Raw genomic sequence first — 57,671 nt, forward strand, 5'->3', positions numbered from 1 at the left:
CTAGAGAGTTAGGAAACATCAGGAACAGACATACTCAAAAGAAACAAACATAAACACGTCAGTAGATTGTAGAGCAGGTGCCAACCTGCTCTTTTTTCATAAGTATCCTTTAGAGCCTTACACAAGGTGAAAAAAACTATGATAAAGGAGTATGTCTCTATAATGTTAAATCAAAACCAAGCTCCTATTTATGAGGGACTGGTCAAGTTACGAAAAAAAAGAATTGTACCTTTCGATGTACCAGGTCATAAGCGTGGCCGTGGGAATCCAGAGTTAGTTGAACTTTTAGGGGAAAAATGCGTTGGTATTGATGTCAATTCTATGAAGCCCTTGGACAATCTTGGGCATCCTATTTCGATTATCAGAGATGCAGAAGAGCTAGCAGCAGAGGCTTTTGGAGCTGCCCATGCCTTTTTAATGATTGGCGGGACAACCTCATCCGTGCAAACCATGATTCTTTCCACCTGTAAAGCAGGTGATAAAATCATCCTACCACGAAATGTCCATAAATCAGCCATCAATGCACTCGTTTTATGTGGAGCTATTCCCATCTATATCGAGATGAGTGTGGATCCCAAAATCGGTATTGCTTTGGGGCTTGAAAATGATCGTGTGGCACAAGCTATTAAGAACCATCCGGATGCCAAGGCTATCTTAATCAACAATCCTACCTACTATGGGATTTGTTCAGACTTAAAGGGGCTAACAGAGATGGCCCACGCTGCAGGAATGAAAGTCTTAGTAGACGAGGCACACGGTGCTCATCTCCACTTTACAGATAAACTTCCTCTATCTGCTATGGATGCAGGAGCAGATATGTCAGCCGTATCTATGCATAAGTCTGGTGGCAGCTTGACTCAAAGTTCGCTTCTTTTAGTTGGCGATCAGATGAATCCTGAGTACGTGCGTCAAATCATTAACCTGACCCAATCAACATCAGCATCCTATTTGTTAATGTCTAGTTTGGATATTTCACGCCGCAATTTGGCCCTTCGTGGTAAAGAGTCATTTGAGAAGGTCATTGAGCTATCTGAGTACGCTCGTCGTGAAATCAATGCCATCGGTGGCTACTATGCCTACTCAAAAGAGCTAGTAGATGGTGTATCGGTTTGTGATTTTGATGTAACCAAGCTGTCAGTTTACACTCAGGGTATTGGTCTAACAGGGATTGAAGTTTATGATCTCTTACGGGATGAATATGACATTCAAATTGAGTTTGGTGATATCGGCAATATCTTGGCCTACATTTCAATTGGTGACCGCATTCAAGACATTGAACGCTTGGTAGGTGCTTTGGCTGATATCAAGAGACTCTACTCGCGAGATGGAAAGGACTTGATTGCTGGCGAATATATCCAGCCTGAGTTGGTGCTATCTCCTCAGGAAGCCTTCTATGCAGATAGAAGAAGCTTAACATTAGACGAGTCCATTGGCCAGGTATGTGGGGAATTTGTCATGTGTTATCCTCCAGGAATTCCAATCCTAGCGCCAGGTGAACGGATTACACGAGAAATTGTCGATTATATCAAATTTGCAAAGGAACGTGGTTGTTCCCTCCAAGGAACGGAAGATCCAGAGGTCAACCACATCAATGTTATTGAAAGAAAGGAGAACTAGATGGATTTATGGTTTTCTGAAGTTCATACTCCAGATGTGAAATTGTCGCTTAGAACTGCTAAACAACTCTATGCTGGAAAAAGTGAGTGGCAGGATATTGAAGTATTAGATACTCCAGCTTTTGGGAAGATTTTGATTTTAAATGGGCATGTCTTGTTTTCAGATGCAGATGACTTTGTCTACAACGAAATGACAGTTCACGTTCCTATGGCTGTCCATCCCAATCCAAAGAAAGTCTTGGTTATTGGGGGTGGTGACGGTGGTGTTGCCCAAGTATTAACACTCTATCCAGAATTGGAACAAATCGATATTGTAGAACCAGATGAGATGCTGGTTGAGGTTTGTCGAGAATATTTTCCAGACTTTGCTGCAGGACTTGATGATCCTCGCGTCACCATTTACTACCAAAATGGGCTTAGATTTTTGAGAAATTGTGAAGATGATTACGACATTATCATTAACGATGCGACAGATCCATTTGGCCATACGGAAGGGCTCTTTACCAAGGAATTTTACGGCAATAGTTACCGTGCTCTCAAAGAGGACGGAATCATGATTTACCAGCATGGTAGTCCCTTCTTTGACGAAGATGAGTCAGCTTGCCGAAGCATGCACCGCAAGGTCAATCAAGCCTTTCCAATCAGTCGGGTCTATCAGGCCCATATTCCAACTAGCCCAGCTGGCTATTGGTTGTTTGGATTTGCATCGAAAAAATATCACCCTGTCAAAGATTTTGATAAGGGAGGCTGGAAAAAACGCCAGTTATTTACAGAATATTACACTGCAAACTTGCATATTGGTGCCTTTATGTTGCCTAAGTATGTAGAAGACATTTTAGAAGAAGAGGAAGGAAAAAAATGAGTCGTTTATTAGTTATTGGATGTGGGGGAGTTGCCCAAGTTGCTATTTCAAAGATTTGCCAAGATAGCGAAACGTTTAAAGAAATTATGATTGCTAGCCGTACCAAGTCAAAATGTGATGACTTGAAGGCTAAATTAGAAGGCAAAACAAATACTAAGATTGAGACAGCTGCTCTTGATGCTGACAAGGTAGAAGAAGTGATTGCCTTGATCGAAAGCTACAAACCAGAAGCTGTTTTGAACGTAGCTTTGCCTTATCAAGACTTGACTATTATGGATGCTTGTTTGGCAACAGGTGTGCACTATATCGACACTGCTAACTATGAGGCTGAGGACACAGAAGATCCTGAATGGCGTGCTATTTATGAGAAACGTTGTAAGGAACTTGGTTTTACAGCCTACTTTGACTACTCATGGCAATGGGCTTATCAAGAAAAATTCAAGGAAGCAGGATTGACAGCTCTTCTTGGTTCTGGTTTTGACCCAGGTGTAACCAGCGTTTTTTCAGCTTATGCACTCAAACATTACTTTGACGAAATCCACTATATCGATATTTTAGACTGTAATGGTGGTGACCACGGTTATCCTTTTGCGACAAACTTCAACCCAGAAATCAATCTACGTGAAGTTTCTGCACCAGGTTCTTACTGGGAAGATGGAAAATGGGTAGAAGTCGAAGCTATGTCTATCAAGCGTGAGTATGATTTTCCTCAAGTTGGCAAAAAAGACATGTATCTCCTCCACCATGAAGAAATTGAATCATTGGCCAAAAACATTCCAGGAGTCAAACGCATTCGTTTCTTCATGACTTTTGGTCAATCTTATCTAACTCACATGAAATGCTTGGAAAACGTTGGCCTCCTTCGTACAGATCCTATTAACTTCAATGGCCAAGAAATCGTTCCAATCCAATTCTTGAAAGCCTTGCTTCCAGATCCTGCAAGCCTTGGCCCACGCACCGTTGGTAAAACCAATATCGGCTGTATCTTTACAGGTGTCAAAGATGGCGTTGAAAAGACTATTTACATCTACAATGTCTGCGACCATCAGGAATGCTACGCTGAGGTTGGTTCACAAGCAATTTCTTACACAACAGGTGTTCCAGCTATGATTGGGACAAAATTAGTCATGGATGGCACTTGGAAACAACCAGGAGTTTATAACCTTGAAGAGTTGGATCCAGATCCATTCATGGAAGCTTTGAATCAATACGGTTTGCCATGGGTTGTGGTTGAAAATCCACAAATGGTGGACTAATGAAGTTAGAACAAGTACCAACGCCTTCTTATATCATTGATTTAGCAAAACTAGAAGAAAATTGTAGCATTCTACAAGAGGTTGAGGAAAGAGCTGGTTGTAAGGTTTTGCTAGCTCAAAAGGCTTATTCTCTCTATAAAACCTATCCTTTGATTAGTCAGTATCTGTCAGGTACGACAGCTAGTGGACTCTATGAAGCTAAGCTAGCTAGAGAAGAGTTCCCAGGAGAAGTTCATGTATTTGCGCCTGCTTTCAAGGAATCAGATATGGAAGAGCTACTGCAAATATCTGATCATATTGTTTTTAACTCAGAGAGACAACTACGAAAATATGGTCAACTTTGTCGTGAGGCTGGTATCAGTGTCGGTTTGCGCATTAATCCACAATGTTCAACACAAGGTGACCACGCGCTTTATGACCCTTGCGCTCCTGGCTCTCGTTTTGGAGTGATATCAGACAAGATCCCAAGTGATTTATTGGAATTGGTTGACGGACTTCATTTTCATACCCTCTGTGAGCAAGGGGCAGATGATTTGCAAACAACTTTGAAAGCAGTAGAAGACCAGTTTGGTGCCTATTTGCATCAAGTTAAATGGCTTAACATGGGTGGTGGTCATCATATTACAAGAGTTGACTATGATGTGGACTTACTGATTTCTGAGATTAAACGCATTCGAGAAACTTATAACGTGGACGTCTACATTGAACCTGGAGAAGCTATTGCCCTTAATGCGGGCTATCTAGCGACAGAAGTCTTGGATATTGTTGAAAACGGGATTGAGACCTTGGTGTTAGATGCTTCAGCAAGTTGTCATATGCCAGATGTACTTGAGATGCCTTATCGCCCACCATTGAGAGATGGATTTGAAGCGCAAGAAAAACCTTATACTTATAGACTCTCTTCCAATACCTGCCTAACAGGGGATATTATTGGTGACTATAGCTTTGAGAATCCAGTTGAGATTGGAGATAGACTATATTTTGAAGACATGGCAATCTACTCTTTTGTTAAGAATAATACCTTTAACGGTATCGGGCTTCCAAGTTTGTATCTCATGGATAAAAAGGGCGAGTGCAGTCTAGTCAAAGCATTTGGCTACCAAGACTTTAAGGAGAGATTATCATGATGGACAGCCCAAAGAAATTAGGTTATCGTATGCCTGCAGAGTATGAACCCCATCATGGGACTCTCATGATATGGCCTACTCGACCAGGCTCTTGGACTTTTCAAGGAAAAGCTGCAAAAAAAGCTTTTACCCAGATTATCAAAACGATTGCTCAGGGGGAAACAGTCTACCTTTTAGTAGACCAGGACTATCTATCTGAAGCACAATCCTATCTTGGAGACAATGTTGTTTATCTAGATATTCAGACAAATGATGCCTGGGCACGTGATACTGGTCCAACTATTCTCCTCAATGATCAAAGGGAAAAGTTGGCGGTAGATTGGTCTTTCAATGCCTGGGGTGGTGCTGTTGATGGTCTCTACCAAGACTATGAAGCAGATGACCAAGTAGCCAGTCGTTTTGCAGAAGTCTTAGATATACCTGTTTATGATGCCAAACCATTTGTACTGGAAGGCGGAGCTATTCATAGTGACGGTCAAGGAACCATTCTTGTCACAGAAAGCTGTTTGCTCAGTCCTGGTCGTAATCCTCACCTGACTAAAGAGGAGATTGAAGAGACCTTACTAGAGAGTCTTGGTGCTGAAAAAGTTATCTGGTTGCCTTACGGTATTTATCAAGACGAGACAAATGAACACGTCGACAATGTTGCTGCCTTTGTTGGTCCTGCAGAGCTTGTTTTAGCTTGGACGGACGACCAAGATGATCCTCAGTATGCCATGTCTGCAGCAGATCTAGCTCTTTTAGAGAAGGAAACCGATGCAAAAGGCCGGAGTTTCACCATCCATAAACTTCCAATCCCAGCTATTCATCAAGTAGTTACAGAGGAGGATTTGCCGGGCTATACTTATGAAGAAGGCGAAGAGGAGCGTTATGCAGGTGAAAGACTAGCAGCTTCCTATGTGAATTTTTATGTCGCCAATAAATCTGTCTTAGTACCGCAATTTCAGGATGCTAACGACCAAGTAGCCTTGGATATTCTGACTCAGTGTTTCCCAGACCGTGAAGTTGTCGGAATTCCTGCAAGAGATATTCTATTAGGTGGTGGAAATATCCACTGTATTACCCAACAAATTCCAGAATAGGAGAAAAAGATGAGAAATGTAACGGTTGCAGCTATTCAGATGCAATGCGCTAAGGATGTGGAAACCAATATCCAAACAGCTGAACGTTTAGTCCGTCAAGCTGCTGAGCAAGGAGCCCAGATCATTCTTTTACCAGAATTATTTGAACGTCCCTATTTCTGTCAGGAGCGTCAGTATGACTATTACCAGTATGCCCAGTCGGTATCAGAAAATACGGCTATTCAGCATTTCAAAGTGATTGCCAAGGAGCTAAAGGTCGTTTTACCGATCAGTTTCTATGAAAAAGATGGTAATGTCTTGTACAATTCTATTGCTGTCATTGATGCAGATGGAGAAGTACTAGGAGTTTATCGTAAAACTCATATACCAGATGACCATTATTATCAGGAGAAATTCTTCTTTACTCCTGGAAATACTGGTTTCAAGGTCTGGGACACTCGCTATGCTAAGATTGGTATTGGCATCTGTTGGGACCAATGGTTCCCAGAAACAGCCCGTTGCCTTGCACTAAATGGTGCAGAATTACTCTTTTATCCAACAGCCATTGGTTCGGAGCCGATTTTGGATACAGATAGTTGTGGTCATTGGCAACGTACCATGCAGGGACATGCAGCAGCAAATATTGTGCCAGTTATTGCTGCTAATCGTTATGGTTTGGAAGAAGTCACTCCTTGCGAGGAAAATGGAGGACAAAGTTCCAGTCTTAATTTCTACGGTTCATCCTTTATGACCGATGAAACAGGAGCTATTTTAAGTCAAGCTGAACGACAAGATGAAGCAATCCTCTTAACCACTTATGACCTTGACAAAGGAGCAAGCGAGCGCCTAAATTGGGGCTTGTTTAGAGACAGAAGACCAGATATGTATAAAGATATTGTCAGATGAGAAAAAGCCTCCAAGAGGCTTTTTCTTTATATACTATATTAATTTTTGATAAAGTATTAGAAATCTGATAAAATGAACATAGCATTACTGAGGAGAAGAAAGACTGGGAAGCTCTCAATGAATTTTTCCTTTAATAATTAAGTCGTTATGACGGTAGATATGGTCAAGCAATGAACGACCACAAAGCGCCTGATCTAAATACATATTCGGTTTATTTGGATGAGTTCTTAGCAGAAATTTCTCAAGCTGAATTATTTTAAATGATATTCTATCATTGTAATTACGGTAATTATTTGTTATAATACTTCAAAGGAGGAAATCAGATGGTAGTAAAAACAAGAAAACAAGGAAATTCAATCACCATTACCATTCCAAGTGAATTCAATATTCCAAGTGGTGTTAAATACGAAGCAAAATTGTTACCAAGTGGTGAAATTATCTTTACTCCCGAAGAGTCTGGACATCAGATTTCTTATGTATCTGATGAAGCCTTTGACTTAAATTTGGACAAAATTTTTGATGAATATGATGATGTTTTCAAAGCTTTGGTGGAAAAATGACAGTCTATCTGACAGAAAGGCAAATCGAGAAAATCAATTCTTTAGCAATTCAACGGTATTCACCTAATGAAAAAATTCAAACAGTTAGTCCTTCTGCCTTAAATATGATTGTCAATTTACCAGAACAATTCGTCTTTGGCATACCTCTTTATCCAACAATTTTTGATAAGGCAACGATACTATTTGTCCAATTGATCAAGAAGCATGTTTTTGCAAACGCTAATAAACGAACTGCTTTCTTCGTATTGGTGAAATTTCTACAGTTGAATGGCTATCTTTTTTCTGTAACAGTTGAGGAAGCGGTCGATATGTGTGTAACTATTGCAGTAGAATCCTTAACAGATGAAAGATTATCTAGCTACACCAAATGGATTTCTGAACATTCATTTAGAGTTAATGGCAACAATTAAGCTTGGATGTTTAAATCCTATAAGAAAAAAATAGATAAATAGATAGTATTAGAATTCTGTAATGCAGAAATCTAATATTTTGAATATGTCAAACATTCAACCTTACTAAACAAGAAAAAGTAGCCCCCTCAGGCTACTTTTTAAAATTCTTTGTAAACATAAGGATTCTCTGGTTTGTCTACTTTGATGAAGGACTGGACTTCAAGGGTTGGGAGGACTTGGTTGAGTTCTTTGTGGTAGTGATTGCTAATCTTACCTTTGACTTTCACCCAGGTGTTATTTTCATATTGATTGGTGTTTCCTGTAGTCAAAAGGCCAAAAACTCCTGAATCAGCGATACAGTGCATAATACCAAAGCGAAAAACAAATTGACTATTGGTATGATTTGGATCGTTGTAGACAAAGCCAGTAAACTCTATTTCCTTACCTTCAAATTCGTTTGGAAAATCGTAGATAGCTTCCATGACCTCCAGGTAATTTTCATCATTGATAACTATCCTAGATTGAGCTAAGTATTTATCAGCACTCTTCCGAATGATATTTTCATGAGCTGTTTGTGAATAAAAGCGACTGGTATCCGGCTTAAGATACTGACTGCTCGTTCCTTCACTTGCTTGGATTGCCTTGTCAGTTCCCTCCGACAAAGGGAAATAATATCCTTTTGCCGATACTGTTTGTGAATCCAGAGTAACAGTTGGAAATGTAAATCCAATTAATAAGGGCAAACTTAAGAGGACTAAACTAGCAAGCTTGGCTGAAAAACTATGTAAGTGACTATGTTCTTTCAAACGCTTGAAGCAAATATAGGATTGGACAATGGCTAGTAGCAAAGATAAAAACATAGTGATATAAGCCAGATAAGAGTAGTGGAGGTTTATATACTGATTGAGCTTACCTGATAGGTGCAGATAAAGGGTTAAGATAAAATAGCCAAATAAGATAAAAAATCGAATCATAGCATCACCCCAACTAGATAAGAATAGACAAGAACAACAAGAGTTACAATTGTCATGAATTGCCAAATAAAGCGAGTTTTGAGATAATTCTTCATCATGAGTAAGTTCTTGACATCAAGCATGGGACCTATAACCAGAAAGGCAAGAACTGGAGCAAAGCCAAAACTTGATAGAAGAGAAGATCCGATAAAGGCATCCGCTTCACTACAGAGTGATAGAAGGAAGGACAAAACCATTAGAAGAACAATCGCAAGTAGTGGTGTTGCGCTGATAGATGTCAGGATACGAGTTGGAACATAAACTTGGACTATACTGGCAAACAGACAGCCAAAGATCAAATAACGTCCCATATCAAAGAATTCATCAATAGCTTGAATGAATACCTGAAGGATTTTTTGACTTTTACTCAAGTGAGAAAAATCATGCTCATGACAAGCCAATCTATTTTCTTTTTGGATAGGTCCCTCCCAGACAAAACCAAGAAAGATACCCAATATAGTAGCAACTAGAATAGCGCCCAAAGCTCTTAGAAAAACCATTTGAATTGAATGACCAAAGGCTGAATAAGTCGCAAAAAGTACGATAGGATTAATGATAGGAGCGGTTACTAGAAAGGGAACAGCTGTATAGCTAGGAACCTTCTTTTCTAAAAAGCGGTTGATGATTGGAACGATTCCACACTCGCAAGAAGGGAAGAGGAAACCGATGAAGCTACCAAAAAAGATTCTCCCCAAGCGATTTTTAGGGAGAAATTTATAAACCTTCTCAGGTGTGACATAGACTTCAATGGCACCAGAGATGATGCTACCGATTAAGACAAAGGGTAAAGCTTCAATGATAATTGAAAGAAAAATGGCGCCAGCTTGTAACACACTAGAAGGTAAACTTTGAATGAGTGTCATCTATTTTTTCTTTTCTGCCTTATCTTTCTTTTCTTTGTCGTCTGGAAATGTTACTTGCTTCAAATCAGGTAGTTTAGCGAATTCTTCGAACATCTTATCTAAGTCATCAGTTTTTGTAAATTTAACAGCCATAAGGCATACCTCGATTCTTTTAGTTAACACTATTATACTATTATTTCTAAGAAATAGTTGGATTTTAAAATAAACATGGCTTTTATCTTTATAAAGTTGAAATAAAGCAACAAATTAATGAAAACAAGCTTTCTTCCTTATGGTATAATAGTTTTATGGATAAAAAATATGAAAAAATTTCCCAAGATTTGGGTGTAACTTTAAAGCAGATTGATACTGTCTTGTCTTTGACAGCAGAAGGAGCAACTATCCCCTTTATCGCCCGTTATCGGAAAGATATGACCGGAAGTCTAGATGAGGTTGCCATTAAGGCTATCATCGACCTCGATAAGAGTTTAACTGCTCTAAATGATCGAAAGGAAGCGGTCTTAGCAAAAACCAAAGAGCAAGGCAAGCTAACTAAGGAGTTAGAAGAAGCAATTCTATCAGCTGAAAAACTCGCAGATGTAGAAGAACTCTATCTTCCCTATAAGGAGAAACGTCGAACCAAGGCAACGATTGCGCGTGAGGCTGGACTTTTTCCACTTGCTCGCTTGATTTTACAAAATGTTTCTGACCTAGAAAAAGAAGCAGAAGCATTTGTCTGTGAAGGTTTCGAGACTCCTCAAGAAGCTTTGGCTGGGGCTGTAGACATCTTGGTTGAAGCACTATCTGAGGATGTTCATTTACGTTCAATGACCTATCAAGAGGTACTTAGACGCTCTAAGATTACTTCTCAAGTCAAAGATGAGAGTCTTGATGAAAAACAAGTCTTTCAGATTTATTACGATTTCTCAGAAACAGTTGCAAACATGCAAGGTTACCGTACGCTTGCCCTTAATCGTGGTGAGAAGCTAGGCATTTTGAAAATTGGCTTTGAGCATGCGACTGATCGGATTCTATCTTTCTTTAGTGGTCGTTTTAAAGTTAAGAATGCTTATATTGACGAAGTTATTCAGCAATCTGTCAAGAAAAAAGTATTACCAGCTATTGAGCGCCGTATTCGTACAGAATTAACAGAAAAGGCAGAAGAAGGAGCTATCCAACTCTTCTCAGAAAACCTTCGAAATCTTCTCCTTGTTGCACCTCTTAAGGGGCGCGTGGTCCTTGGATTTGACCCTGCCTTTCGTACAGGTGCCAAGCTTGCAGTTGTAGATGCGACTGGGAAGATGCTGACAACGCAAGTCATTTATCCCGTTAAACCAGCTTCAGCTCGTCAGATTGAAGAAGCAAAGAGAGATCTGGTAGATTTAATTGGCCAATATGGTGTGGAAATCATTGCTATCGGTAATGGTACTGCTAGTCGTGAGAGCGAAGCCTTTGTAGCTGAAGTACTTAAAGATTTTCCTGAGGTCAGCTATGTCATTGTAAATGAGAGCGGTGCATCTGTCTACTCAGCTAGTGAACTTGCTCGTCAAGAGTTTCCTGATTTAACCGTTGAGAAACGCTCTGCTATTTCGATTGCTCGTCGCTTGCAAGACCCACTTGCTGAGTTGGTTAAAATCGATCCCAAATCCATCGGTGTCGGTCAATATCAGCACGATGTTAGTCAAAAGAAACTGTCTGAAAGTCTAGACTTTGTTGTTGATACAGTAGTTAACCAAGTTGGTGTCAATGTCAATACAGCAAGTACAGCCTTACTTTCGCACGTAGCTGGGCTTAACAAAACAATCTCTGAAAATATCGTCAAGTATCGTGAAGAAGAAGGTAAAATCACTTCACGCGCCCAAATCAAGAAAGTCCCTCGATTAGGTGCTAAAGCGTTTGAACAGGCTGCAGGTTTCCTCCGTATCCCTGAAAGTAGCAATATCCTTGATAACACAGGTGTTCACCCAGAAAACTATGCTGCTGTTAAGGAACTCTTCAAACGTTTGGACATTAAAGACTTAAATGAAGAAGCACAAGCCAAACTAAAATCTATTTCTATCAAGGAAATGGCCAAAGAATTAGACCTCGGTCAAGAAACTCTCAAAGATATTATTGCAGACCTTCTAAAACCCGGTCGTGATTTCCGTGATTCTTTTGATGCTCCAGTCCTTCGTCAGGATGTCTTGGATATCAAAGACTTGAAAGTTGGCCAGAAGCTTGAGGGCGTTGTCCGTAACGTCGTTGACTTCGGTGCCTTTGTTGACATTGGTATTCACGAGGATGGCCTGATTCATATCTCTCACATGAGCAAGAAATTCATCAAACATCCGAGTCAAGTCCTTTCAGTTGGTGATTTGGTAACCATTTGGGTGAAGAAGATTGATGTCCAACGAGAAAAAGTAAATCTGTCGCTCCTTGCACCAGATGAATCTAACTAACTACGTTCGACAAGTTTCTTTAGAAGACTTTGGGAAACCTTTCAAACACCAAGCTCAATGGAATACTCGCCTACGGTCGACAGGTGGGCGATTCTTTCCAAAGGATGGGCATTTGGATTTTAATCCAAAAGTCTATCAAGAACTTGGTTTAGAGGTTTTTCGGAAAATTGTCCGTCACGAACTCTGTCATTATCATCTATACTATGAGGGCAAGGGGTATAAACATAAAGATGTAGCCTTTAAGAAACTGTTAAAAGAAGTAGACGGGCTCCGCTTTGTTCCTCCCTTATCAAGTGTCATTCAAACTCCAGTTCTAGTCTATACTTGTCAGACTTGTCACCAAACCTATCAACGAAAGCGACGAATTGATACTAAACGTTATCTTTGTGGTCTCTGTCGTGGCAAACTCATTTTGCAAAATCCGCCTAAGGACTGATGCAGGGTGTTTTAGTTCATGTTATACTTATTTCAAGAATACCGAAAGAGGTAAAAATCATGAATAGAAAATTTTATAAAATGAGACGAAATCGTATGATATCAGGAGTACTTGCTGGAATCTCTGATAAATGGGACCTTGATGTTACTCTTGTGCGCTTTATTTTTGCTATCTTTACAATCGCAAACTTCGGACTTGGAATCATCATCTACATCATCCTAGCCTCTATCTTGCCAACAAAGGAAGATATCGAAGCAGAAATGTATGGAACTGGCCCACGTAAGATTAAAGAGGCTGAACCAATTAATGATAATGAAGGTTGGTTTTGGTAACCATATTACCATTCATTTGAAGTATTAAACCCTTGTAGTATCAAGGGTTTTTCTTTTGCTTAAAAATTTGTGGTAAACTAATAGTAGTTCATATCAAAAAAATAATCCAATCTTACAAAAATGTAAGATTACAGACCTCTTTTGTAAGGTTATGTTATGGAACCAACTCTTTTTTTAGAGTACACTTATATCAGAAAGATAAAGTAGCAATACTATGAAAAATATTTTACAAAAGAAACAAACAAGTAAACCAAGTCCAAAAGAGATCGAGCGAGTTCAGCTCGGTTGCTCTATTATGCAGGCTCAGTTTCAATTAATGGAATATTAAAAAGGAGATTATCATGACATTATTAGATGTAAGACACGTTCAAAAGATTTATAAAACACGATTCCAAGGCAACCAAGTAGAAGCCCTGAAAGATATTCACTTTACCGTTGAAAAAGGCGACTACGTCGCTATCATGGGTGAGTCTGGATCTGGTAAATCTACTCTACTCAATATTCTTGCTATGCTTGACAAGCCAACGCGTGGGCAGGTCTTCCTAAACGGAACTGACACAGCTACCATTAAAAATTCTGAAGCATCAAGCTTCCGTCGTGAAAAGTTAGGCTTTGTCTTCCAAGACTTCAATTTGTTAGATACGCTTTCTGTTAAAGACAATATCTTACTCCCTTTGGTATTGTCTAGAAAGCCTATTACAGAAATGATGAAAAAATTGGTCGTAACGGCTGAAAATCTTGGCATCAATCAATTGCAAGAGAAGTACCCTTATGAAATCTCTGGAGGGCAAAAACAAAGGGTAGCAGTTGCACGGGCTATCATCACAGAACCAGAAATTCTTCTTGCGGACGAGCCAACAGGTGCCCTAGACTCTAAATCATCTGCAGCCCTCCTTGATATCTTTGATCAGATCAACGAGCAAGGGCAAACCATTCTCATGGTGACCCACTCAACAGCAGCAGCTAGCCGTGCAAAACGTGTTCTTTTCATCAAGGACGGTATTCTCTATAATCAAATCTACCGTGGTGAAAAGACGGATCGTCAGATGTTCCAAGAAATCTCTGACACCTTGACTGTTATGGCAAGTGAGGTGAACTAGTATGTTTCGATTAACCAATAAGTTGGCCATATCCAACTTAATCAAAAACCGCAAACTCTATTATCCGTTTGCTTTGTCTGTCATTTTGGCAGTCACTATCAGCTATCTCTTTTACTCTCTAGCCTTTAATCCTAAAATTGTGGATTTACGTGGTGCATCAGCTATTCAATTTACCCTACAACTAGGTCTTGTCGTTGTGACATTTGCATCTGCCATTATCGTGCTTTATGCCAATAGTTTTGTCATGAAAAATCGCTCAAAAGAACTGGGTGTATATGGCATGTTGGGCTTAGAAAAGCGCCATTTGATTGGTATGACCTTTAAGGAACTCTTGATATTTGGGCTAGTAACAGTCACTGCCGGGATTGGAATTGGTGCCCTCTTTGATAATCTGATTTTCGCTTTACTACTTAAACTTGCAAAGATGAAGGTAGAGTTAGTTGCAACCTTCCAATGGTCTGTAGTGCTTTCAATCCTTCTGGTATTCGGTTTTATCTTTTTAGTCATCGTTTTCCTGAACGCTGTACGCATTATCCGTATGGATGCTCTACAGCTTTCTAGAGAAAAAGCAAAGGGTGAGAAGAAGGGGCGTTTCCTAGTTCTTCAGACACTTGTAGGGCTAATTACTCTAGGTGGTGGCTACTACCTAGCACAAAGCGTAAAAGATCCAGTTTCAGCGGTCTTAACTTTCTTCATAGCCGTTATGTTGGTCATTTTTGCAACCTACCTCCTATTCAATGCAGGTATTACAGTTTTCTTACAGTTGCTCAAGAAAAACAAGAGGTACTACTACAAACCAAACAACCTCATTTCTGTTTCGAATCTTATCTTTCGTATGAAGAAAAATGCTGTCGGATTAGCAACCATTGCCATCCTTTCAACCATGGTTTTGGTTACTATGTCAGCAGCTACTAGTATCTACAACGGATCTGAGAATATGAAAAAACTCATGTATCCTCATGATTTTGATGTTAAGGGACAACATGTAGAAGTTGAGGATTTAGACAAGCTTTTGACTCAATACGCTAGCGAAAAGAACCTAACGATCAGCAATAAGGACGTCCTCAATTATGCAAGTTTCGGTCTTTCGAGTCAAGAGGGGACCAAATTAACCACCTTTGAAAAAGGGCAAAACAATGTCATGCCTAAGACAGTCTTTCTGGTTTTTGATCAAAAAGATTATGAAAAAATGACTGGACAAAAGCTAAACCTTACTGGTAATGAAGTAGGACTTTGGGCTCGAAATGATCAACTTAAAGGTCAGAAAGCATTTAGTCTGAACAACCAGAACTATACGATCAAGGAAGCAATCCAGCAAGATTTTGTCATCAATCATGTTTCAAACCAGTATGTTCTTTTGATTTCAGATTATAACTACCTTGTTGTACCAGATCTTCAAAGCTTTTTAGATAAATACCAAGATTCTGCTGTCTACACTCAGTTCTACGGTGGTATGGATGTAACTGCTAGTCAAGAGGAACAGTTAAAGCTAACTGATGATTTTGATGCGTATGTGAACAATTTTAGTCATAATCTCAAGAGTGAAGATGCTATGGTTTACGGGGGTAATGGTTCAAGTGATGCAATTGCCCAAATGAATGTTCTCTATGGAGGTGTCCTCTTTATTGGTATTTTCCTCTCTATCATCTTTATGATAGGTACTGTACTGGTTATCTACTATAAACAAATCTCAGAAGGTTATGAAGACCGTGAACGCTTTGTCATCCTGCAAAAGGTTGGTTTGGATCAAAAACAAATCAAGCAAACCATTAACAAGCAGGTTTTGACTGTCTTCTTCCTCCCTGTAATCTTTGCCTTCCTACACCTTGCTTTTGCCTATCACATGTTGAGTTTGATTCTCAAGGCTATTGGTGGTGTGGATACAGCTATGATGTTAAGTGTAACACTTTCCATTTGTAGTATCTTTGCCCTCATCTACGTACTTATCTTTATGATTACTTCAAGAAGTTATCGCAAGATTGTTCAAATATAATAAGAAGTGTTTGTCAAGGAATCATAGTATTAACCCCAACGAATATTTTGGGAACGTTAAAGTTCACGATAAAAAAGATTATAGATAGACATTTCAAGAAAAAATCTTGAAACGATGTTCGCTTAAATGCATATTGGGATTATTATGGATTCTAAAAATAATTTATGAAAACAAGAGTCCCAATGAAAAGATATGGTAAGTGCTTATGAAATTAAAATTATGTATCATTGGATTCTTCTTTTGTTTGATTGCTGCAATTGGTCTGGTCACTATTAGCGATACCGAAACGCCCATACCTTTACCAATTGATGGTGCTTTTTCTATTCAAGGGAAAAGCAATCTTTCTAATAACGAAATTTACGAAATGATTCGTGACCTATCAAAAACGGAAAATGTTACCATTTACAAGCCGATTGTTCAGAGTTCGGGTCAGTTGAAGTATGTAAATTTCGATGATGCAAACAATGAACAGTTAAAGTCAGTACCGATAATAGGGATGTATTACACCCTTGGGGAAATGGATGTAGACAGTTTGAAACCACTTACGATGACAGGACTACAAACAGTCTATATGGCTTATCCTTGGTATATAGGAGGAATCTTACAATTTACTGGAACTTTAAGAATACTGTTAATGGGTTCCATTTACTTAACTTTATTAGTTGTTTTATTTGTTGTTAGGACGAGGCAGATCAAAGAAGGAGTGATACGACGTTCTTTGGGCTTGCCTGTATACGACCTTAGAAGAGAGTATGGCATTTCTCTTATTTTTGAACTGATTATGATGGCTTTATTGATGATTTCTTACAGTTCTTTTTTGGGAAATGGTTTCTTAACCTATAGTTCTAAGTTATTTTTCTCTCTGCTTATAACGAATTTTATACTATTTCAAATCATTGATCTCATCACCTTTGTTTTATTTTGGTTGACGATTCAGATTGAAAAGCCCATTGAAATTATCAAAAACAAGGCGAAAAACAAGCTTATTTTTGTCGTATGGCTTGCCATTATTTCGATTATTATCGTTGTATCAGGAATTTTTTTACAAGAAACAAAGAGTAGCCAATCCAGTATTAACATACAGATACAGAATTTAGTACCATGGGACACAGTAAAAGACTGGAGAAGGATTGAGTTCCTTGGAATTGAAAATAACTCTGCTAAAAATGGAGAAGTAAGTGATTCGGATGGTCAGTATCTACAGATAGCTGCTTCCTTAAAAAACTTAGATTATTTATATATAGAACGATCCTCGGCCTATGTTCCAGATACATCTCATGCTTTAGAAGACTTTTCTAAACAATTAGAAAATGATGGAATAACGAACCCAGAAATAAATAAAGATCTGATTTATATCAATCAAACAGGTGCTAACCTACAAAATAAAGTGAATGGAACAAACTATCATCTTTTAGATAATAAGATAGCAACCATCTATATTCCTGAAAAATGGAAAGAAAACCAGAAATCTATTGAGAATACAGTTGTAGCAGAACAATTTATTGGAACAAACTATACAAAAGAAGAACTTGCAGTACAAATAATTCCTGATGGTGAAAAAATTTTTTATTTCAATGAGGATGCTGATATCGATCATAAAAATAAAGATATTTTTCCAATGGCAAGTGTAGCAGATAGCAAAGATAACATTGTTGTTGTGTTAGATACAGACAAAATGATCGAAAACAACAAGTTTTCTTTGGCTAGTAATATACTATATAAATCTCTTTTTAGTCCTGAAGCGGTAAAAAAAATAAATGAGATGACTACCCAGTTGAATGTTTCAATGAATCCAGTAGATGTTTACCAAATTGTGAAGTTGAAGATCCAATCCTTAGAGCACCAAATTCTACTGTCACAAATCTTGCAGAAGATAATTTACAGTATTGTCTTTATACTCATTTATCAATATGTCCAACTTTATATTGCCCTAAAACAGAATGAATATGTGAAAAAAATCATTTTGGGTCTGTCAAAAACATATATAGCAATTTCAAGTCTCAAGTACTTTATGATGACTATTACAATGGTTATTCTATTTACATTTCTTATGACAGGGCAAATAGAGCTGCTATATATTGGTCTTGCTTCTCTGCTGGTTTTGATGTTGTCAATAATCATGAGTTTTAGAAAATTATCTGAAAGCTATACTAAAATTTTAAAAGGAGATGAAACATGACAATTGATCTTTTGAACGTTTCAAAAAGTTTCGGCTCAAAAAAGATCTTTACAGACTTAAATTTAAGATTTGAATCTGGAAAAAGCTATGCATTGATTGGAGGTTCTGGCTCTGGTAAGAGTACTCTTCTTAATATTATAGGAAGATTAGAAAAAATTGATAGTGGGAATGTTTTAGTTGATGAACAGGATATTTGGAAGATAAAAGAAAGAACCTTCTTTAAAAATACTGTTGGATATGTATTTCAGAATTATTCTTTAATAGAGAACAAAACAGTATATGATAATTTGAAACTTATCACTAAAGACAAAAAAATAATAACTGATGTACTTGAAAAAGTAGGACTGTCGAGCGACTATTTACATCAAAAAATATATGAATTGTCTGGAGGGCAGGCTCAACGTGTAGCTATTGCTAGAATGTTAATGAAACCACGTAAAATTATCTTAGCAGATGAACCCACAGGAGCTTTAGATGGTGAGATTGGAAAAGAAATTATTCGTTTATTATTAAATGAAAGAGATGAAGACAAATATGTTATTATAGCGACGCATGATCCAGCTGTCTATAATAAAGTTGATGTGATCATTGATATGAAAGATATAGGGGATAATGTATGAAAAAGATAATTTATATTGCTTTGATCTTTGTAGCTGGGTTACTTGCCTTCTTCTTTTTTAGAAAACAAATGATCTCAAAAGAGAATACCAATAAACCAACGTTGGAGTTAACAGTTTTTACGGTTTCTTCTAGTGATACAGAAAAATGGAATAAAGTGAAACAAGTAGAAACGGAAGAAGCTACATACATCATAACTGTGAAAGAAGTAGCGTCTTCAGAAGAAGTATTTTCAAACATCATTGCAAATGGTGCTGCTTCTGGGTTCGGAGTTCGTGAAGAAGAAGTGAAGCAATTTAATAATAATTTAGGAGACACTATTGAGGACTCTAAGCATAATAAACTCATTGGAATAGAATTTTTTACTTTTTCTAATGCTGACGAGGGATTTGTAGTAGCAAATTTTGACTACGGTAATGAAGAGTTGAATTCTCAGAAAAAAGATATAAAAGTGGTATATAAAAAAATATATGAATCTTTTAAAGAAAAAAGTAAGTGATTGCGATTTATTTGCCTGTTTTGATAGAAAAAAAGTCAATTTTTAATCCTAGTATCTTATCTTGATGATTGCGTCTTTAAGTTGGTAATGGTTACAGATTATAACATAAATCAGCTAAGTTTGGAAGTAATTCTGTTCTGTGATATTCTAACAACTCATGAATATTAAATGATTAGTTTATTTGTTGACAGTATCCCAAGTCAAATGTTTCTATAGGAAAATTCTCATACTGGTTACCCTAGATTTCATCCAACTATGCTTATGAAGATGCACTGTTCGCCTATGCTCTTTAAGTGTTCTATGGACATAAAATCGTTCAAATGAACCCTGAAAATGGTAGAGCATAGATTAATTGTTGCTTTGAAGAGTGCGTGTTAGAAACAAACAAGCAGTCGAAACAGAGATAGGATTCATCTTCATGACTATGAATCTCACAAAATTAGTCAAAAATCTAGCCTCTAAAATATCTATTGTTCAAAAAACCACACAGTATTTCTTTCTTCTTGATGGAATTCAAGACTGAAATCACTGTGTGGTTTTATTTTAAAGCTAGTTTTTGCTCAGCGTCAATTTTTAACTTAAATACTAAACAACTGACCCAATAGATAGGTAACTCCCATGGTCAAAAGACCGATACAAAGGTTACGAATCATAGCTGTTTTAGTTGGGGCTTTCCCGAGTTTGGCACTGGTGTAACCTGTAATCAATAGAGAAATCGCAACGATAAAAACAGTAGCAGGGATTCGATAGTCACTTGGAAAGATGGTAATGGAAAGCATTGGTGGTAAACTACCAAGAACAAAAGCGATGAAGCTAGATGCTGCAGCATGCCAAGGATTTGTAAACTCTTCATACTCGATTCCGTATTTTTCCTCAACTAAGGCTTTAAGTGGATTTTTAAGAAAAGCTTTATTGACTAAAAGTTGAGCTGAAGTTTCACACTCACCATTTTGAAGATAAGCAGCATAGAGAGATTTCTTTGCGGCTTCGATATCCTTATCCAAAAGTAATTGCTCACGGGCTACAGCGGCTTCCTCTGTGTCTTTTTGAGTGGATACTGAAACATATTCACCTCCAGCCATAGAGAAGGCACCCGCTAAGATGGCAGCCAAACCTGAAAGAAAGATTATCCAGATATTACTGGTTGCACTGGCAACCCCGATAACAACTCCAGCGATGGAAATGATCCCGTCATTGGCTCCGAGCACACCAGCACGTAAAATGTTTAAACGACCAGCGAAGTTTGAATCAATTTCATGTGTAATTTCTGACATAGTCTTCTCCTTTATATTCATTATAAAGTATAGGAATAGCGAATACAAACTTTTTAAACTATCTGAAAAAAGTTTTTCAATTCTAATAAATGCCATAGCTATTTCTTATCCTATATAATAAAGTTTTATTTGAAACTGACCGCCATAGATGATACAATTAATTTAATGAAATCTTTGGAGGTCTGATGATGACTCGTGAATTTAAATTTGAAACTCTTCAATTGCATGCAGGACAAGTGGTAGATGCTACTACCAAGTCTCGTGCTGTACCAATTTACCAAACAACATCTTTTGTATTTGAAGATACACAGGAGGGGGCAGACCTTTTTGCCCTTCAAAAAGCTGGAAATATCTATACTCGTATTACCAATCCAACAACTTCAGCCTTTGAAGAGCGTATTGCAGCTCTTGAAGGCGGAGTAGGTGCACTTGCCACAGCTTCTGGAATGGCAGCTCTTACTTATACTATCCTTGGACTAGCTCACGCAGGTGATCATGTGGTTGCAGCTTCAACTATCTACGGTGGGACCTTTAACCTGTTGAAAGAAACCCTTCCTCGTTACGGAATCACCACAACTTTTGTTGATATTGATAATCTAGAAGAAGTAGAGGCAGCGATTAAAGATAATACCAAACTTGTTTTGATTGAAACTTTGGGTAATCCAGTTATCAACATTCCTGATATTGAAAAAATAGCTGAAATTGCTCATAAACATCAGATTCCTTTGGTTTCAGACAATACCTTTGCAACGCCTTATCTTATCAATGTCTTTTCACACGGTGTAGATATCTCGGTTCACTCGGCGACTAAATTTATCGGTGGACACGGTACAACTATTGGCGGTGTCATTGTTGATAGCGGTAAGTTTGACTGGGCTGCTTCAGGGAAATTCCCTCAATTAGTCGATGAAGATCCAAGCTACCACAATATCAGCTATACTCGTGATGTTGGTGCTGCAGCCTTTATCGTTGCTGCTCGCGTGCAATTGCTTCGCGATATGGGAGCTGCCCTTTCACCATTTAACTCATTCTTGCTCCTACAAGGTCTTGAGACACTATCTCTCCGTGTTGAACGTCATGTTCAAAATGCTGAGAAAATCGTTGATTTCCTTGTGAACCATCCAAAAGTTGAAAAAGTCAATTATCCAAAATTAGCTGATAGCCCTTACCATGCCTTGGCGGAGAAATATTTACCAAAAGGTGTTGGTTCAATCTTTACCTTCCATGTTAAAGGCGGAGAAGCAGAAGCTCGTAAGGTGATTGATAGCTTAGAAATCTTTTCAAACCTTGCAAACGTAGCAGATGCCAAATCATTGGTCGTTCATCCGGCAACTACAACCCATGCTCAATTGTCTGACTCTGATCTTGAAGCAGCAGGAGTAACTAAAAATCAAATCCGTTTATCCATTGGTCTTGAAAATGTCGATGATTTGATTGAAGACCTTCGACTCGCTCTTGAAAGTATTTAAAAATAGATAAAATTTATCTGATTTAACTTCCTTCTCACGAATAATAAAGTGAGGAGGATTTTTATGTATAGTATATCATTTCAAGAAGATTCACTCTTACCTAGAGAAAGATTAGTAAGAGAAGGAGTGGGAGCTCTGAGTAATCAGGAATTATTGGCTATATTATTACGAACAGGTACCAAACAAGCTAATGTTTTTGAAATTGCGCAGAAGGTTTTAAATCAACTGACATGTTTAACCGATCTAAAAAAAATGAGCCTACAGGAATTGCAGACTTTATCAGGTATAGGACGAGTTAAAGCTATCGAACTACAAGCCATGATTGAACTAGGCTATCGGATTCATAAACGTGAAACAGTAGAGATGGAGAGTATCCTTAGTAGTCGAAAGTTAGCGAAAAAGATGCAAGATGAACTAGGGGATAAAAAACAAGAGCACCTGGTGGCGCTCTATCTGAATACACAAAATCAAATTATTCATCAGCAAACCATTTTCATCGGATCTGCTACTAGAAGTATTGCTGAACCACGGGAAATTCTCCACTATGCCTTAAAGCATATGGCAACGTCTGTGATTCTGGTTCACAATCACCCATCAGGAGCAGTACTTCCTAGCCCCAACGATAATCATGTTACCAAGCTTGTTAAAGAAGCCTGTGAGTTAATGGGCTTGGTCTTATTAGACCATCTAATTGTCTCGCATTCTGATTACTTTAGTTACCGCGAGAAGACGGATATGATTTAAAAAACCTGTATTATATACAGGTTTTACAATTCATTGACCACATAGTCAAAAAGCGTTTTATCTTTTGGACGATTCTCAAAAAGAAATTCGGGATGCCATTGAACACCAAGATAAGGGAAGCCGTCCGTAGTTGTTACAGCCTCGATAATACCATCCTTAGGATCATGTGCTACAACCTTAAGATTGGGAGCTAAATCTTTGATGCTCTGATGGTGGAAAGAATTGATATGAGAGATTTCTCCATAGATTTCTCTTAGAATAGTACCTGGTTCGGTGACAAGTCGCTGAGTGGTGTATTCAGCGGAAGTATCTTGCCAATGATCTTCGATATCTTGATAAAGAGACCCGCCCATGGCTACGTTAAAAAGTTGAGTACCACGACAGATAGAAAAAATAGGTTTCTTTTGCTTGATTGCTTCTTTAATGAGGGCTAACTCAAAAATATCGCGTTGAAGGTGGTAATCGTCGCTATCAATAGCTTTTGGCTCACCATAGTATTTAGGGTCAACATTTTGTCCACCAGTTAAAATAAGTTTATCAATTAAACTAATGTAGTAACCGGCCATTTCTTCATCACCAATTGGTAGGATAATGGGGATACCTCCAGCTTCCTTAACTCCTTCCACAAAGCCTTTGGCAGCGTAACTCATCATAAGCTCATCGTCTGGATGGGCTTTTTCGTTTCCTGTAATCCCAATAACTGGTTTTTTCATAAATCAATTCGCTTTCTAATCCTCTTTTCGCATGAAATAGAGGAGGGTTTGAAGTTCGCTAGTAAGATCGACATACTGAACAACTACGTCTTTAGGAAGATGCAGGTGAACAGGAGAAAAACTGAGGATACCTTTGATACCAGCATCAACCAAAAGTTCCGCAACTTCTTGAGATTTAACACTAGGAACAGTAAGAATAGCAGTTTTAACATCACTATCCTTAATTTTGTCCTTTATTTGAGAGATTCCATAGATTGGAACACCGTCGGGTGTCTTGGTACCAACCTCAGGATGATCATCTAGGTCAAAAGCCATGATGATTTTCATTTTATTACGCTCATGAAAGCGGTAGTGGAGGAGGGCATGCCCCATATTTCCAATACCTACCAGCATAACATTGGTAATAGAATTATCATTTAAAAGATCAGCGAAAAAGTTCATGAGCTTTTTTACATCATAGCCAAATCCACGACGTCCAAGTTCGCCAAAGTAAGAGAAGTCACGACGAACAGTTGCAGAATCAATTCCAATCGCTTCTGCAATTTGTTTGGAATTAGCTCTTTCAATTTTCTCGGCATTAAATCTTTTAAAAATACGGTAATAGAGAGAAAGTCTCTTTGCTGTTGCTTTAGGAATAGCAGACTGTTTTTCTTTCACAAAATCACAACCTTTCTATCTACTATTTTATAGAAAGCTTGTGAAAATTGCAACAATAACGAAAAAAAACTAAGAAAATTCTTAGTTTATCTTCGTTTCGTGGTAAGTTCTTAAAAAGCGGTAGAGGTTACCTAGAAGCCCTTGATAGATTTCAACTCCATCATGTGTTAATGAAGTAATATGAGTAGTATCAGGTAGAGTTACACAACCCGATAGAGAGAGCATCAGAGCTTCATAGTCTTCATATTCTTGCACACGCTCTACTTGATAGGAGTCCTTGTAAGTTAATCGAAACATAATGACCTTCTATCTTTCGCTTTTTGTAAATACGCCACGTTCAACCAGGCTATCCATCAAAAAGTAGAATTTCTCTTGGTGGATATGAGTTTCTTCTGATTTGAAGATATCAACTAAACGTAGACCAAATTTATCAGTGATATTGATTTTTACACCAGTTAAGTCTTTGTTGATGATAATCTTAAGTTGGAATCCTTCTCCGCTATTTGGAACTTTTTCAAGTAGGCGCGTTAATTCATAGTTACCAACTTTAGTTTCAAAAAAAGTATTATCTTTAAGCGTAAATTTTTTAACAGTTGGACTAAGTGTGTATTCGTAACGACAATTTTTAAGTTTAATCGTTTGTTCAAATGCCATTAAGTTTATCCTCCGATGATATTTTTAAGAGTTTTAGCAAGAGTTATCATTTCTTGTTCTGTATTTTGAGGTGAAATGCTGACACGTACAGACTCGTGTAAGCGAGGAGATTCTTCTCCGTAGAAGGCTTGAAGAACATGACTGACCTGAACAACACCAGCTGTACAAGCAGAACCTGTTGAAATAGAAATACCTTCAAGGTCTAAACGAAGTAGTAGTAGATCGTTGCGTTGTCCCGGAAATCCGATATTTAGGACATAAGGGAGTTGCTCTTTACCTTGATTGAGATAATAGGTTGATCCAGCCATTTCACTTAGAAAAACTTTCTGTAGTTTTTGAACTTTATTAAAGTTAGCCTCAAGATGATCTATATCGTCCTTAAGAGCTGCAACCATACCTATAATTGCGGGAAGATTTTCTGTCCCTGCTCTTTTTTTCTGTTCTTGATCTCCACCATGAAGATAAGGATCAAAATCTGTAGAAGCAGCGTATAGGAAACCGATACCCTTTGGACCGTGAAATTTATGAGCAGAAGCACTGAGGAAATCTATCCCTAGTTCTTCAGGAAGAATCTCTAACTTCCCGACAGCTTGAACAGCATCTACATGATAAGCTGCTGAATGGACTTTTAAAATCTGACCAATTTCAGCGATTGGTAAAAGAGTGCCTGTTTCATTGTTAACATACATAGTTGAAACGAGAATAGTATCTTCACGCAGTGCATTTTTTACTTGATCTGCAGTGATTTCTTGATTGTCGGGTTTTAAAATAGTCACTTCAAACCCAAAATTTTCCACCAGATATTCAATTGGTTCAAGCACAGCATGATGCTCGATAGCAGTAGTAATAATGTGTTTCCCGCGATTTTGATGACGAAGACAGTAGCCGATAATAGCTGTATTATTACCTTCTGTACCACCAGAAGTGAAGAAAATGTGTTGGGGTTTTGTACCTAGTAAACCTCCTAACTCTTGACGGGCTTCACGTAATAATTTTCCTGCTTGACGCCCATGACCATGAATACTAGAAGGATTGCCATAAGTCTCCTGCATGACTTGAGTCATTGCTGAGATAGCTGCAGATGACATGGGTGTCGTAGCAGCATTATCTAAATAAATCAAAAACTCACCTAATTTCTATTTAAATTTAAATAGTGGACTAACTGGTTTTCTTTCATGAATACGAACCATGGCATCACCAATTAGTTCGCTTGCGGTAATATATTGTACATTCTTAGGTTTTTTACTTTCTGTCAATACAGAATCTGTAACCAAGACTTCCTTGATATTAGCTTCATCCAACAACTCCGCAGCACCGTTAACGAACAATCCATGGCTTGATACCGCGTAGATTTCAGTAGCACCATCGCGTTCCAAAATTTTAGCAGCTTCAGAGAAAGTACGGCCTGTATTAAGAATGTCATCGATTAAGATTGCTTTCTTACCTTCAACCTCTCCTATAATGTAACCTTGGCTACGTTCAGAATCATCTTGGGCATAGTCAATGATAGCAATCGGAGCATCAAGGTATTCAGCAAGGCTACGAGCACGTTTTACACCTGAGTTTTTAGGGCTGACAACAACCACATCTGGACCAGTTAAACCTTTATCAATGTAGTGTTTTGCAAATAGCGGAATTGTATAGAGGTTATCTACAGGAATATCAAAGAAACCTTGTACCTGAACAGCATGAAGGTCCAGTGTCAATACACGGCTAACCCCAGCTTTTACTAACATATTTGCAACAAGTTTAGCTGTAAGAGGTTCTCGAGAAGAAGCAATACGGTCTTGACGTGCATAACCAAAATAGGGCATGACAACATTAATTGTATTTGCACTGGCGCGGACACAAGCATCGACTGTGATTAAAAGTTCCATTAAATGATTGCTAACTGGATAAGAAGTAGACTGAATGATGTAAACATCATATCCACGTACACTTTCTTCAATGTTAACTTGGATTTCTCCATCGGAGAATTGACGTGATGACAACTTTCCAAGTGGAACACCTGCAGCATCTGCAATTTTTTGAGCTATTTCATGATTGGATGAAAGTGAAAAAAGCTTCATATTTTTTGTATCTGACATTGATAAACCGTCCTCTATAAACTAAGTAAATCGGTGAAAAAACATTTTTAAAGGAAAGTGTTTTCTTTCACAGATTCTATTATTTTTTATCTCTTCTATTTTATCAAAAAAAGAAGAGAATTTCAGTTTTTTTTCATATTTTCTATAAATCTCACTAATTTAGAAGGAGCTTTCTTGTAATGAATATCATTGGCTTGTAAAAACTCCTTAAAATCAAGACTTCCTTGGTCACCATTCTCAACTTCTAGCTCTAGTTCATAATCTACAATATCGAAGTAGCGGCTTTGATCAAGCGCCATGAGTCCAATTGCTGTTTCTTTTTCGTAACGAACAGTAGTTAGGCAACCTAAAACCACCCAACCACTTGTTGAAAGTCCACGGCTAGTTAGTTCTTCTAGAATCATCCCCTGAGGAAGTTTACAATTTTCAAGACAATATTTAGCTTCCTCAAGAGTAAGGGATTGGTTGTATTCCATATTTCCGACTTCTTGAGGAATCTTAATAGTCAATTCAGCGCTTGTATCGAACGTACGAATGCGCATAGCAATTTTATGTTGGCGAAGATAAAAATCAGGCGTATCTAGGTAGTAATTTCTTTGTGTAACAGGAGTGACTTCAGAAAATTGAGCCAGCAATCGATCATATTCTTCTTTACTGAGAAGTGTTTTCATTTCTATTTCTAAATGTTTCATTTTTACAACCTTTTCTTTATATTTGAAAGCGATTTATGGTATAATAAGCATTGTATTTATTGTATATGATTTTCATGAGAAAATCAAAAACTAGATAAATGAAACTGCATAGAGAATTGGACGTAAGAGTTATATGATTACAGAATGGGAAGAATTTTTAGATCCTTACATTCAAGCTGTCGGAGAATTAAAAATAAAACTCCGAGGAATCCGAAAACAATATAGAAAACAAAACCGACATTCTCCAATCGAGTTTGTCACGGGTCGGGTGAAACCGATTGAAAGTATCAAAGAAAAAATGGCACGTCGGGGTATTGGCTATGACACACTTGAACAGGATTTGCAAGATATTGCAGGTTTACGTGTCATGGTTCAATTTGTAGACGACGTAAACGAGGTTGTTTCTATCCTTCGTAAAAGACAGGATATGAGAGTTGTTCAAGAACGTGATTATATCAATCATCGTAAGGCGTCAGGTTATCGTTCTTACCATGTGATTATAGAGTATACGGTTGATACCATTTATGGCGCGAAAACGATTCTAGTTGAGATTCAAATTCGTACCTTGGCTATGAACTTTTGGGCGACAATCGAACATTCACTCAACTATAAATATCAAGGAGATTTCCCAGAGGAAATCAAAGAAAGGCTTGAGATTACTGCCAGAATTTCTCATCAGCTAGACGAAGAAATGAGTAAAATACGTGCTGATATTCAGGAAGCACAAGCGCTCTTTGATCCTTTGCACAGAAAGTTAAATGACGGGGTAGGAAACAGTGACGATACCGATGAAGAATACAGGTAAACGAATTGACCTAATTGCCAACCGTAAACCTCAGAGTCAGAAAGTTCTATTTGAGTTAAAAGACCGATTAAAAAAGAATAATTTTATCCTGAATGATAAAAATCCAGATATTGTCGTTTCTATTGGTGGGGATGGCATGTTGTTGTCTGCGTTTCACAAGTATGAAAATCAACTGGATAAGGTTCGGTTTATTGGAGTGCATACTGGACATTTAGGTTTTTATACGGATTATCGTGATTATGAGTTGGACCAATTGGTCACAAATTTACAATTGGATAATGGAGCTCGTGTTTCTTATCCACTATTAAGTGTTAAAATCTTTCTCGAAAACGGTGAAGTCAAGTCTTTCCGAGCACTAAATGAAGCTAGCATTCGTCGAGCGGATCGTACAATGGTTGCCGATGTCATTATTAACCATGTTCCCTTCGAACGCTTTCGTGGTGACGGCCTAACTGTTTCAACGCCGACTGGAAGTACTGCTTATAATAAATCACTTGGTGGAGCAGTACTGCACCCGACCATAGAGGCCCTACAATTAGCTGAAATTGCTAGTTTGAACAACAGAATCTACCGCACACTTGGTTCTTCAATCATTGTTCCAAAAAAAGACAAGATAGAATTGATACCGACTCGAAATGACTATCACACAATCTCAATCGATAATAGTATTTATTCTTTCCGAAATATTGAGAAAATAGAGTATCAGATTGATCACCACAAGATTCATTTTGTAGCCACGCCGAGCCACACCAGTTTTTGGAATCGTGTTAAAGATGCCTTTATTGGTGAGGTGGACGAATGAGGTTTCAGTTTATTGCCGACGAACATGTCAAGGTCAAAACCTTTCTGAAAAAACATGAAGTTTCAAAAGGGTTACTTGCCAAGATTAAGTTTCGAGGTGGTGATATTCGAGTAAACGGGCATCCGCAGAATGCAACCTATCTCTTAGATATCGGAGATGAAGTCGTCATTGATATTCCGCCAGAGGAAGGATTCGAGACACTTGAAGCAATTGATTATCCTCTAGATATTCTATTTGAAGATGATCATTTCTTGATTATCAACAAACCCTTTGGAGTCGCTTCAATCCCTAGTGTCAATCATTCCAATACCATTGCCAACTTTATCAAAGGTTACTATGTAAAACAAAACTATGAGAATCAGCAGGTTCATATTGTGACTCGGCTTGATAGAGATACCTCTGGATTGATGCTTTTTGCTAAACACGGCTATGCGCATGCCAGATTAGATAAACAGTTGCAAAAAAAAGCTATCGAAAAGCGTTATTACGCCCTAGTCAAGGGAGATGGTCATCTAGAACCTCAGGGAGAAATCATCGCTCCGATAGCCCGAGATGAAGATTCTATCATCACTCGACGAGTAGCAAAGGGTGGAAAATATGCCCATACGTCCTATCAAGTCGTGGCATCTTATGGGAATATTCACTTAGTTGATATTCGTCTCCACACCGGGAGAACCCACCAGATTCGGGTTCATTTCTCGCATATTGGATTTCCGTTACTTGGAGATGATCTTTATGGGGGAAGCTTAGAACATGGCATCCAACGCCAGGCTCTACATTGTCATTACTTATCGTTCTATCATCCTTTCTTAGAAGAGCAGTTAGAGCTAGAATGCCCACTGCCGGATGATTTCGACACACTTATTACACAGTTATCAAATAATAATTTATCTTAAAAGGAGTCAAAACTCATGGAAGTTTTTGAAAGTTTGAAAGCCAACCTAGTTGGTAAAAATGCTCGCATCGTTCTACCTGAAGGTGAAGAACCACGTATCCTACAAGCAACGAAGCGCTTGGTAAAAGAAACAGAAGTTATCCCTGTACTCCTAGGAAACCCTGACAAGATTAAAATCTATCTCGAAATCGAAGGAATTACAGAAGGTTACGAAGTCATCAATCCAGAACATTACCCACAATTTGAAGATATGGTAGCTTCACTTGTTGAACGTCGTAAAGGAAAAATGACAGAAGAAGAAGCGAGAGAAGTACTCATCAACGATGTTAACTACTTTGGTGTTATGTTAGTTTATATGGGCTTAGTTGATGGTATGGTTTCAGGAGCTATTCACTCTACAGCTTCAACAGTTCGTCCAGCTCTTCAAATCATTAAGACTCGTCCTAATGTGAGCCGTACATCAGGTGCCTTCCTTATGGTTCGTGGCACTGAACGTTACTTGTTTGGTGACTGTGCTATCAATATTAACCCAGATGCTGATGCCCTAGCTGAAATTGCTATTAACTCTGCTATCACTGCTAAAATGTTTGGTATCGAACCTAAGATTGCTATGCTTAGCTATTCAACTAAGGGGTCAGGTTTTGGTGAAAGTGTTGACAAGGTTGTTGAAGCAACTAAAATCGCACACGACTTGCGTCCTGACCTTGAAATCGATGGTGAGTTGCAATTTGACGCTGCCTTTGTTCCAGAAACTGCAGCTCTTAAAGCACCAGGAAGTAATGTAGCTGGACAAGCTAATGTCTTTATCTTCCCAGGTATTGAAGCTGGTAACATTGGTTACAAGATGGCAGAACGTCTAGGGGGATTTGCTGCAGTTGGACCTGTTTTGCAAGGACTTAACAAACCAGTAAATGACCTTTCACGTGGATGTAACTCTGACGATGTTTACAAACTAACTCTAATTACAGCAGCACAAGCTGTTCATCAATAAGACTGAAATCCCTCTTTCCCTCTTGGTAAAGGGGGATTCCCCTTTTTTAAAGACATAATTCATCTGCAAAATTAGCCAAAATATGGTAAAATAGTCAGTAATCATCTATGTTTTATAGAATAAGTTTGTATGAAGAAAAGGAAATAAAATGGCAACTATTCAATGGTTTCCTGGACATATGTCAAAGGCGCGTCGTCAGGTCCAGGAAAATTTAAAATTTGTTGATTTTGTGACAGTTTTAGTAGATGCACGATTGCCCTTGTCTAGTCAAAATCCGATGCTGACTAAAATCATCGGGGACAAACCAAGGTTATTGATTCTAAACAAGGCAGACCTTGCAGACCCAGCATTAACAAAAGAGTGGCGTCAGCACTTTGAATCACAAGGTATTCAGACACTTGCTATCAACTCTAAGGAACAAATAACAGTAAAAGTAGTAACGGATGCTGCTAAGAAACTCATGGCAGACAAGATTGCTCGTCAAAAAGAACGTGGAATTCAAATTGAGACCTTGCGTACCATGATTATCGGGATACCAAACGCTGGTAAATCGACTCTGATGAACCGTTTAGCTGGTAAGAAAATTGCTGTTGTTGGTAATAAACCTGGTGTTACTAAGGGTCAACAATGGCTTAAAACCAATAAGGACCTTGAAATCTTGGATACTCCAGGGATTCTTTGGCCTAAATTCGAAGATGAAACCGTAGCACTAAAACTTGCCCTTACGGGAGCAATTAAGGATCAGTTACTTCCAATGGATGAGGTAACGATTTTCGGTCTCAATTACTTTAAAACCCATTATCCTGAAAAGCTTCAAGAACGTTTTAAACAAATGAATCTGGACGATGAGGCTCCAGAGATTATCATGGACATGACGCGTATCCTTGGTTTCCGTGATGATTACGATCGTTTTTACAATCTCTTTGTCAAAGAAGTTCGTGATGGAAAACTTGGTAATTACACATTAGATACATTGGATGATCTCAATGGCAACGATTAAAGAAATAAAAGAAGTATTAGCAAAGATAACTGATCTTGAAAGTCCCTTTTTTAAGGAATTTGAAAAAGATTCTCGTTCAGGTGTACAAAAGGAAATTGAAAAGCGTAAAAAGGCCATCCAAGCAGAAATGGATGAAAATCTTCGCTTAGAAGCCATGCTTCGATATGAAAAAGATCTATATAGTAAAGGGATATCTCTAATTGCAGGTGTAGATGAAGTTGGACGTGGTCCGCTAGCTGGTCCAGTGGTGGCTGCTGCAGTGATTTTACCTCAAAATTGTAAAATTAAAGGTTTAAATGACAGCAAAAAAATTCCTAAGAAAAAACACGAGGAGATTTTTCAGGCTGTCAAAGAGAATGCCCTAGCAATCGGTATCGGGATTATGGACAATCAAGTCATTGACCAAGTCAATATTTATGAAGCGACGAAACTAGCCATGAAGGAAGCTATCTCACAACTTGAACCTCAGCTAGAACATCTTTTGATTGATGCTATGAAATTAGATTTGCCGATTTCTCAGACATCCATCATCAAAGGGGATGCCAACTCCTTATCTATTGCAGCAGCATCGATTATAGCTAAAGTTACCAGAGATAAGATCATGGCAAACTATGACCAAGAATTTCCAGGTTATGATTTTTCTCAAAATGCTGGCTATGGAACTGCTAAGCATCTAGAAGGAATTGAAAAGCACGGTGTCACACCTATTCATCGCACCAGTTTTGAACCGATTAAAACGATCGTTTCAGAAACTAATAAAAGATAATTAAAGGAGAGAATTATGGAGGAACAGTCGGAAATACTTAGTTCCAAGAAAGAATTTGCTTTCGCGTCCAGTACGATCTTAGCTCAAGTTGGGCGAGGTATTATTGTCGGATTAGTCGTAGGAATTATTGTAGGATCATTTCGATTTTTGATAGAAAAAGGCTTTCATATCGTTCAAGGATTTTATCAAGACCAAGAAAATCTGATACGGAATCTATTGATTATTTTATTGTTTTATATCCTCATTTGCTTACTTAGTGCCAAATTAACACGTTCAGAAAAAGATATCAAAGGTTCTGGTATTCCTCAAGTTGAAGCGGAGTTAAAAGGTCTCATGTCTCTCAACTGGTGGAGTATCCTTTGGAAGAAATACATTCTAGGCATTTTGGCCATTGCGAGTGGGCTTATGCTCGGTCGTGAAGGTCCCAGTATTCAGCTAGGTGCCGCTGGAGGAAAAGGAATTGCTAAATGGCTCAAGTCTAGCCCTGTTGAGGAGCGTTCTTTGATTGCTAGCGGAGCTGCGGCTGGTCTTGCTGCAGCCTTTAATGCACCGATTGCGGGGTTATTATTTGTAGTAGAAGAAGTCTATCACCATTTTTCAAGATTCTTCTGGGTTTCTACCTTGGCTGCTAGTCTAGTAGCAAACTTCGTTTCCCTTCTCATCTTTGGTTTAACTCCTGTGCTTGATATGCCGGATGATATCCCTCTCATGAGTCTAAGCCAGTATTGGATTTACCTGATTATGGGAATTTTTCTTGGACTCTCAGGTTTTCTTTATGAAAAAGCTGTTCTGAATGTCGGAAAAGTATATGATTGGATTGGTCAAAAGATTCATCTGGATAAGGCCTATTATCCTATTCTAGCCTTTCTCCTTATCATTCCAGTAGGAATCTTCCTACCACAAATACTTGGTGGGGGAAATCAGGTTGTCTTATCCTTAACAGAACAAGATTTTAGTTTTCAAATTCTCTTCATTTACTTCATCATTCGCTTTATCTGGAGCATGATCAGTTACGGAAGTGGACTTCCTGGTGGAATTTTCCTACCTATTTTAGCTTTAGGATCCTTACTTGGAGCTCTGGTCGGTGTTATTTGTGTCAATCTTGGTCTTGTTAGCCAGCAGCAATTCCCTATCTTTGTGATTCTTGGAATGAGTGGTTATTTTGGTGCTATCTCAAAAGCACCTTTGACAGCTATGATTCTTGTGACTGAGATGGTCGGTGATATCCGTAATCTCATGCCTTTAGGTATGGTGACCCTAGTTGCCTATATTGTTATGGATCTGCTCAAAGGAGCGCCCGTCTATGAAGCCATGCTAGAAAAAATGTTACCTGAATCAGCAACTGATGATGGAGAAATTACACTAATTGAAATTCCAGTATCAGACAAAATAGCTGGTAAGCAAGTACATGAACTCAATTTACCACACAATGTGCTCATCACAACCCAGGTACATAATGGTAAGAGTAAGACAGTTAATGGATCTACAAGGATGTATCTAGGTGATATGATTCATCTCGTGATTCCAAAAAGTGAAATTGGAAAAGTGAAAGATTTATTGTTGTAGGATTAGTTATTTACATAAATTATATTATGTCTTGTATATTAGTGGTCTAAGATTAGTAATTAAAATGATAGACCGAATCATATGAATCAAAACTCGATTCCTAAATAATGGTATCGAGTTTTTATATTGTATTCTAATAAACTTAAACTGTAGAAGCCTTAGAAATTTTTTAAGTCAATAAATTAATGATCAATAATTCAGTTAGCCAATCTATTCGTTTTTTAGAATTATATAGCTTATTTGAACATTCCTAAATCTCCTCTATAACATCTTTCCGAAAAACTATAATTTTCTTGAAAAATATATGTGGATATGCTATACTACTAGTATAGAAAGATTTGGAGAAAAACATGAAACGCGAGATCTTATTAGAACGGATTGATAAACTCAAACAGGTCATGCCTTGGTACGTTTTAGAATATTACCAATCAAAACTGGCCGTTCCATATAGTTTTACGACCTTATACGAATACTTAAAAGAATACGATCGATTTTTCACCTGGGTCTTAGAATCTGGTATATCAGATGCTGACACCATGGCTAATATCCCTTTAGAGGTTCTGGAGCACATGACCAAGAAAGACATGGAATCCTTTATCCTTTACTTGCGTGAACGTCCTCTGCTCAATGCCAATACGACGAAAAACGGGGTTTCTCAAACAACCATTAACCGTACCCTTTCGGCACTTTCTAGCCTTTATAAGTATTTGACTGAGGAGGTTGAAAATGAACAAGGTGAACCTTATTTCTATCGCAATGTCATGAAGAAGGTTGCTACCAAGAAAAAGAAAGAAACCTTGGCTGCGCGAGCTGAAAATATCAAGCAAAAGCTCTTTTTAGGGGATGAAACAGAGGGATTTTTGAATTATATAGATGAGGAATACCCTAAAACTCTCTCAAATCGAGCCTTATCGTCCTTTAACAAGAATAAGGAGCGAGATTTAGCCATCATTGCACTCCTTCTCGCTTCTGGTGTTCGTCTCTCCGAAGCAGTTAACCTTGATCTTCGAGACCTCAATCTTAAGATGATGGTGATTGACGTCACTCGTAAAGGCGGAAAACGTGACTCGGTTAATGTCGCTGCCTTTGCTAAACCTTATTTAGAACAATATCTCGCTATTCGAGACAAGCGTTATAAGACAGAAAAAACCGATACAGCCCTCTTTTTAACCTTGTATCGAGGTGTTCCAAACCGGATTGATGCTTCTAGTGTTGAAAAGATGGTGGCCAAGTATTCAGAAGACTTTAAAGTCCGTGTAACTCCCCACAAACTGCGCCATACTCTTGCAACTCGTCTCTATGATGCAACCAAATCCCAAGTTTTGGTCAGTCATCAGCTAGGACATGCTAGCACACAAGTTACCGACTTGTATACGCATATCGTTAATGACGAACAGAAAAATGCCTTGGATAGCTTATAAGATACATAACATAAATTATGTAAATAATAGATACAAAAAAAGAAGCTGGAAAAAACCAACTTCTTTTTTTGTTTATTCAACAACAGCTTCAGCAATTTCTTCTGCAGTAATTCCTGCGAAGTAACGGCCTAAGTTAATAGTTTGAAGTGCTTTAAGGACATCTTCGCGTTCATATTTCACTCCACGAAGGACATCTTCTACTGCTGCTACGTCTTCGATACCAAAGAAGTCACCATAAATCTTGATGTCTTGAATTTTTGACTCAATAACATTCGCAAAGATTTCAACCTTACCGCTTGGGAATTTAGTTCCTCGACGGACGTTATACTCTGGTGATTTACCATAGTTCCAGTCCCAAGTTCCAAACTTAGTTTCTTTGATGCGATTGATTTCAGCCAATTCTTCATCTGAGAATACATACTCAGTCATCTCAGGGTATTCTTTTTTCATGTATTCCAAGAGTAAGTCACGGAATTCTTCAACAGTGATCTTTTCTGGCAACTCATCGATAATATTAGTTACTCGAGCACGGACTGATTTAACTCCTTTAGACTCGAACTTATCTTTAGATACTTTAAGTGCGTTAGCTAGGACTGACAAATCCACGTCAAAGAGAAGACAACCATGGTGCATGATACGGCCATTGATATAGGCTTGAGCATTACCACAGAATTTCTTACCGTCGATTTCTAAGTCGTTACGACCTGTAAATTCAGCCTTAACACCAAGTTGAGCTAGTGTATTGATAACTGGAGTTGAGAAGCTCTTGAAGTCAAAAGCCTTGTTTTCATCTTCTTTTGAGATGATCGTGTAGTTGAGGTTATTTAAATCGTGGTAAACAGCTCCACCACCGCTAATACGGCGGACCACCTCAATACCGTTTTCGCGTACATAGTCACGGTTAATTTCTTCAATCGTATTTTGGTGACGACCGACAATGATAGATGGTTTGTTAATCCAAAGCAGGAAGATTTGATCCTCATCCAAAAGGTGTTTAAAGGCATATTCTTCCAAGGCGATATTAAAAGCAGTGTCGTTTGAATGATTGATAATGTATTTCATAAGATACCTTCTAATACGATAGAGACTGGAAAATAATTCCAGTCTAGTCTATCTATTTTTATTTTTTCTTAGGTGAATGGATAGCCATTCCAAGAACATCAGCAAATGCTTCGTACATAACTTCAGAGTATGTTGGGTGACCGTGGATTGTCTTAAGCATTTCTTCAACAGTGATTTCCATTTCGATGATGCTTGACGCTTCATTGATCAATTCAGCAGCTGCAGGACCAATGATGTGAACACCAAGGATTTCACCATATTTCTTGTCTGCAATGACTTTAACAAATCCTTGAGCAGCATCTGATGCGATTGCACGTCCGTTTGCGGCAAAGTTGAATTTACCGATTTGGACATCATATTTCTCACGAGCTTGTTCTTCAGTCAAACCAACTGCTGCTACTTCTGGAAGTGTGTAAATAGCTGCAGGAGTCAAGTTCAATTTAGCAACATGGTGATTTCCTTTAAGGGCATTTTCAGCCGCTACTTCACCCATACGGAAGGCAGCGTGGGCCAACATCTTAGTACCATTGATATCACCTGGTGCATAAATACCAGGAACAGAAGTTTCCATGTACTCGTTAACCTTGATACGACCACGGTCTAACTCAAACTCAACTTCTCCGATTCCTTCAAGATCTGGAACACGACCGATTGAAAGAAGAGCTTTATTTGCGATGATATCATCTTTTCCTTCAACTTTGATACGGAGTTTGCCATCTTCTTCAATGATTTCTTGAAGTTTAGTACCTGTCAAGATAGTCATACCTTTGCGTTCAAGAATCAAGCGAAGGTTTTTAGATACTTCTGCATCCATTGCTGGAACAATGCGATCCATCATTTCGATAACAGTAACTTTTGAACCAAATGTCATGAAGGCTTGACCAAGCTCAATACCGACAACTCCACCACCAATGATCACGAGGCTTTCTGGTACTTCATTCATTTCAAGGATATCGTCACTAGTCATAACAAGTGATGATTCCATTCCAGGAACGTTAATCTTGCTTACTTTTGAACCACCAGCAAGGATAATCTTCTTAGTTTCAAGCAATTCAGAACCATTTACCAAGACATTCTTATCTTTAGTAATAGTACCGATACCCTTATGAACATCAACTCCATAGCTACGAAGAAGTCCTGCAACACCACCTACAAGGGTATTGACAACTTTAGATTTAGTTTCTAAAAGTTTCTCCATATCAACTGTGAAATTAGGATTTTCAATCACGATACCACGATTTGCTGCATGACCGATATTCTCGATAATTTCAGCGTTGTGAAGGTAAGTCTTAGTTGGGATACATCCACGGTTCAAACAAGTTCCACCAAGTTCAGATTTCTCAACAAGAGCAACCTTACCACCTAATTGAGCTGCTTTAATGGCAGAAACATAACCAGCAGGTCCTCCACCAATAACAACGATATTATAAGCATCATCGCTCTTACCATCATCGTTTGAAGCACTTGCTGCAGGTGCTGGGCTAGCTTCTGGTGCTGCTGCTCCAGCTGTTGGGATATTTTCCCCTTCTTCACCAAGATAACCGATAACTTCAGTAACAGGAACAGTCTCGCCGTCCCCTTTCAGGATAGCGATCAAGTAACCGTCTTCTTCTGCTTCCAATTCCATGCTGACTTTGTCAGTCATGATTTCCAAAAGGATTTCTCCTTCTTTTACAAATTCTCCGACTTTTTTATTCCATTGGACGATTTGTCCTTCTGTCATATCCACGCCGGCTTTTGGCATAATTACTTCTAAGGCCATATCTTACTTCCTCTATCTATATTTCTAAAACAAATACTTTAAACCAACATTGAGATTGGGTTTTCAATTAAAGCTTTCAAGTCTTTCATAAACTTAGCACCAGCCATACCATCTACGACACGGTGGTCAATTGTTAAACCAAGACTCATAATTGGACGAATCACGATTTCACCATTTACTACTACAGGTTTCTCAATTGTCGAGCTAACTCCAAGGATTGCTGAGTTCGGTTGGTTAATAATTGGACCAAACGATTGAACACCAAACATTCCCAAGTTACTGATAGTGAAGGTTGAATTTTGCAATTCGCTAGGAGCTAGTTTACCATCCAAAGTACGTCCGATAACATCTTTGAAGGCAACTACCAACTCAGACAAGCTCATTTTTTCAGCATTATAAACAACTGGCGTCATCAAACCATTATCCATTCCAACAGCCATCGCAAGGTTGACATAGTTGTGAGTGATAATTGTCTTACCATCTTCCGTTAATGAAGCGTTAATGTACGGGTGTTTCATAAGAGTCTTAACAACCGCAAGTGAAAGCAAGTCTGTAACGGTAATTTTCTTACCAGTTGCTTCCATGATTGGATCAAGGACTTTCTTACGAAGGGCAAGCATTTCAGACATATCGACATCGTAGTTAAGCGTGAAGGTTGGTGCAGTCAAGTATGATTCAACCATACGTTGAGCAATAACCTTACGCATCGGTGTCATTGGAATACGCTCGATTTCCCCATAAGGAGTTACGTTATCTGGAACTTCTTCCACTTTTTCAATCTGAGAAGGTGACTTAATCGTATCGTTTTCAATATTTTCCGGAAGGAAAGCTAAAACATCCTTCTTCATAATCTTACCACGATGACCAGTTCCTTGGATTTCCTGCCATGCAATGTTATGTTCAAGGGCAATTCGTTTTGCAAGTGGTGAAATGCGAACCACATTAGTGTCTTTAAATGTTTCCACGTCTTCTTTGTGGACACGACCGTTTGCGCCTGAGCCAGAAATATCGTAGAGATTAATTCCTAAATCATCCGCTAATTTTCTAGCTGCAGGAGTCGCTCTTAGCTTATCATCAGCCATGACCTCTCCTATTCTATACTAAGATATTAAGGACGTAGAGGGCAATGAAAAAATAGGAGATTGACGATGTGTTCGATGAACACAAGGAAATCTATCTTTTTTTCACAGACCTCCGTCCGAATTCAATTACATGATACTAAGGGCGTTAAAAGTCAAAGTGAAAATAGGAAACTTGACGAAGAAACTTTAGTTTCTAGGAAAGTTTATCTTTTTCACACAGACTTTAGCCCGTGCTCTAATCTAAGATATTAAGGACGTAGAGAACTTTGCATCTATTAGATACAAAGCTTCTCGTCTAATTTATTTACATAATTTATTTTATGTATTATTGTTTGTTGTGAGTTTTACGGATTGCATCTTTGATGCTTTCAACTGTCGGAATCATTGCATTTTCAAGATTTTGTGCGTAAGGCATCGGTACATCTTCACCTGCACAACGGCGAATAGGTGCATCTAAATAATCGAATGCTTCTGATTCTGAGATAATAGCTGAAATTTCACCGATAAAACCACTTGTCTTGTGGGCATCGTTGACAAGAACTACTTTTCCAGTTTTCTTAACTGAGTTAATGATGATGTCTTTATCAAGCGGAACCAAAGTACGTGGGTCTACAACTTCTACTGAGATGCCTTCTTCAGCCAATTCTTCAGCTGCTTGCATGACACGACGAAGCATTTTACCGTATGTTACTACCGTTACATCAGTTCCTTCGCGTTTGATTTCTCCAACACCAAGTGGGATAGTATAGTCTGGATCAACAGGAACTTCACCTTTTTGGTTAAATTCTGATTTATATTCAAGAATGATAACAGGGTTGTTGTCACGGATAGAAGACTTAAGAAGCCCCTTCATATCAGCTGGTGTACCTGGAGCTACAACCTTCAATCCTGGGATATGAGTAAACCAAGATTCCAATGATTGTGAGTGCTGAGCTGCAGAACCTACTCCGTTACCAGCAGCACAGCGGATTGTAATTGGTACTTGACCTTTACCACCAAACATGTAACGAGTTTTAGCTGCTTGGTTGACGATATTATCCATGGCAATAACAGAAAAGTCCATGAAAGTCATGTCAACGATTGGTCGAAGTCCAGTCATAGCAGCACCAGCAGCTGCTCCAGAAATAGCTGCTTCGGAAATCGGACAGTCACGAACACGTTCTGGTCCAAATTCTTCAAGCATACCTACAGATGTACCAAAGTCTCCACCAAAGACACCGACATCTTCACCCATCAATAGTACATTTTCGTCGCGACGCATTTCCTCAGACATTGCAAGGATAATGGTATCGCGGAAAGACATTAATTTTGTTTCCATATTTCTCTGCTTCTCCTTAGTCTGCGTAAATATCTTCAAAAGCTGATTCTAGTGGAGGGAATGGACTTTCTTCTGCAAACTTAACAGATGCTTCCACTGCTTCCTTGACCTGAGCTTGAATTTCTTCAAGTTCTTCTGCACTAGCAATTTTATTTTCAACAAGGTACTTGCGAAGGTTTTCGATTGGATCTTTTTCCTTCCACATATCGACTTCTTCACGTGTACGATATTTACCAGGGTCTGATGATGAGTGACCAAGCCAACGATAGGTTACACTTTCGATCAAGACAGGACCTTTACCAGAACGAACATGGTCAACTGCTTTCTTAAATCCTTCATAGACATCGATAACATTGTTACCGTCTTCGATAAACATTCCAGGAATACCGTAAGCAGCACTACGCTCATGGATATGCTTAACATTTGTCATTTTCTTAATATCAGCAGAGATTCCGTAACCGTTATTAATACAGTAGAAAATTACTGGAAGATTCCAAATTGAAGCCATATTAACAGCTTCGTGGAATACACCTTCATTCGTCGCTCCATCACCAAAGAAACAAACAACAATCTTGCCAGTGTTTTTCATTTGTTGAGTAAGAGCTGCACCTACTGCAATCCCCATACCACCACCTACGATACCGTTAGCACCAAGGTTCCCTGCATCAAGGTCGGCGATGTGCATTGATCCACCTTTACCTTTACAAGTTCCAGTATACTTACCAAGGATTTCAGCCATCATACCATTAAGGTCGATTCCTTTAGCAATGGCTTGTCCGTGACCACGGTGGTTCGATGTTATGAGGTCGTCTTCGTTTAGAGCTAACATAGCCCCAACGTTTGCAGCTTCCTCACCAACAGAAAAGTGCGTCATACCTGGCACTTTTCCTTTTTTTACTAATTGAGCAATTTTTAAATCCATACGACGAATTTCTTCCATCTTACGGAACATCTCAAGCAAAAGATTCTTATCTAAAGTTGACATAATCTTGCCTTTCTAAGTTTAATTTCTTATAGTTCTATTCTAACTTATAGGTTAACTAGAGTCAAAGATTATGCTTGATATTTTTTCACAATATAAAAAAAGAAAAGTCAATGAAATCAAGACTTTTCTTTACGTAAAATGGCTATTTCACAAAGTTATTTTTCAAGGATATTTTCACAAATTATTTGAATCTTTTCATAATAACTTGTAAACGCCACTGATAGAGTAATCCGCTGACAACTAAACTTACGATAAGACCTATCCAATATGAATAAGCATCGAGATTTGTTGAATAATCTAGAAATAAACCAAGAGGTATAGCAACTCCCCAGTATCCAAGGAGACCAAGGTAGAAAGGGATGACAGTATCTTTGTAGCCTCGTAAAATCCCTTGTAATGGTGCCGCAAATGTATCAGCTAACTGGAAAAATAAGCTATAGGTCATAAAACTAGCAGTCAGTTGAATAAACTCTGGATCATGACCATAGAGACTGGCAACATTTTCTCTAAACACATACAGAAAAGAAAGTGTTAAAATTGCGAATGCCATAGCTGATAGTCGTCCGATTTTTATGTATTTTTTAGCATCCTCTAGACGTTTAGCACCAACTTCGTAAGAAACAACAATAGCCATTGCTGTTGAAATGCTCATAGGAAAAGCGTACATGAGAGATGAAAAGTTCATGGCAGACTGATGACTAGCTATTATCAATGATGAAAACTTCGCCATAATCAAGCCAACGGCTGAAAAAATAGCAACTTCTGCAAATACAGTTCCACCAATAGGTAACCCCAGTTTTATCGCTTCTTTTATTTTATTCCTGTCTAAAGGTAGTCGGTTTTCTAAATGTAGTTCTTTTAATTTTTCTTGTTTAAGAAGGACGAGTATAGATATACCCAACAAGGCCCAATAAGCCATAGAGGTCCCAAGTCCCGCTCCAGCTCCTCCCAACTCAGGAAAACCAAAGGCACCATAAATCAATAAATAGTTAAAACCACTATTTAGAGGGAGTAATAAAAGCATCAAATACATGGACAACCTTGTTAACCCAAGCGCATCCAGTAACGAACGAATAACACTAAAGAGCAAGAGAGGAATAATCCCTATTGCTAAAAACCATAGATAACGAACTGCTATATTTGCTACCGCTACTTCTAATCCCATATTATTTAGAACTAGAGGAGCAACCAGAAAAACTAAAACAAATAGAAAAATGGATAAGCCAAGCGAAAGATAAAGAAACTGATAGAAATCAGAAGCCACTTCTTCTTTTTTTCCACGTCCTAAATGATGTCCAACTATAGGGACTAAGGCAGAAACAATACCTGTTAAAAAAGTAAAGAAAGGATTCCACAAGCTAGTAGCCATTGATACACCAGCTAAATCAATCGTATTATACTGGCCGGTCATGGTTGTATCGACAAAGGAAGCCGAATAATTTGCGAATTGATAAACCAAAATAGGGAAGAAAATCTTAAGAAATAAAATGAACTTGTCTTTAAAATGATGGGTTGGATACATACAGACTCTCTCTAAACTTAAATTTTATAGAGCAGTATTTCATCTAGTTTTTATAAACAATCTGTCCATTACAAATAGTGTATTTTACCTGCCCTTTTAAAGTTTCACCGATAAATGGTGAATTAGCTGCTTTAGAAGCAAAATGTGTGTCTACAATTCGGTCAGCTTTATCATCGAAAATCATAATATCAGCTGGACCATTTTCAGCCAAATATCCTGCTTCAAAATGATACAATTTAGCTGGATTATAGGTCATTTTTTCTAACAATTTCATCAAGCTTAGCTCACCAGCTTCGACTAAGTAAGTTAAACCAAGTGACAATGAAGTTTCCAGTCCTGTCATACCTGAAGGAGCTTTGGTGATATCTTCGACATTCTTTTCGTCTACATGGTGAGGCGCGTGATCTGTCGCAATTACTGAAATGACTCCAGATTTAAGCCCCTCAATAACTGCAAGGCGGTCAGACTCCAAGCGAAGTGGTGGATTCATCTTAGCATTACTTCCCTTAGTCAAGAGAAGCGCTTCGGTCTTTGAGAAATGTTGCGGTGCTACTTCTGCAGTTACGTTTGCTCCCAAACCTTGAGCGAACTCCACAACTTTAACACTTTCTTCCTTGGATAAGTGCTGGATATGAACATGGGCCTTGGTTGCATAGGCAATCATGACATCACGAGCTATCATTGCATACTCAGCGACTCCTGTAGCGCCACAAATATGGAAGTGTTCTTTAGCAATATTTTCATTAAAACCTAGCGTACCATTCAGACCAGGATCTTCCTCGTGTAAGCTGATAAAGGTATTGAGTTTTTTAGCCTCTTCCATAGCTTCCTTGACCACTTTACTGCTTTCAAGCGGAATACCATCATCTGAAAAACCAACGGCTCCAGCTTCTAAAAGCGCCTTAAAGTCAGTCAAGTCTTGGCCATTAAAGTTCTTGGTAATCGTTGCTACAGACTTAACATTAATTTTTTCCTTTGCCGCAGATTGAAGAACTTCCTGCAAAGTCTCAACATCGGAGATGGTTGGATTGGTATTAGCCATCATGACAACTGTCGTAAAACCACCAGCTGCTGCTGCTAGTGCACCTGTATGAATGTCTTCTTTATGAGTTTGACCAGGTTCACGGAAATGAACATGGATGTCCACCAAACCGGGTGCAACTACATGACCAGTTGCATCAATGACCTCTGCTTCTTTTTCACTAATTTGTGGTGCAATTTTGACAATTTTACCGTCTTCAACCAAGACATCACACACTTGATCCAAACCAGACTTAGGATCCATTACTCGACCATTTTTAATTAGTAACATCTGCTTTCTCCTTTATTCGTAGAAATCCACTTGGGTATCCAATAACTTATCACCATCATAAACAAATTTGGCTGAAAAGAAAGGCTTATCCTCTAAGAGCCACTCGACAAAGGTATGGTCCCCTTCCCAAGTCGGTTTGCTTAAAACCTCATCATAAGGAACCCATTCTAATGTCCCTTCATTACAGTCAATCAACTCCCCCTCAAACTCAGTTACCTTAAATACATAGGTGTACCAGTCTAAGTCTGGTGTGAACTCAGGAAAGGTGATTACACCTTTGAGAACTGGCTTAGCTTTCAATCCTGTTTCTTCTAAAATCTCGCGGGTCGCACATTCTTGTGGAGTTTCACCACGCTCTAACTTTCCACCTACACCGATCCATTTTCCTTCATGGACATCATTAGGCTTTTTATTGCGATGAAGCATGAGCAGTTCTTTTCCATTATCTATATAGCAAATCGTCGCTAACTGGGGCATATTCTCTCCTTATCTAAGCCAATCAATCGGCTCTTGTCCTGTCTCTGTTAAGAATGTATTGGCCTTGGAAAAAGGCTTGGAACCCCAAAATCCTCTGTAAACGGATAAGGGACTTGGATGGGCTGATTCGATAATCAGATGTTGAGGATTTGTTACCAATGACTTTTTCTTACGTGCATAAGCACCCCAGAGTACAAAGACTACAGGTCTATCTAGATTATTGACAACCAGAATCACGGCATCCGTGAAAGGCTCCCATATTTGACCAGCATGACCATTGGCCTTCCCAGCAGGAACGGTCAAGCAAGCATTGAGAAGTAAAACTCCCTGATCAGCCCAAGCTGTCAAATCATGGGATGCTTTAACTCCAATATCATCAGCAAGTTCTTTTAAAATATTTTGCAAAGAAGGAGGTGCTGGGATATTATTTGGAACAGAAAAACTCAAACCTTGAGCCTGACCAGGTCCGTGATAAGGATCCTGCCCAAGAATCACCACTTTAACCTCTTCAAGAGGAGTTGTCAAAAGAGCCTGAAAAACCTTTTCCTTGGCCGGATAGACAGTTCCTTGAGCATAAACCTGCTCCATAAAGTGATTGATTTTCCCAAAATAACCTTCCGGTAATTGCTCCTTAATCAAGGCGTGCCAAGATGAGTGTTCCATTGCTTTCTCTCCTTTACAGTATCCATCGAAAAGCACGTCTTAATTCATCCGTACCATTTTTAAAAAAGCATAAACCATGTGCAAGTATAATCTTATCAGGTTCCCAGTTTAACATACGGGTAAAGGAAACCTTTGCCTCTATTTGTCTTCTAAAAAAGGTCATTCTATAATCGATTGGAGTTTGCCCATCAGGGGCTGTTACTCGGGCTAACCGATAGATTTTTCTTCGGATTGGACTAGCTATCTTTTCCGGTTCAAAATTCTCTATAAGGTCCGTTACAATGAGTGTTTTAGTTGATTTATGAAAAAACACCACTTCTTCAATCACAGAACTTCCCTTAAAAATAAGTTGATCAATCTCGTCAGACCATAAGTCAGGAGACTCATCTGTTAAGGGAGCATCAAATACCAGCTTTACTTTCTGACTTTTCGCTCTCTCTTCAACTCCTGGACTAGACCATGCTTGCGCATGAGGATATCTTTTTTTCCAATCTGCAATATAGGTATAGTGAATCTTATTAGGAGAAATCAGGTAAGCGACTCTGCCCATAGCATCCAGTTCAGTAAAGAGCTCCTCGTTTGGCGCGATAGGAGAATGAATCCAGAGTTTGCCATCATTTAACTTAACCACCGTCATACGTGTCTGAAAAGGTAGTTTAAAGACCTTCATATCCATTTGAATCAAATCACCGTCTACTATCCAGATATTTTGATCAACTTCCTTTAGTGTATATAATGGTGCATAAAGAGAAAGAGCTGGTCTTGACATCATTTACTACTCCTTTGTTTTCACTGCCTCTATTATAGCAAAAAGTGGCTATTGTAACCACTTTTAAAAGTATCTATTGAGATTTCGAGAAGTTTTTAAAGAATCTATACCAAAGAGCGTTTATTCAGAATAATCAGAAAGATAACTAATCATTACTAAAAACTATCATGATATCTTTCAAATCTTTTCCTTGCAGGAGTTTTCAAATGCCTTGTAAATCTATGCTTATAACAAACTTAATCCAATCACCCCTTAGCTCGAGCCAGGGGGTGACTACTAGAATTATACTTGAAAACATCTGAAAGATTAAATTTTCATTTTTTGAAGTCACTCAGAAAAGAAACTATTTAACAATCATATAATGTGCATCTTTTATCTTGTAATTTTCTAAACTGATAACTGTTTGTTTCTTATCAACAATATCATATTTAACCAGAGAATCATTAAATAAAAAATAATAGATGTTGTCTTTAAATGTAAAATATGGTGCAATATATTGCTCTGTACTAAAGCCTTCTAGATGAATAATATCTTTTTCTAAATTATCTAGATTGACTGTAGTAAAGGAAAATTCGCCATTATACAATCCTTCATTCTCTATAATCAATTGATTATTTTTAGCATCATAGTGAATACTAGTTGGATATTTATCAGGAATATCGATATAATTCTTGCTCTGACTTTTTAAATCAAAAACCAATAATTTATTTCCTGACTTATATTCCCCATCAGAATTACGCCCACTAAGTGCTTCCACAATATACAAGACATCACCTACATTAACCATTCTCATATATGCTGATGTTTCGTCTAGATTATATTTTTCGACGATGTTGAATTCTTTATCCATTTTCCAAATTTCGGCATTAGGAACTTGAGTAGATAAATTCAGTGTGGTTACAAGTAAGTATAAATAATCATCTACAATAACAAACTGTTGACTGGCATTTAGTTGACCATCATTTGTCATGGTAACATTAGTGACAACTTCTAAATTGCTATCATATTTGTAAAATTCAATTCTATCTGTAAAGACAGCGGTTGCATATAAATAATCCCCATCTGTTATGGATGCATATGCATCACTTCCTTCTGCTAATTTAAACGTTTCACTTAAATTTTCCTTATTAATTCTAGATACATATCTTTTTAGACCTGAGGTATCTTTTGTTTTTGCAGTTGAATAGGATCCTGCTTCCGAAAAACTTTCTGCCCAATAGATATATTTTTCTTTTCTAGCTATATTACCCTTGAATTCATTTAAATCATAATCATCAAATACAGCTATTTTATCGCTATCCCAGATAGCCATTTTATAATCATCTACTGAATTTACCTTATTTGACTGACAGGCACTTAGACAAATCAGGCAGAAACAAGCACTTAACATCAACATGAAGTTCATGACTCTTTTATTTCTTTTGAAAATCATACTCATTTACTCCTATAATTATCAGTTTTATTTCTAACGATTTAAGCTGTTTAACTTGTAATTATATCCTTGTATGATTTATTATATCAAATAAATAAAGCGTTTTCAAATTATATCAAAAAATCCTTGAGCTTCATGTCCTCAAGTTTTTTAGTATCCTTTAGATTACAATTTTAAAATAGCTCCAAGCAATCAAGCAAAGCATGATAAGAGTCAACTTCATACGTCGGCTGGATATTTGTGTTATTTTTCATATGATTCGGATTATACCAGATAGTATCAATTCCAGCGTTATTTCCGCCTTGGATATCTGCTGTCAAAGAATCTCCTATCATCAGGCTTTTTTCTCTAGTAAAATCTGGAATTAGTTGACCAATTTTTTGATAGAAAAGTGCATCAGGTTTTTGAGTTTGCAGTTGTTCTGAGATGAAAATATGATTAAAATATGGAGCTAAACCTGAATGAGCCATACGTCCTGTCTGAATTGTAGTTATCCCGTTAGTTGCAGCATAGAGTTCATAGCCACGATCAATAAGATTATCTAGAAGTTCCATAGCACCAGGATACACCTGCCCCTGTTGAGCCAAATAAAACTGATAGCGTTCAGCTAAATATAAGCCATCTTTTTCGATTCCAAAATGAGCAAACAAACGTGAAAAGCGCGTGTCAACCAGCTCTTGTTTGCTGATTTTCTTTTGCTCCAGATCCTTCCAGAGAGCCTTGTTCATGGGAACGTAATAGTCTTTGTAGGCTTGGACATTCGCAATTCCTTCTTCTTTTAGAAGTTGAGTCAGAGCCACATCCTCAGCAGCATCAAAATCAAGCAAGGTGTGGTCAAGGTCGAAGAGTAGAAATTTGTAAGTCATATAATTTTATTCCATCATTTTATAGTTTTCACTTAGTTCAAAGTATAGCACAAACAAAACTATTAACCAAGTGTGGTAATTTTAAGTTGACAAAATTGACCTGATAAAGTTTAATCTAACAGCGCTTAAATTACTAGTTAGACTTTAAAAAAATATGTTAAATTACTAAAATGTGACAGCAATATAGGATATCATTTAAGCATAAATCTGATACTAAATTTCTTCTATTTTTATGAGAAATGAAACTGATTTTATAAATTTTTCGTCTGTTGAAAACATAATTTATACAATAATTCAAATAGCTTACATTTTAATAATAATTTATCACCTTAAATATTGATGTTCATGTTCGATTGTGATATAATTCACGTTATAGGGAAGTTTTAGTGTTAGACTAGGAGGAGGTTTGGTTAAAGTTTGTCTATAAAATAAACCTATATGACTAACTCGTCTTTCAGTTAGTGATTGACGATACTTTATATTATATTTAGATACTATCTTAAATTTATAAGAAGGATGTATATGATGAACAAAAAGAAAAAGTTTAGTATTTTCTCATTTTTGATCTTTGTATTGACAACTATTTTCGTATTTAGTTTGAATAAAACTTTTGCTGAAACTCCTGAGGTTTCAGTATCTGGAAAATTTGTGGATACAATCCAAAATGTTAAAGTAACAAATAACGAAGGCGGAGTTCTCAACTGGGACTTACAACAGTGGGCAACCTTCCGAATCAACGCTGATTATGATTTGTCTGGAAAAAATGTTAAAGCAGGAGATTCAACTGTAGTTACTGTTCCAGATGCTTTGATGATTACTAACACTTCGTTTAAAATTCTTGATTTAAATACGAAGGAAGTTATCGCAAATGCTGAAGTAAGCCCAGATAATAAATCCATTACAATTACCTATACGGATTATGTTGAAAAACACTCAGATACAAGCGGATCATTCTTCTTTTACGCGCGGATTGATTTCAAAAAACACCCACAAAAAGGTGAGGTTCCAGTAGAAATCACCATTAACAAAGAAACAAAAGTTGCTGGTAAAGTTTCATTTACTGGTGTCGGCGACGGAAATCCTAGACTTTTAACAAAGACTAGTTGGGTAAACGCAGGGGATCAAAGGGAAATTCAATACACGATTTCTGTCAATCGTACAAAGCAAAATATTAAGAATGTTACACTTGAGGATCACTTGCAATTTACGAATGCTTCTTACGAAAAAGATAGCATTAAAATTATTAAAGGTAAATTCTCTTATGATGCTGGGGAATGGGTTTTCTCTGATAGAGTTGATGTAACAGACCAACATAAGATTACAATTAGCGAAGATGGTCAATCATTTGTTATCGATTTAGGTGATGTTACTGAAAATGACCAATATCGTATTGCTTATAATGTTCGTTTAAATTATGATCCTGTCGACGGAGAGGTTTTGAGAAATGAAGCAACTCTTAAAGGTCTAGGTATTGAAACCAAAAATGTAACGAATGCTGCTGCCGTTCAAATTGCTGGTGGTGCTGGTGTTGGTTATGTTTACTCAATCAACATTCATAAAGTCGATGATGCTAACCAACCACTTAAAGGTGCTAAGTTTAGAGTCGTTCGTCAAGCTAATAATCAAGTCATTGGTGAGTTTGAATCAGATGAAAATGGCAATATTGCTGTTGGCAAACTGTTAAAAGATAAATATATCTTAACTGAAATTGAAGCCCCTTCAGGTCATATCATCAAAGTTACAGATACAGAAGTTAACGTTGAAGATTTTGGAGCAGATCATTCAGTAACAAAAACAATTGTGAATCCAAAAGAAGAGACAACTACAACTACGACTTCAACAACCACTACTGAAGCACCTACAACTTCAACAACCACAACGACTACTGAAGAGCCTACAACTACTTCAACAACTACGACTGAAGAGTCAACAACTACTTCAACAACCACTACTGAAGAACCTAAGACTACTTCAACTACAACTACTACAACTGAAGAACCTAAGACTACTTCAAGTACTACAACTACAACTGAAGAACCTAAGACTACTTCAAGTACTACAACTACAACTGAAGAACCTAAGACTACTTCAAGTACTACAACTACAACTGAAGAACCTAAGACTACTTCAAGTACTACAACAACTGAAGAGCTTACTACGACTACAGTAACGACTACTGAAGCGCCTACGACTTCAGTAACCACTACTGAAGCGCCTACGACTACTACAGTAACTACAACCGAAGAAAAACCTGGACTTCCTAAAACCGGAGAAGATAAAGGGGCGTTAGTTACTATCATTGGATTTGTAACTCTAATTTCATCTATCGCTGCCATTGCTTTTTTACGCAAAAATGAAAAGAAATAAGGTTAAAGATTGATTAATTATTTAAAAGGGCTATTTCAAATAATAGCCCTTTTTCATTTCCTCAATGAATGAATAATTTTTTTCTGTTGAACAAGTATAATTTTATACTTAAAACATTTAAATGCTTGAAATTTTATTTATTTGTGATACAATTCACTTTATAGGATGTTTTTTTATTATTGACTAGTGGGAGGTGCATTTAAATTAGTGTTGTCTTGGAAAAGCAACCTATAAAATTATTCATATATTTGTAGGTTTAAGTTTTAATATACAAATAAGTGTAGAATTTGGAGACAAATAGGAGAAGAAAATGAGAAAAAATAATCTAAGTAGGCTTGCAAAAGTCTTCTTTCTTGTATTTTTACCATTATTAATCATAGTATTTTCACGATCTGATGTGGTAAAAGCAGGAGACGTCAGCAACAATATTAGTTCACTGACTGTCTCATCAAATGAAATCACCGATGGCGGACAAACAACCGTTAAGTTTACATTTGACGAGCACGCACAAAAAATTCAACCAGGTGATACATTAAAAGTTAATTGGACTAGTTCTGGGACAGTCTTTGGGGTTGGTTTTAAAAAGACAATTCCACTAAGTATTGATGGAACTTACGTTGGAGACATGGTCATTACTGATGGATCTGCAACTGTTACTTTTAATGAAGCTATCAGAAACCTTCAAAACATCCGTGGTTGGGGGGAATTTGAGATTGAAGGTCATAACAATACAGCAACTGATAAAGAACATGTTGGTAAATTTACTATTATCAGTGGAGTTAAAACAGTAGATTTAAACGTTAAAAAAATGGCTACTGGTGTTAATAGCGCTCCATTCTATCTCAAAGCAGGTGATATGCACGCTGACGATCCTGAACACATTCTTTGGGTATTAACCATCAATGCAATGAACTTAGAAGTGGACGGCGACGTTCGTGTCGAAGACGAAGTTCAAGGCGGACACAAATTAGTGCCAGACAGCTTTAAAATTACAACAACAGGAAACAAACCTGGCTACTATTCTGGTGCTACAGCGATTGAAGATTTCAAAGCAGCGTTCCCTGGATCAACATTTACAGTGGATGCTTCAGGAAAATTTGTAGTTACGATTCCTAAAGACCTTATCAACAAGACCGGCGTTCTTATTTTCTATCGTACAAAAGTAGAAATCGATGCTCAGAAACACTTCAAGAACAACACGAAAGTTTGGTACCAAGTAAAAGGTGAAACTGCGGTTGTGGCCAAAGAAGTAAACGCATCTGTGGCAAACATCAATGCAAACGGTGGTGTGGATGGCGATCAAACTTCAACTACTACAACCACAACTACAACTGAAGAGCCTAAGACTACTTCAACTACAACTACTACAACTGAAGAGCCTAAGACTACTTCAACTACAACTGAAGAACCTAAGACTACTTCAACTACAACTACTACAACTGAAGAGCCTAAGACTACTTCAACTACAACAACTACAATTGAAGAACCTAAGACTACTTCAACTACAACAACTACAACTGAAGAGCCTAAGACTACTTCAAATACAACAACTACAACTGAAGAGCCTAAGACTACTTCAACTACAACTACTACAACTGAAGAACCTAAGACTACTTCAACTACAACTACTACAACTGAAGAACCTAAGACTACTTCAAGTACTACAACTACAACTGAAGAACCTAAGACTACTTCAAGTACTACAACTACAACTGAAGAGCCTAAGACTACTTCAAGTACTACAACTACAACTGAAGAGCCTAAGACTACTTCAAGTACAACAACTACAACTGAAGAGCCTAAATCTACAGTAACTACTACTGAAGCACCTACAACTTCAGTAACTACTACTGAAGAACCTGCACCTGCACCTACAACTACTACAACTCCATCATCTTCTTCTGAAACTACTACTGAAGAAAAACCAGGACTTCCATTTACTGGGGAGAGCAAAGGAACACTTATTGCAGTTCTTGGTTCACTTGTTCTAGTTTCATCGATTATCGTTCTTGCAAAAACTCGTAAAACTGAAAATGATTAGGCATATAGAATATAAGATTTAGATTCTCAAGTCTTCAATCATTATAAAACTAAAAGGATTTACTTTTAAAGTGAATCCTTTTACATTTCTTTTAAATATTTTAAATAAAAAACTTAAACTGAATAAGTATAAAAAACGATAACTAAATCAGTTTAGTTATCGTTTTTTATTTTAGTCTTTTTCACCTAGTTTACTGTTGATGGTCATCATGATACTTGCAATCTTTTCACCCCAATACGGATCAGAAGCGTAAAGAACGTTCATTCCAGATGATTTATTGCCAAGATGGGTTCTACCTTCATCAATATAATTCTCTCTGATCCATTTAGCTGCACCTAGGATTCCCTTATCAACATTGTCGAAACTCTTTGCAGAATCATATGGAGTAGTATCATAGGCAGCAATACCAAAGAAGTTATTCTTATCCTTAGCAATCTGACTACGCCCCCATGCACTTTCTAGAGCGCTGTGAGCCATGAGATAGAGTGCATTCACCTGATAGCGTTTCTCCGCTTCTTTGAAGACCTCTCCTTTACCTGCAAGGCGGCTGCCCTGAATATTCATAAGAGAATAAACCTTATTCAATTCTTCAGCTGTGTAATTAGTTGGTTTTCTTAAATCCCTAAATAAGAAAGGATTTTCAACTGTAAAGTTTTCAAAGTTAATACCATCAGCTGAATAATATTTTTTACCAATAGCCATTGATGAACTATGAGGGGCTACACGGATACTTGCGTATGGTGATAACTCATGATAAAGATAATTTCCATCAGATGAATAGTGAGGAATGAAGTCACTATCTGAGCTGACAGCTACTAAATCACTCTTATTCATATAGCCTGAAAGTCCAGAGATTTTGACTGGAAGTCGACCGTCTTTGGCTTCATCTCCATCAATCGATACAATACTTCCTTGCGAAATATAGCTGAGTTTCTTACCAGAAGCATTATATACATTTGCTGTAATTGGTTTTACTTTATAGTATGCTGCTGTATCAGAAATCCATTTTCCATTGCTTTGGAAAGTATAGTCTTTCCCGTTAATGGTGAAATTACCAGTTACATATGCCCCATCTTCTTTGAGATAATACCAGGCGTTATAACTTTTGTCAAAAACCCACTCATTCTTGGCCATATATCCATAAGATTTGAGATAGTAAGAGCCTTGCCATTGGTTCTCAGCATAAGCACCATCAGATTTTAAGTAGAACCAACTATTGTATTTTTTATCAAAGAACCATTCACTTTGAGCCATGGCCCCACTATCTTTTAGGTAGTATTTATCTTTCCATTGACTACTCAACATGACGCCGGCATAGTCAAATAAGTACCAAGAGCTATTAATCTTTCCCCATTTATTACGAACGACTTTTCCTGAATCAGTAGCATAGTACCACTTTTCATCCATTTTTACCCAGTTCTTTTCAGCCATAGCACCGCTAGTCTGAAGAAGATAGTCATTATAAATAGTTTTGCTTAACATGATACCAGTTTCATTAAAACGATACCATGAACCGTTAATTTTTTCCCATTTGTTGCGGATAATCTTTCCTGATTCTGTGGCATAATACCACTTCTCTTCTATTTTTACCCAAGAAGTTTCAACCATAGCACCGCTTTTATTAAAGAGATAGTCATCATAAACTGTATTGCTAAGCATGATACCATCTTGGTTAAAATAATACCAATGACCAGCTATTTTTTTCCAATTCGTAACAGCATTTTTACTTTCATAATAACGCCATTGACCATTCTCTTTTTGCCAACCTTCTTTGTTGACCTCTTCAGTAATTTCTTCTGTTGAAGAGTTATCCTTGGTAAGGGCTGTTTCTTGTTTCTGTTTAGATTGAGAAGAATCCTTTTCTGCCTTGGTTTGTGTTTCGTTTTGATTCTGCTTATCGTTCTGCTCTTGACCTTGAGCTTGCTTTTTCTCTTTAGCTTCCTTACTCGTTCCATTTGCTACAGTTTTTTCTGAACTTTGTACTTTGTTTGTAGCTTGGTTTTCTTCAGCCAGGACGTTGTTTTTTGAAATCCCAGCCATAGAAAGAACAACTGTACTTGCTAGTAATATCTTTTTCATTTTTATCCTTTCAATTTTATAAATTCATATTCTTTATTTTTTTTATCTCGTTTAAGGACGACAACCATCCATTTTATTATACAATATAATTTCAAATATAAAAGTAAGATCTTTAAGAAGAAAGAAACTTGTAATATTGTTAAAACATTTTAGAAATAAAAGTCAATAAAAAGTAGTCGAACAATAACTGAACGACTACTTTTTATCATTTATCTAAACTTCAGCTGTTCTGACATTCTTCTTCAATCGAATAGGATTTATAAATATAGATAGAATAGCTAAGATCGCAAAACTGATACCGACATACCAGTAGGGTCCATCAAGTGTGGTTGAACGCCCTGAAAGATTGACAATCCCACGGAATAGTGTTCCTGTTGTAGCAATTGCTACTGCTGAATTCCATAAATTTAGACTGATACGAGAGAAATGTGGAAGAACTTTGAGAAAGATTGCTAGTAGAATTCCTCCAATAAGAGGTACCGCAAATAAATAGTGCATATGGACAGATGTCTCTCCAAAACTAAATGCTTCATAAATTCTAGAAAAAGCAAAGAAGAAAATCGTAATTAGTGTATAAGAGATGGCAGTTTTTTTAAAACGTTTTTTGTTAGGATTAATAACCGATGTAGACAATATCACTCACCGCCCTTTCTGAAATTTTGTTTCCTCCAGTCGTTGGTTTATTGATAACCTGACCGTTGAAGTAAAGTGTAGAGGATCCCCCACCATCAAGATTGTAGGCAGTTTTTGCACCATAGGATTTCATAACCTCAGCTAGCTGGTACAAAGAGAGACCTTCACTTTCAGATGTACGTCCGTCAGAAACTACAATAATGTAGTGGTTTTCGTCGATAATACCTATAGCTGTACGTGGATTCGAAGCCATAGCTTGTCCAACTTCTTGGTTTTTTCCTACTACTACTTCACCATTTTCGACCAAGGCAGGACCAAAAGCTAAGAGATTAATAACTCCGTCTTTGACTAGTTGCTCAGCTGAAATCTGATCCTCGTAAATAATCTTGAAAGAACCATCTTTATAAATGGCTAAATCACCATTATTAGAATTTTCACGGACAGTATCACGATAGACAACTCCATTACGGATAACATAACCCGAAGAGTTGGCACCGTAATAGTCGCCATTGACTGCTAAAATTGCATCATTATCTGCAGCAGTGACAGATGTTTTAGCTGTTACGTTTGTTCCAAATGAGTTTTGAGCAAATGCTGTTTTTAGATATTCTGATGAACTTACTGTAACATCTGCAACATATACTTGAGTATGATTAACCGTCGTTTCAGTCAAATTGATAGAGATATTCTCGTCCTTATAACTTGAGTTAGTTACTGTTGCTGTTTTAGCTGCTTGACTAGCTTGAGCTGTATTGGAACTTGTATTAGTTGTTGCTACTGTCGAAATAGTTTCAGCGAGTACAAAAGTTTTCAACATTGAGTAACTAAACGATCCTGTCAAGAGTAAACCGAGAATCGAGGCATAAGCATATGGTTTCTTTAAAAATTTCATAATATAGTTGATGTCCTTTCCTTAAAGATCAATTTCTTTTGCACTGTCCAAGAGACAGCGAAGAGAAGGATGCCGACGATAATTTTGGCAATCAGAAGGTTGATACCAAAGACTGTAAAGAAGAGACGAATCAGTAGCGTGTCTAAGACAAAGAGTCCGACTGCTAGACCAAAGTACCCCATCCCTGTTTTCACAAGGCTATCGTCGTTTTTAAAGACTAGTTTTTTATTTGTAGAGTAGTTAAAAACGGAGCTTGTCACACGAGCTAGTCCGTTAGCTAGGAAAATTCGGAAACTTGTTGGCGCTGTTAGTAAAAACAAGATTGCAATAGCGTAAACAAGGTAGTCTACAATAAAACTACTGAGAGATGATAAAGCAAATTTAAAGATATTTTTATAAATCATGAGCCCATCTTTTATTGGTCGGAAGTGTGAATCCTCGTTATCATTGATATAGACAGTTTCAATGGGAACTTCTAAAATTTGATATTGTTTACTAGCTTCAAGTAGCATATTCATTTCATATTCGTAACGATTTCCATCTATTTTCAACATAAAAGGAATGAGATTTGTTGTAAAAGCACGAAGTCCGGTTTGTGTATCTGTTACACCTACTCCTGTTTGTAGTTTAAAGAGTGCTTTTG

The 57,671-nt window shown here is 37.7% G+C and carries 55 protein-coding genes and 2 pseudogenes (1 of these 57 only partly in view); 30 read left to right on the plus strand and 27 right to left on the minus strand.

Features of this window, described 5'->3' with window-relative positions:
- Nucleotides 1–162: 162 nt before the first annotated feature.
- The 8 genes from QM859_RS01220 (at nt 163) to QM859_RS01255 (ending at nt 7,798) form a co-directional block, all read left to right on the plus strand.
- Nucleotides 163–1,617, plus strand: coding sequence for an aminotransferase class I/II-fold pyridoxal phosphate-dependent enzyme (locus QM859_RS01220; RefSeq protein WP_414261819.1), 1,455 nt, complete (start codon nt 163–165; stop codon nt 1,615–1,617).
- Nucleotides 1,618–2,478, plus strand: a complete 861-nt coding sequence (gene speE / locus QM859_RS01225) for a polyamine aminopropyltransferase (protein WP_414261820.1) — start codon at nt 1,618–1,620, stop codon at nt 2,476–2,478. It abuts the gene before it with no gap.
- Entirely contained in the window at nt 2,475–3,734 is a 1,260-nt protein-coding gene (locus QM859_RS01230; RefSeq protein WP_414261821.1) for a saccharopine dehydrogenase family protein, read from the plus strand. The genes speE and QM859_RS01230 overlap by 4 nt, the downstream gene beginning before the upstream one ends.
- Nucleotides 3,734–4,861 (plus strand): carboxynorspermidine decarboxylase, encoded by a 1,128-nt coding sequence (gene nspC / locus QM859_RS01235; protein ID WP_414261823.1) that lies wholly within the window; start codon nt 3,734–3,736, stop codon nt 4,859–4,861. The genes QM859_RS01230 and nspC overlap by 1 nt, the downstream gene beginning before the upstream one ends.
- Entirely contained in the window at nt 4,858–5,943 is a 1,086-nt protein-coding gene (gene aguA, locus QM859_RS01240) for an agmatine deiminase (protein WP_414261824.1), read from the plus strand. Before nspC ends, aguA begins: the two co-directional genes overlap by 4 nt.
- Nucleotides 5,944–5,952: 9 nt before the next feature.
- Nucleotides 5,953–6,828, plus strand: a complete 876-nt coding sequence (gene aguB / locus QM859_RS01245) for an N-carbamoylputrescine amidase (RefSeq protein ID WP_414261826.1) — start codon at nt 5,953–5,955, stop codon at nt 6,826–6,828.
- Nucleotides 6,829–7,151: 323 nt separating this feature from the next.
- Nucleotides 7,152–7,388: an AbrB/MazE/SpoVT family DNA-binding domain-containing protein gene (locus QM859_RS01250; protein WP_414261827.1), complete on the plus strand. Its 237-nt coding sequence runs from the start codon at nt 7,152–7,154 to the stop codon at nt 7,386–7,388.
- A complete protein-coding gene (locus QM859_RS01255) occupies nt 7,385–7,798 on the plus strand; it encodes a type II toxin-antitoxin system death-on-curing family toxin (protein ID WP_414261828.1) in 414 nt (137 codons plus the stop codon). The genes QM859_RS01250 and QM859_RS01255 overlap by 4 nt, the downstream gene beginning before the upstream one ends.
- A gap of 140 nt (nt 7,799–7,938) precedes the next feature.
- Here the strand turns inward: QM859_RS01255 and QM859_RS01260 are convergent, their stop codons facing one another.
- Genes QM859_RS01260 through QM859_RS01270 form a run of 3 tightly spaced genes read right to left on the minus strand, consistent with a single transcriptional unit; the run spans nt 7,939 to nt 9,788 of the window.
- Complete coding sequence (locus QM859_RS01260) at nt 7,939–8,754, minus strand: TIGR03943 family putative permease subunit (RefSeq protein ID WP_414261830.1); 816 nt, start codon at nt 8,752–8,754, stop codon at nt 7,939–7,941.
- Complete coding sequence (locus QM859_RS01265; protein WP_414261832.1) at nt 8,751–9,656, minus strand: permease; 906 nt, start codon at nt 9,654–9,656, stop codon at nt 8,751–8,753. Before QM859_RS01265 ends, QM859_RS01260 begins: the two co-directional genes overlap by 4 nt.
- Complete coding sequence (locus tag QM859_RS01270) at nt 9,657–9,788, minus strand: SPJ_0845 family protein (protein WP_000268695.1); 132 nt, start codon at nt 9,786–9,788, stop codon at nt 9,657–9,659. It lies immediately after the preceding gene.
- Nucleotides 9,789–9,943: 155 nt separating this feature from the next.
- Between QM859_RS01270 and QM859_RS01275 the strand changes: the two genes are divergently transcribed.
- The 10 genes and pseudogenes from QM859_RS01275 to QM859_RS01320 form a co-directional block, all read left to right on the plus strand.
- Nucleotides 9,944–12,073 (plus strand): Tex family protein, encoded by a 2,130-nt coding sequence (locus tag QM859_RS01275; protein ID WP_414261833.1) that lies wholly within the window; start codon nt 9,944–9,946, stop codon nt 12,071–12,073.
- Complete coding sequence (locus QM859_RS01280; RefSeq protein WP_414262184.1) at nt 12,060–12,509, plus strand: SprT family protein; 450 nt, start codon at nt 12,060–12,062, stop codon at nt 12,507–12,509. The genes QM859_RS01275 and QM859_RS01280 overlap by 14 nt, the downstream gene beginning before the upstream one ends.
- A gap of 59 nt (nt 12,510–12,568) precedes the next feature.
- Nucleotides 12,569–12,841 (plus strand): PspC domain-containing protein, encoded by a 273-nt coding sequence (locus QM859_RS01285; RefSeq protein ID WP_414261834.1) that lies wholly within the window; start codon nt 12,569–12,571, stop codon nt 12,839–12,841.
- A 341-nt stretch (nt 12,842–13,182) separates the two neighbouring features.
- On the plus strand, nt 13,183–13,941 hold the full coding sequence (locus QM859_RS01290) for an ABC transporter ATP-binding protein (protein ID WP_070678902.1): 759 nt from the start codon (nt 13,183–13,185) through the stop codon (nt 13,939–13,941).
- Nucleotide 13,942: 1 nt separating this feature from the next.
- Nucleotides 13,943–15,934, plus strand: coding sequence for an ABC transporter permease (locus QM859_RS01295; RefSeq protein ID WP_414261835.1), 1,992 nt, complete (start codon nt 13,943–13,945; stop codon nt 15,932–15,934).
- A 205-nt stretch (nt 15,935–16,139) separates the two neighbouring features.
- Nucleotides 16,140–18,113: an ABC transporter permease gene (locus tag QM859_RS01300; protein ID WP_414261837.1), complete on the plus strand. Its 1,974-nt coding sequence runs from the start codon at nt 16,140–16,142 to the stop codon at nt 18,111–18,113.
- Nucleotides 18,110–18,733: an ATP-binding cassette domain-containing protein gene (locus tag QM859_RS01305; protein WP_004252896.1), complete on the plus strand. Its 624-nt coding sequence runs from the start codon at nt 18,110–18,112 to the stop codon at nt 18,731–18,733. The genes QM859_RS01300 and QM859_RS01305 overlap by 4 nt, the downstream gene beginning before the upstream one ends.
- Nucleotides 18,730–19,230: a hypothetical protein gene (locus QM859_RS01310; RefSeq protein WP_070678910.1), complete on the plus strand. Its 501-nt coding sequence runs from the start codon at nt 18,730–18,732 to the stop codon at nt 19,228–19,230. The genes QM859_RS01305 and QM859_RS01310 overlap by 4 nt, the downstream gene beginning before the upstream one ends.
- An 87-nt stretch (nt 19,231–19,317) precedes the next feature.
- Nucleotides 19,318–19,520 (plus strand): annotated as a pseudogene (locus QM859_RS01315) (transposase); the annotation flags it as partial.
- A 74-nt stretch (nt 19,521–19,594) separates the two neighbouring features.
- A pseudogene (locus QM859_RS01320) lies at nt 19,595–19,835 on the plus strand (IS5/IS1182 family transposase); the annotation flags it as partial.
- Here QM859_RS01320 and QM859_RS01325 read toward each other — a convergent pair.
- A complete protein-coding gene (locus QM859_RS01325; RefSeq protein ID WP_016465853.1) occupies nt 19,809–20,504 on the minus strand; it encodes a VIT1/CCC1 transporter family protein in 696 nt (231 codons plus the stop codon). The pseudogene QM859_RS01320 and the gene QM859_RS01325 overlap by 27 nt on opposite strands.
- A gap of 188 nt (nt 20,505–20,692) precedes the next feature.
- Here QM859_RS01325 and QM859_RS01330 point away from each other — a divergent pair, with 188 nt between their 5' ends.
- Both QM859_RS01330 and radC read left to right on the plus strand, forming a co-directional pair.
- On the plus strand, nt 20,693–21,973 hold the full coding sequence (locus QM859_RS01330) for an O-acetylhomoserine aminocarboxypropyltransferase/cysteine synthase family protein (RefSeq protein ID WP_414261839.1): 1,281 nt from the start codon (nt 20,693–20,695) through the stop codon (nt 21,971–21,973).
- Between the two features lie 63 nt (nt 21,974–22,036).
- Complete coding sequence (radC, locus tag QM859_RS01335; protein ID WP_414261840.1) at nt 22,037–22,717, plus strand: RadC family protein; 681 nt, start codon at nt 22,037–22,039, stop codon at nt 22,715–22,717.
- 23 nt (nt 22,718–22,740) lie between these two features.
- Here radC and QM859_RS01340 read toward each other — a convergent pair whose 3' ends face one another.
- The 7 genes from QM859_RS01340 to QM859_RS01370 all read right to left on the minus strand — a co-directional run bounded on the left by QM859_RS01340 (nt 22,741) and on the right by QM859_RS01370 (nt 27,520).
- Complete coding sequence (locus QM859_RS01340) at nt 22,741–23,430, minus strand: gamma-glutamyl-gamma-aminobutyrate hydrolase family protein (RefSeq protein ID WP_414261841.1); 690 nt, start codon at nt 23,428–23,430, stop codon at nt 22,741–22,743.
- Between the two features lie 15 nt (nt 23,431–23,445).
- Nucleotides 23,446–24,087: a redox-sensing transcriptional repressor Rex gene (locus QM859_RS01345; protein ID WP_004252929.1), complete on the minus strand. Its 642-nt coding sequence runs from the start codon at nt 24,085–24,087 to the stop codon at nt 23,446–23,448.
- An 81-nt stretch (nt 24,088–24,168) separates the two neighbouring features.
- Nucleotides 24,169–24,384 (minus strand): DUF4649 family protein, encoded by a 216-nt coding sequence (locus tag QM859_RS01350; RefSeq protein WP_004252933.1) that lies wholly within the window; start codon nt 24,382–24,384, stop codon nt 24,169–24,171.
- Between the two features lie 9 nt (nt 24,385–24,393).
- Nucleotides 24,394–24,741 (minus strand): DUF1831 domain-containing protein, encoded by a 348-nt coding sequence (locus QM859_RS01355; protein WP_004252935.1) that lies wholly within the window; start codon nt 24,739–24,741, stop codon nt 24,394–24,396.
- A gap of 5 nt (nt 24,742–24,746) precedes the next feature.
- Nucleotides 24,747–25,862 carry a cysteine desulfurase family protein gene (locus QM859_RS01360; RefSeq protein ID WP_414261843.1) on the minus strand — a complete coding sequence of 372 codons (1,116 nt, stop codon included), beginning with the start codon at nt 25,860–25,862 and terminating at the stop codon, nt 24,747–24,749.
- Nucleotides 25,863–25,877: 15 nt separating this feature from the next.
- Nucleotides 25,878–26,828 carry a ribose-phosphate diphosphokinase gene (locus tag QM859_RS01365; protein WP_368909800.1) on the minus strand — a complete coding sequence of 317 codons (951 nt, stop codon included), beginning with the start codon at nt 26,826–26,828 and terminating at the stop codon, nt 25,878–25,880.
- A gap of 122 nt (nt 26,829–26,950) precedes the next feature.
- Complete coding sequence (locus QM859_RS01370; protein ID WP_414261845.1) at nt 26,951–27,520, minus strand: CYTH domain-containing protein; 570 nt, start codon at nt 27,518–27,520, stop codon at nt 26,951–26,953.
- Nucleotides 27,521–27,653: 133 nt separating this feature from the next.
- Here QM859_RS01370 and QM859_RS01375 point away from each other — a divergent pair, with 133 nt between their 5' ends.
- The 8 genes from QM859_RS01375 to xerS all read left to right on the plus strand — a co-directional run bounded on the left by QM859_RS01375 (nt 27,654) and on the right by xerS (nt 35,766).
- Complete coding sequence (locus QM859_RS01375) at nt 27,654–28,325, plus strand: GTP pyrophosphokinase (protein WP_006152168.1); 672 nt, start codon at nt 27,654–27,656, stop codon at nt 28,323–28,325.
- Entirely contained in the window at nt 28,309–29,127 is an 819-nt protein-coding gene (locus QM859_RS01380) for an NAD kinase (RefSeq protein WP_414261846.1), read from the plus strand. The genes QM859_RS01375 and QM859_RS01380 overlap by 17 nt, the downstream gene beginning before the upstream one ends.
- Nucleotides 29,124–30,023: an RluA family pseudouridine synthase gene (locus QM859_RS01385; protein ID WP_414261848.1), complete on the plus strand. Its 900-nt coding sequence runs from the start codon at nt 29,124–29,126 to the stop codon at nt 30,021–30,023. Before QM859_RS01380 ends, QM859_RS01385 begins: the two co-directional genes overlap by 4 nt.
- Nucleotides 30,024–30,038: 15 nt before the next feature.
- Nucleotides 30,039–31,013 carry a phosphate acetyltransferase gene (pta, locus tag QM859_RS01390; protein WP_070678924.1) on the plus strand — a complete coding sequence of 325 codons (975 nt, stop codon included), beginning with the start codon at nt 30,039–30,041 and terminating at the stop codon, nt 31,011–31,013.
- Between the two features lie 148 nt (nt 31,014–31,161).
- Nucleotides 31,162–32,013 (plus strand): ribosome biogenesis GTPase YlqF, encoded by an 852-nt coding sequence (ylqF, locus tag QM859_RS01395; protein WP_006151811.1) that lies wholly within the window; start codon nt 31,162–31,164, stop codon nt 32,011–32,013.
- The gene (locus QM859_RS01400; RefSeq protein ID WP_414261851.1) at nt 32,000–32,779 is read left to right on the plus strand and encodes a ribonuclease HII; all 780 of its coding nucleotides are present in this window, start codon (nt 32,000–32,002) and stop codon (nt 32,777–32,779) included. Before ylqF ends, QM859_RS01400 begins: the two co-directional genes overlap by 14 nt.
- A gap of 15 nt (nt 32,780–32,794) precedes the next feature.
- Nucleotides 32,795–34,345 carry a ClC family H(+)/Cl(-) exchange transporter gene (locus tag QM859_RS01405; protein WP_414261853.1) on the plus strand — a complete coding sequence of 517 codons (1,551 nt, stop codon included), beginning with the start codon at nt 32,795–32,797 and terminating at the stop codon, nt 34,343–34,345.
- Nucleotides 34,346–34,695: 350 nt separating this feature from the next.
- Nucleotides 34,696–35,766 carry a tyrosine recombinase XerS gene (xerS, locus tag QM859_RS01410; protein WP_006151847.1) on the plus strand — a complete coding sequence of 357 codons (1,071 nt, stop codon included), beginning with the start codon at nt 34,696–34,698 and terminating at the stop codon, nt 35,764–35,766.
- Between the two features lie 72 nt (nt 35,767–35,838).
- On the opposite strand, the gene QM859_RS01415 is transcribed toward xerS, so the two are convergent.
- The 12 genes from QM859_RS01415 to pynA form a co-directional block, all read right to left on the minus strand.
- Nucleotides 35,839–36,828, minus strand: coding sequence for a lipoate--protein ligase (locus tag QM859_RS01415; protein ID WP_311522293.1), 990 nt, complete (start codon nt 36,826–36,828; stop codon nt 35,839–35,841).
- Nucleotides 36,829–36,886: 58 nt separating this feature from the next.
- A complete protein-coding gene (lpdA, locus tag QM859_RS01420; RefSeq protein WP_414261854.1) occupies nt 36,887–38,590 on the minus strand; it encodes a dihydrolipoyl dehydrogenase in 1,704 nt (567 codons plus the stop codon).
- A gap of 38 nt (nt 38,591–38,628) precedes the next feature.
- Nucleotides 38,629–39,672, minus strand: coding sequence for a dihydrolipoamide acetyltransferase (locus QM859_RS01425; protein ID WP_004253723.1), 1,044 nt, complete (start codon nt 39,670–39,672; stop codon nt 38,629–38,631).
- Nucleotides 39,673–39,997: 325 nt separating this feature from the next.
- On the minus strand, nt 39,998–40,990 hold the full coding sequence (locus QM859_RS01430; RefSeq protein WP_006152177.1) for an alpha-ketoacid dehydrogenase subunit beta: 993 nt from the start codon (nt 40,988–40,990) through the stop codon (nt 39,998–40,000).
- 16 nt (nt 40,991–41,006) lie between these two features.
- The gene (locus QM859_RS01435) at nt 41,007–41,975 is read right to left on the minus strand and encodes a thiamine pyrophosphate-dependent dehydrogenase E1 component subunit alpha (protein WP_070460439.1); all 969 of its coding nucleotides are present in this window, start codon (nt 41,973–41,975) and stop codon (nt 41,007–41,009) included.
- Between the two features lie 181 nt (nt 41,976–42,156).
- Entirely contained in the window at nt 42,157–43,497 is a 1,341-nt protein-coding gene (locus tag QM859_RS01440) for an MATE family efflux transporter (protein WP_414261855.1), read from the minus strand.
- Nucleotides 43,498–43,540: 43 nt separating this feature from the next.
- Nucleotides 43,541–44,809 carry a dihydroorotase gene (locus QM859_RS01445; RefSeq protein ID WP_414261856.1) on the minus strand — a complete coding sequence of 423 codons (1,269 nt, stop codon included), beginning with the start codon at nt 44,807–44,809 and terminating at the stop codon, nt 43,541–43,543.
- A gap of 12 nt (nt 44,810–44,821) precedes the next feature.
- Nucleotides 44,822–45,286 carry an NUDIX hydrolase gene (locus QM859_RS01450; protein WP_016465828.1) on the minus strand — a complete coding sequence of 155 codons (465 nt, stop codon included), beginning with the start codon at nt 45,284–45,286 and terminating at the stop codon, nt 44,822–44,824.
- Nucleotides 45,287–45,295: 9 nt separating this feature from the next.
- Complete coding sequence (locus QM859_RS01455; RefSeq protein WP_414261857.1) at nt 45,296–45,949, minus strand: uracil-DNA glycosylase; 654 nt, start codon at nt 45,947–45,949, stop codon at nt 45,296–45,298.
- A 13-nt stretch (nt 45,950–45,962) separates the two neighbouring features.
- Entirely contained in the window at nt 45,963–46,718 is a 756-nt protein-coding gene (locus tag QM859_RS01460; RefSeq protein ID WP_414262185.1) for a DUF4336 domain-containing protein, read from the minus strand.
- A 343-nt stretch (nt 46,719–47,061) separates the two neighbouring features.
- Nucleotides 47,062–48,150: a hypothetical protein gene (locus QM859_RS01465; RefSeq protein ID WP_414261858.1), complete on the minus strand. Its 1,089-nt coding sequence runs from the start codon at nt 48,148–48,150 to the stop codon at nt 47,062–47,064.
- 173 nt (nt 48,151–48,323) lie between these two features.
- Nucleotides 48,324–49,016 carry a pyrimidine 5'-nucleotidase PynA gene (gene pynA, locus QM859_RS01470; RefSeq protein WP_414261859.1) on the minus strand — a complete coding sequence of 231 codons (693 nt, stop codon included), beginning with the start codon at nt 49,014–49,016 and terminating at the stop codon, nt 48,324–48,326.
- A 525-nt stretch (nt 49,017–49,541) separates the two neighbouring features.
- Here pynA and QM859_RS01475 point away from each other — a divergent pair.
- On the plus strand, nt 49,542–51,383 hold the full coding sequence (locus QM859_RS01475) for an Ig-like domain-containing protein (RefSeq protein ID WP_414261860.1): 1,842 nt from the start codon (nt 49,542–49,544) through the stop codon (nt 51,381–51,383).
- Nucleotides 51,384–51,693: 310 nt separating this feature from the next.
- Complete coding sequence (locus QM859_RS01480; protein WP_414261861.1) at nt 51,694–53,424, plus strand: Gamma-glutamyltranspeptidase; 1,731 nt, start codon at nt 51,694–51,696, stop codon at nt 53,422–53,424.
- A gap of 171 nt (nt 53,425–53,595) precedes the next feature.
- Here the strand turns inward: QM859_RS01480 and QM859_RS01485 are convergent, their stop codons facing one another.
- The 4 genes from QM859_RS01485 to QM859_RS01500 form a co-directional block, all read right to left on the minus strand.
- A complete protein-coding gene (locus QM859_RS01485) occupies nt 53,596–55,503 on the minus strand; it encodes a glucosaminidase domain-containing protein (protein WP_414261862.1) in 1,908 nt (635 codons plus the stop codon).
- A 213-nt stretch (nt 55,504–55,716) separates the two neighbouring features.
- On the minus strand, nt 55,717–56,136 hold the full coding sequence (locus QM859_RS01490) for a hypothetical protein (protein ID WP_414261863.1): 420 nt from the start codon (nt 56,134–56,136) through the stop codon (nt 55,717–55,719).
- Nucleotides 56,117–57,028, minus strand: coding sequence for a phosphodiester glycosidase family protein (locus tag QM859_RS01495; protein ID WP_075567583.1), 912 nt, complete (start codon nt 57,026–57,028; stop codon nt 56,117–56,119). The genes QM859_RS01490 and QM859_RS01495 overlap by 20 nt, the downstream gene beginning before the upstream one ends.
- Nucleotides 57,025–57,671: the 3' portion of a glycosyltransferase gene (locus tag QM859_RS01500; protein WP_414261864.1), read on the minus strand. It continues 397 nt past the right edge of the window; the window shows 647 of its 1,044 coding nt (coding positions 398–1,044); the start codon falls outside the window, past its right edge — the gene reads right to left on this strand; its stop codon occupies nt 57,025–57,027. Before QM859_RS01500 ends, QM859_RS01495 begins: the two co-directional genes overlap by 4 nt.

The sequence above is a fragment of the Streptococcus infantis genome (assembly GCF_047463175.1).
GTDB lineage: Bacteria > Bacillota > Bacilli > Lactobacillales > Streptococcaceae > Streptococcus > Streptococcus infantis_AC.

Excerpts from the sequence above, each read along its gene's own strand:
- QM859_RS01375 (WP_006152168.1), top strand. The coding sequence starts at position 27,654 with ATGATTACAGAATGGGAAGAATTTTTAGATCCTTACATTCAAGCTGTC.
- xerS (WP_006151847.1), top strand. The coding sequence starts at position 34,696 with ATGAAACGCGAGATCTTATTAGAACGGATTGATAAACTCAAACAGGTC.
- pta (WP_070678924.1), top strand. The coding sequence starts at position 30,039 with ATGGAAGTTTTTGAAAGTTTGAAAGCCAACCTAGTTGGTAAAAATGCT.
- QM859_RS01400 (WP_414261851.1), top strand. The coding sequence starts at position 32,000 with ATGGCAACGATTAAAGAAATAAAAGAAGTATTAGCAAAGATAACTGAT.
- QM859_RS01380 (WP_414261846.1), top strand. The coding sequence starts at position 28,309 with ATGAAGAATACAGGTAAACGAATTGACCTAATTGCCAACCGTAAACCT.
- QM859_RS01405 (WP_414261853.1), top strand. The coding sequence starts at position 32,795 with ATGGAGGAACAGTCGGAAATACTTAGTTCCAAGAAAGAATTTGCTTTC.
- QM859_RS01440 (WP_414261855.1), bottom strand. The coding sequence starts at position 43,497 with ATGTATCCAACCCATCATTTTAAAGACAAGTTCATTTTATTTCTTAAG.
- QM859_RS01415 (WP_311522293.1), bottom strand. The coding sequence starts at position 36,828 with ATGAAATACATTATCAATCATTCAAACGACACTGCTTTTAATATCGCC.
- QM859_RS01290 (WP_070678902.1), top strand. The coding sequence starts at position 13,183 with ATGACATTATTAGATGTAAGACACGTTCAAAAGATTTATAAAACACGA.
- speE (WP_414261820.1), top strand. The coding sequence starts at position 1,618 with ATGGATTTATGGTTTTCTGAAGTTCATACTCCAGATGTGAAATTGTCG.
- nspC (WP_414261823.1), top strand. The coding sequence starts at position 3,734 with ATGAAGTTAGAACAAGTACCAACGCCTTCTTATATCATTGATTTAGCA.
- QM859_RS01445 (WP_414261856.1), bottom strand. The coding sequence starts at position 44,809 with ATGTTACTAATTAAAAATGGTCGAGTAATGGATCCTAAGTCTGGTTTG.
- pynA (WP_414261859.1), bottom strand. The coding sequence starts at position 49,016 with ATGACTTACAAATTTCTACTCTTCGACCTTGACCACACCTTGCTTGAT.
- QM859_RS01435 (WP_070460439.1), bottom strand. The coding sequence starts at position 41,975 with ATGTCAACTTTAGATAAGAATCTTTTGCTTGAGATGTTCCGTAAGATG.
- QM859_RS01495 (WP_075567583.1), bottom strand. The coding sequence starts at position 57,028 with ATGAAATTTTTAAAGAAACCATATGCTTATGCCTCGATTCTCGGTTTA.
- QM859_RS01460 (WP_414262185.1), bottom strand. The coding sequence starts at position 46,718 with ATGTCAAGACCAGCTCTTTCTCTTTATGCACCATTATATACACTAAAG.
- aguB (WP_414261826.1), top strand. The coding sequence starts at position 5,953 with ATGAGAAATGTAACGGTTGCAGCTATTCAGATGCAATGCGCTAAGGAT.
- QM859_RS01430 (WP_006152177.1), bottom strand. The coding sequence starts at position 40,990 with ATGGAAACAAAATTAATGTCTTTCCGCGATACCATTATCCTTGCAATG.
- QM859_RS01385 (WP_414261848.1), top strand. The coding sequence starts at position 29,124 with ATGAGGTTTCAGTTTATTGCCGACGAACATGTCAAGGTCAAAACCTTT.
- QM859_RS01425 (WP_004253723.1), bottom strand. The coding sequence starts at position 39,672 with ATGGCTGATGATAAGCTAAGAGCGACTCCTGCAGCTAGAAAATTAGCG.
- ylqF (WP_006151811.1), top strand. The coding sequence starts at position 31,162 with ATGGCAACTATTCAATGGTTTCCTGGACATATGTCAAAGGCGCGTCGT.
- QM859_RS01285 (WP_414261834.1), top strand. The coding sequence starts at position 12,569 with ATGAATAGAAAATTTTATAAAATGAGACGAAATCGTATGATATCAGGA.
- QM859_RS01370 (WP_414261845.1), bottom strand. The coding sequence starts at position 27,520 with ATGAAACATTTAGAAATAGAAATGAAAACACTTCTCAGTAAAGAAGAA.
- QM859_RS01480 (WP_414261861.1), top strand. The coding sequence starts at position 51,694 with ATGAGAAAAAATAATCTAAGTAGGCTTGCAAAAGTCTTCTTTCTTGTA.
- QM859_RS01275 (WP_414261833.1), top strand. The coding sequence starts at position 9,944 with ATGGATAAAAAATATGAAAAAATTTCCCAAGATTTGGGTGTAACTTTA.
- QM859_RS01330 (WP_414261839.1), top strand. The coding sequence starts at position 20,693 with ATGACTCGTGAATTTAAATTTGAAACTCTTCAATTGCATGCAGGACAA.
- QM859_RS01270 (WP_000268695.1), bottom strand. The coding sequence starts at position 9,788 with ATGGCTGTTAAATTTACAAAAACTGATGACTTAGATAAGATGTTCGAA.
- QM859_RS01325 (WP_016465853.1), bottom strand. The coding sequence starts at position 20,504 with ATGTCAGAAATTACACATGAAATTGATTCAAACTTCGCTGGTCGTTTA.
- lpdA (WP_414261854.1), bottom strand. The coding sequence starts at position 38,590 with ATGGCCTTAGAAGTAATTATGCCAAAAGCCGGCGTGGATATGACAGAA.
- QM859_RS01310 (WP_070678910.1), top strand. The coding sequence starts at position 18,730 with ATGAAAAAGATAATTTATATTGCTTTGATCTTTGTAGCTGGGTTACTT.
- QM859_RS01255 (WP_414261828.1), top strand. The coding sequence starts at position 7,385 with ATGACAGTCTATCTGACAGAAAGGCAAATCGAGAAAATCAATTCTTTA.
- QM859_RS01295 (WP_414261835.1), top strand. The coding sequence starts at position 13,943 with ATGTTTCGATTAACCAATAAGTTGGCCATATCCAACTTAATCAAAAAC.
- QM859_RS01340 (WP_414261841.1), bottom strand. The coding sequence starts at position 23,430 with ATGAAAAAACCAGTTATTGGGATTACAGGAAACGAAAAAGCCCATCCA.
- QM859_RS01220 (WP_414261819.1), top strand. The coding sequence starts at position 163 with ATGTTAAATCAAAACCAAGCTCCTATTTATGAGGGACTGGTCAAGTTA.
- QM859_RS01250 (WP_414261827.1), top strand. The coding sequence starts at position 7,152 with ATGGTAGTAAAAACAAGAAAACAAGGAAATTCAATCACCATTACCATT.
- QM859_RS01280 (WP_414262184.1), top strand. The coding sequence starts at position 12,060 with ATGAATCTAACTAACTACGTTCGACAAGTTTCTTTAGAAGACTTTGGG.
- aguA (WP_414261824.1), top strand. The coding sequence starts at position 4,858 with ATGATGGACAGCCCAAAGAAATTAGGTTATCGTATGCCTGCAGAGTAT.
- QM859_RS01305 (WP_004252896.1), top strand. The coding sequence starts at position 18,110 with ATGACAATTGATCTTTTGAACGTTTCAAAAAGTTTCGGCTCAAAAAAG.
- QM859_RS01230 (WP_414261821.1), top strand. The coding sequence starts at position 2,475 with ATGAGTCGTTTATTAGTTATTGGATGTGGGGGAGTTGCCCAAGTTGCT.
- QM859_RS01450 (WP_016465828.1), bottom strand. The coding sequence starts at position 45,286 with ATGCCCCAGTTAGCGACGATTTGCTATATAGATAATGGAAAAGAACTG.
- QM859_RS01300 (WP_414261837.1), top strand. The coding sequence starts at position 16,140 with ATGAAATTAAAATTATGTATCATTGGATTCTTCTTTTGTTTGATTGCT.
- QM859_RS01455 (WP_414261857.1), bottom strand. The coding sequence starts at position 45,949 with ATGGAACACTCATCTTGGCACGCCTTGATTAAGGAGCAATTACCGGAA.
- QM859_RS01475 (WP_414261860.1), top strand. The coding sequence starts at position 49,542 with ATGAACAAAAAGAAAAAGTTTAGTATTTTCTCATTTTTGATCTTTGTA.
- QM859_RS01365 (WP_368909800.1), bottom strand. The coding sequence starts at position 26,828 with ATGTCAGATACAAAAAATATGAAGCTTTTTTCACTTTCATCCAATCAT.
- QM859_RS01465 (WP_414261858.1), bottom strand. The coding sequence starts at position 48,150 with ATGATTTTCAAAAGAAATAAAAGAGTCATGAACTTCATGTTGATGTTA.
- QM859_RS01265 (WP_414261832.1), bottom strand. The coding sequence starts at position 9,656 with ATGACACTCATTCAAAGTTTACCTTCTAGTGTGTTACAAGCTGGCGCC.
- QM859_RS01485 (WP_414261862.1), bottom strand. The coding sequence starts at position 55,503 with ATGAAAAAGATATTACTAGCAAGTACAGTTGTTCTTTCTATGGCTGGG.
- radC (WP_414261840.1), top strand. The coding sequence starts at position 22,037 with ATGTATAGTATATCATTTCAAGAAGATTCACTCTTACCTAGAGAAAGA.
- QM859_RS01350 (WP_004252933.1), bottom strand. The coding sequence starts at position 24,384 with ATGTTTCGATTAACTTACAAGGACTCCTATCAAGTAGAGCGTGTGCAA.
- QM859_RS01260 (WP_414261830.1), bottom strand. The coding sequence starts at position 8,754 with ATGATTCGATTTTTTATCTTATTTGGCTATTTTATCTTAACCCTTTAT.
- QM859_RS01355 (WP_004252935.1), bottom strand. The coding sequence starts at position 24,741 with ATGGCATTTGAACAAACGATTAAACTTAAAAATTGTCGTTACGAATAC.